The sequence below is a fragment of the Proteus sp. PR00208 genome, assembly GCF_016238545.1.
Classification (GTDB): Bacteria; Pseudomonadota; Gammaproteobacteria; order Enterobacterales; family Enterobacteriaceae; genus Proteus.
The window spans coordinates 1-41,631 of sequence record NZ_JAEHQE010000028.1; the positions used below are offsets into that span (position 1 = coordinate 1).

At 34.8% G+C, this 41,631-nt stretch carries 43 protein-coding genes and 1 pseudogene; 35 read left to right on the top strand and 9 right to left on the bottom strand.

Translation table 11 applies throughout. The features are described from left to right. From JEP36_RS16015 to JEP36_RS16090, 16 genes and pseudogenes are all read left to right on the top strand, one after another. A pseudogene (locus tag JEP36_RS16015) lies at positions 1–443 on the top strand (winged helix family transcriptional regulator); the annotation flags it as partial. Next, positions 443–961, top strand: coding sequence for a FidL-like protein (locus tag JEP36_RS16020; RefSeq protein ID WP_006536331.1), 519 nt, complete (start codon positions 443–445; stop codon positions 959–961). The pseudogene JEP36_RS16015 and the gene JEP36_RS16020, both read left to right, overlap by 1 nt. 664 nt (positions 962–1,625) lie before the next feature. Continuing rightward, positions 1,626–1,904 carry a BMC domain-containing protein gene (locus JEP36_RS16025; RefSeq protein WP_004249182.1) on the top strand — a complete coding sequence of 93 codons (279 nt, stop codon included), beginning with the start codon at positions 1,626–1,628 and terminating at the stop codon, positions 1,902–1,904. Between the two features lie 20 nt (positions 1,905–1,924). Next, on the top strand, positions 1,925–2,209 hold the full coding sequence (locus JEP36_RS16030; protein WP_006536329.1) for a BMC domain-containing protein: 285 nt from the start codon (positions 1,925–1,927) through the stop codon (positions 2,207–2,209). Between the two features lie 14 nt (positions 2,210–2,223). Beyond that, entirely contained in the window at positions 2,224–2,502 is a 279-nt protein-coding gene (locus JEP36_RS16035; RefSeq protein WP_006536328.1) for a BMC domain-containing protein, read from the top strand. 73 nt (positions 2,503–2,575) lie between these two features. Beyond that, positions 2,576–4,243 carry an acetaldehyde dehydrogenase (acetylating) gene (locus JEP36_RS16040; RefSeq protein WP_198630463.1) on the top strand — a complete coding sequence of 556 codons (1,668 nt, stop codon included), beginning with the start codon at positions 2,576–2,578 and terminating at the stop codon, positions 4,241–4,243. Positions 4,244–4,269: 26 nt separating this feature from the next. Next, a complete protein-coding gene (locus tag JEP36_RS16045; RefSeq protein ID WP_064721253.1) occupies positions 4,270–4,533 on the top strand; it encodes a EutN/CcmL family microcompartment protein in 264 nt (87 codons plus the stop codon). Between the two features lie 7 nt (positions 4,534–4,540). Next, entirely contained in the window at positions 4,541–5,689 is a 1,149-nt protein-coding gene (locus JEP36_RS16050; RefSeq protein ID WP_198620597.1) for a 1-propanol dehydrogenase PduQ, read from the top strand. Between the two features lie 56 nt (positions 5,690–5,745). Then, complete coding sequence (gene cutC / locus JEP36_RS16055; RefSeq protein ID WP_198630464.1) at positions 5,746–9,177, top strand: choline trimethylamine-lyase; 3,432 nt, start codon at positions 5,746–5,748, stop codon at positions 9,175–9,177. Positions 9,178–9,277: 100 nt separating this feature from the next. Then, positions 9,278–10,228: a choline TMA-lyase-activating enzyme gene (gene cutD / locus JEP36_RS16060; protein ID WP_198620595.1), complete on the top strand. Its 951-nt coding sequence runs from the start codon at positions 9,278–9,280 to the stop codon at positions 10,226–10,228. A 13-nt stretch (positions 10,229–10,241) separates the two neighbouring features. Beyond that, the gene (locus JEP36_RS16065) at positions 10,242–10,769 is read left to right on the top strand and encodes a BMC domain-containing protein (RefSeq protein ID WP_198626485.1); all 528 of its coding nucleotides are present in this window, start codon (positions 10,242–10,244) and stop codon (positions 10,767–10,769) included. Continuing rightward, positions 10,769–11,413, top strand: coding sequence for a phosphate propanoyltransferase (locus tag JEP36_RS16070; RefSeq protein WP_198630465.1), 645 nt, complete (start codon positions 10,769–10,771; stop codon positions 11,411–11,413). Before JEP36_RS16065 ends, JEP36_RS16070 begins: the two co-directional genes overlap by 1 nt. 17 nt (positions 11,414–11,430) lie before the next feature. Beyond that, positions 11,431–12,135 (top strand): hypothetical protein, encoded by a 705-nt coding sequence (locus tag JEP36_RS16075; protein ID WP_198620592.1) that lies wholly within the window; start codon positions 11,431–11,433, stop codon positions 12,133–12,135. 35 nt (positions 12,136–12,170) lie between these two features. Next, positions 12,171–12,587: a DMT family transporter gene (locus JEP36_RS16080; protein WP_198620591.1), complete on the top strand. Its 417-nt coding sequence runs from the start codon at positions 12,171–12,173 to the stop codon at positions 12,585–12,587. 84 nt (positions 12,588–12,671) lie between these two features. Continuing rightward, positions 12,672–12,998, top strand: a complete 327-nt coding sequence (locus tag JEP36_RS16085) for a DMT family transporter (protein ID WP_004245856.1) — start codon at positions 12,672–12,674, stop codon at positions 12,996–12,998. A 172-nt stretch (positions 12,999–13,170) separates the two neighbouring features. Then, entirely contained in the window at positions 13,171–14,493 is a 1,323-nt protein-coding gene (locus JEP36_RS16090; RefSeq protein WP_198630466.1) for a protein-tyrosine phosphatase family protein, read from the top strand. Between the two features lie 84 nt (positions 14,494–14,577). Here JEP36_RS16090 and JEP36_RS16095 read toward each other — a convergent pair whose 3' ends face one another. Together JEP36_RS16095 and JEP36_RS16100 are read right to left on the bottom strand one after the other, a co-directional pair. Further along, positions 14,578–17,655, bottom strand: coding sequence for a MexW/MexI family multidrug efflux RND transporter permease subunit (locus tag JEP36_RS16095; protein WP_198630467.1), 3,078 nt, complete (start codon positions 17,653–17,655; stop codon positions 14,578–14,580). Between the two features lie 12 nt (positions 17,656–17,667). Continuing rightward, on the bottom strand, positions 17,668–18,774 hold the full coding sequence (locus JEP36_RS16100; protein WP_198630468.1) for an efflux RND transporter periplasmic adaptor subunit: 1,107 nt from the start codon (positions 18,772–18,774) through the stop codon (positions 17,668–17,670). A gap of 208 nt (positions 18,775–18,982) precedes the next feature. Between JEP36_RS16100 and soxR the strand changes: the two genes are divergently transcribed. After that, positions 18,983–19,432, top strand: coding sequence for a redox-sensitive transcriptional activator SoxR (gene soxR / locus JEP36_RS16105; RefSeq protein WP_196532938.1), 450 nt, complete (start codon positions 18,983–18,985; stop codon positions 19,430–19,432). Between the two features lie 6 nt (positions 19,433–19,438). Here the strand turns inward: soxR and JEP36_RS16110 are convergent, their stop codons facing one another. From JEP36_RS16110 to JEP36_RS16140, 7 genes are read right to left on the bottom strand one after another with little or no spacing between them, the layout of a single operon-like run. Next, on the bottom strand, positions 19,439–19,870 hold the full coding sequence (locus tag JEP36_RS16110; protein WP_198620588.1) for a hypothetical protein: 432 nt from the start codon (positions 19,868–19,870) through the stop codon (positions 19,439–19,441). Then, the gene (locus tag JEP36_RS16115; protein ID WP_198626480.1) at positions 19,860–20,552 is read right to left on the bottom strand and encodes a MoaD/ThiS family protein; all 693 of its coding nucleotides are present in this window, start codon (positions 20,550–20,552) and stop codon (positions 19,860–19,862) included. Before JEP36_RS16115 ends, JEP36_RS16110 begins: the two co-directional genes overlap by 11 nt. After that, on the bottom strand, positions 20,533–21,093 hold the full coding sequence (locus JEP36_RS16120; RefSeq protein WP_232797641.1) for a type III secretion protein: 561 nt from the start codon (positions 21,091–21,093) through the stop codon (positions 20,533–20,535). The genes JEP36_RS16115 and JEP36_RS16120 overlap by 20 nt, the downstream gene beginning before the upstream one ends. Continuing rightward, positions 21,077–21,838, bottom strand: a complete 762-nt coding sequence (gene sctJ, locus JEP36_RS16125; RefSeq protein WP_198626479.1) for a type III secretion system inner membrane ring lipoprotein SctJ — start codon at positions 21,836–21,838, stop codon at positions 21,077–21,079. The genes JEP36_RS16120 and sctJ overlap by 17 nt, the downstream gene beginning before the upstream one ends. 2 nt (positions 21,839–21,840) lie before the next feature. Further along, entirely contained in the window at positions 21,841–22,125 is a 285-nt protein-coding gene (gene sctI, locus JEP36_RS16130; RefSeq protein WP_151436217.1) for a type III secretion system inner rod subunit SctI, read from the bottom strand. A gap of 23 nt (positions 22,126–22,148) precedes the next feature. Continuing rightward, positions 22,149–22,403, bottom strand: coding sequence for a type III secretion system needle filament subunit SctF (gene sctF / locus JEP36_RS16135; protein WP_198620585.1), 255 nt, complete (start codon positions 22,401–22,403; stop codon positions 22,149–22,151). Positions 22,404–22,454: 51 nt separating this feature from the next. Next, on the bottom strand, positions 22,455–23,525 hold the full coding sequence (locus JEP36_RS16140; protein ID WP_198620584.1) for a hypothetical protein: 1,071 nt from the start codon (positions 23,523–23,525) through the stop codon (positions 22,455–22,457). 296 nt (positions 23,526–23,821) lie between these two features. Between JEP36_RS16140 and JEP36_RS16145 the strand changes: the two genes are divergently transcribed. From JEP36_RS16145 to JEP36_RS16230, 18 genes are all read left to right on the top strand, one after another. Then, positions 23,822–24,577, top strand: coding sequence for a helix-turn-helix domain-containing protein (locus JEP36_RS16145; RefSeq protein WP_198620583.1), 756 nt, complete (start codon positions 23,822–23,824; stop codon positions 24,575–24,577). Continuing rightward, complete coding sequence (sctC, locus tag JEP36_RS16150) at positions 24,561–26,273, top strand: type III secretion system outer membrane ring subunit SctC (protein ID WP_198626478.1); 1,713 nt, start codon at positions 24,561–24,563, stop codon at positions 26,271–26,273. Before JEP36_RS16145 ends, sctC begins: the two co-directional genes overlap by 17 nt. A 4-nt stretch (positions 26,274–26,277) precedes the next feature. After that, positions 26,278–27,354 carry a type III secretion system gatekeeper subunit SctW gene (gene sctW, locus JEP36_RS16155; protein WP_198620581.1) on the top strand — a complete coding sequence of 359 codons (1,077 nt, stop codon included), beginning with the start codon at positions 26,278–26,280 and terminating at the stop codon, positions 27,352–27,354. Between the two features lie 27 nt (positions 27,355–27,381). Beyond that, positions 27,382–29,487 carry an EscV/YscV/HrcV family type III secretion system export apparatus protein gene (locus tag JEP36_RS16160; RefSeq protein WP_198620580.1) on the top strand — a complete coding sequence of 702 codons (2,106 nt, stop codon included), beginning with the start codon at positions 27,382–27,384 and terminating at the stop codon, positions 29,485–29,487. A gap of 8 nt (positions 29,488–29,495) precedes the next feature. Continuing rightward, positions 29,496–29,909, top strand: a complete 414-nt coding sequence (locus tag JEP36_RS16165; RefSeq protein ID WP_196532927.1) for a type III secretion protein — start codon at positions 29,496–29,498, stop codon at positions 29,907–29,909. A gap of 3 nt (positions 29,910–29,912) precedes the next feature. Beyond that, positions 29,913–31,214 carry a type III secretion system ATPase SctN gene (gene sctN / locus JEP36_RS16170; RefSeq protein ID WP_198620579.1) on the top strand — a complete coding sequence of 434 codons (1,302 nt, stop codon included), beginning with the start codon at positions 29,913–29,915 and terminating at the stop codon, positions 31,212–31,214. After that, positions 31,198–31,662, top strand: coding sequence for a type III secretion protein (locus tag JEP36_RS16175; protein ID WP_198620578.1), 465 nt, complete (start codon positions 31,198–31,200; stop codon positions 31,660–31,662). Before sctN ends, JEP36_RS16175 begins: the two co-directional genes overlap by 17 nt. Next, positions 31,640–32,950 carry a hypothetical protein gene (locus JEP36_RS16180; RefSeq protein WP_198630469.1) on the top strand — a complete coding sequence of 437 codons (1,311 nt, stop codon included), beginning with the start codon at positions 31,640–31,642 and terminating at the stop codon, positions 32,948–32,950. The genes JEP36_RS16175 and JEP36_RS16180 overlap by 23 nt, the downstream gene beginning before the upstream one ends. Beyond that, positions 32,947–33,870, top strand: a complete 924-nt coding sequence (locus JEP36_RS16185; protein WP_198626476.1) for a FliM/FliN family flagellar motor switch protein — start codon at positions 32,947–32,949, stop codon at positions 33,868–33,870. The genes JEP36_RS16180 and JEP36_RS16185 overlap by 4 nt, the downstream gene beginning before the upstream one ends. 4 nt (positions 33,871–33,874) lie before the next feature. Then, a complete protein-coding gene (locus JEP36_RS16190) occupies positions 33,875–34,534 on the top strand; it encodes an EscR/YscR/HrcR family type III secretion system export apparatus protein (protein ID WP_198626475.1) in 660 nt (219 codons plus the stop codon). Next, complete coding sequence (gene sctS / locus JEP36_RS16195) at positions 34,534–34,788, top strand: type III secretion system export apparatus subunit SctS (protein ID WP_196532920.1); 255 nt, start codon at positions 34,534–34,536, stop codon at positions 34,786–34,788. The genes JEP36_RS16190 and sctS overlap by 1 nt, the downstream gene beginning before the upstream one ends. 5 nt (positions 34,789–34,793) lie before the next feature. Beyond that, the gene (gene sctT, locus JEP36_RS16200; protein ID WP_198620574.1) at positions 34,794–35,567 is read left to right on the top strand and encodes a type III secretion system export apparatus subunit SctT; all 774 of its coding nucleotides are present in this window, start codon (positions 34,794–34,796) and stop codon (positions 35,565–35,567) included. Then, the gene (locus JEP36_RS16205) at positions 35,560–36,618 is read left to right on the top strand and encodes an EscU/YscU/HrcU family type III secretion system export apparatus switch protein (protein ID WP_198626474.1); all 1,059 of its coding nucleotides are present in this window, start codon (positions 35,560–35,562) and stop codon (positions 36,616–36,618) included. The genes sctT and JEP36_RS16205 overlap by 8 nt, the downstream gene beginning before the upstream one ends. 152 nt (positions 36,619–36,770) lie before the next feature. Continuing rightward, positions 36,771–37,286, top strand: coding sequence for a type III secretion system translocator chaperone SicA (gene sicA, locus JEP36_RS16210; protein WP_198620572.1), 516 nt, complete (start codon positions 36,771–36,773; stop codon positions 37,284–37,286). Continuing rightward, positions 37,279–39,417: a type III secretion system translocon subunit SctE gene (gene sctE, locus JEP36_RS16215; RefSeq protein ID WP_198630470.1), complete on the top strand. Its 2,139-nt coding sequence runs from the start codon at positions 37,279–37,281 to the stop codon at positions 39,415–39,417. The genes sicA and sctE overlap by 8 nt, the downstream gene beginning before the upstream one ends. Positions 39,418–39,445: 28 nt before the next feature. Beyond that, positions 39,446–40,297 (top strand): type III secretion protein, encoded by an 852-nt coding sequence (locus JEP36_RS16220; protein WP_198626472.1) that lies wholly within the window; start codon positions 39,446–39,448, stop codon positions 40,295–40,297. Positions 40,298–40,300: 3 nt separating this feature from the next. Continuing rightward, positions 40,301–41,071 carry a hypothetical protein gene (locus tag JEP36_RS16225; protein WP_198630471.1) on the top strand — a complete coding sequence of 257 codons (771 nt, stop codon included), beginning with the start codon at positions 40,301–40,303 and terminating at the stop codon, positions 41,069–41,071. A gap of 90 nt (positions 41,072–41,161) precedes the next feature. Continuing rightward, positions 41,162–41,518 (top strand): IpaD/SipD/SspD family type III secretion system needle tip protein, encoded by a 357-nt coding sequence (locus tag JEP36_RS16230; RefSeq protein WP_198630472.1) that lies wholly within the window; start codon positions 41,162–41,164, stop codon positions 41,516–41,518. The last annotated feature ends 113 nt before the right edge of the window (positions 41,519–41,631 follow it).

Sequence of the window (41,631 nt, forward strand, 5' to 3'; positions counted from 1 at the left end):
CTTTATCTTTAACGCAAACTCAAATACCTTTAGAGTCTACGCAAGAAGAAGCGCCCCAAAAAACACAGAAACCTGAAATTTGCTGGTATTTAGCCAGCATTGGTTTTTTATTAGGTACAATATTTCTTGCGGTGATCATCTTTTTTAACCAACATCAATCAAAGCCAATTTCACTAACACCATTAACACACAATGATTGTGAATTACTTTCTAATGAAGCCATGATTAATTCTGCAGTAAGTGATAATTATGTTCGCAATTTTGATGCGGTAAGAAAGAAGCTTAATTTACAGTGTGTAAAAGGCGAGCGATTTGTTTTCTTTTATGGTGATAAATTACAAACAAATGGATTAGGGCGGGTATTTTTAGCACATTGTGCAAAGAACGAAGATAACCCATTTAGTTATTGCGATAATTACTTTTACTATTCTTGGAAATACTAATGAAAATCTCAGGGAAACTTTTATGTTTTTTATCGGCCCTGATTTTTATCTTGGTCGCCACTTATGCCGCAACAAGATTATTAACCATTAAAAATGAAGGTGTCATGGTTTGCTCAACCAAAGGCATTATGCGTTTTGAAAATATGGAAGATGAAAATGTAAATGGTAATATTCATTTTTCATTTGGTGCCAATGGTAAAGGGTCAATTGTCGTTGAAGGTTATACCACCTCAAAAGCAGGGTGGTTGTATTTACAACGCTATGTGAAATTTGATTATACAACTAAGCGTGTTTCACCGACTGAACGTCACTATTTTGTTAGCCAATGGGATGCTAGTGCATCATCAATTGATGAATCACCTGATGTGATTTTTGACTATTTTATGCGTGAAATGTCAGACAGTCATGATGGGTTATTTATTAATGCACAGAAGCTAAATGAGAAAACATTACTTTTAAGTTCGCTCAATTCACCACTCTATATTTGTACCTTAAAGCCGGGTAGTAAATTCGATTAATTGCCCTGATTATCTGATCTTATTTTTGCAAGGTGGCCTCTATATAGCCGCCTTTTTGTTTATCTAAAACTCAATATATCCCATCCCCTTAATTAATCTTCTTTTCTCACACATTCCTGATTTTAGCTCTTTTGCTTATTCCTTAATTTGAACCGATTGTCTACATGACATTTATAGTAAAGAGTACCCATCTTTATTTTTTATACACCGTAGTAAAGGTTTAATTTTGATAAATACGTTATCAACAAAAAAATAGCACGATTTGTATATAGACTCTATTTAGCCTTTTTCAATTATTGATCTCACGTTCAAATATCAGTGATATTCCGCACATCTTTCCCGTCGATATGTACTGGCTTTTTGCACCTTTTCAACATCCTTCTAACAAAGTTAATTTGCCTGTTTTTTAATCTATTTTTTATGAAATTCAATAATTTTATAACGATGAAAAAATGAAATTAACAGTATGAAAAGATAAATAGAGGCATAAATAACGCTAAATAGCAGAGTTAAATTCTATATGTGTTCATATCATGGATTTATATTTTGTTTTCTTTTTTGCGCGTTATAGTGATTTTGAAACCAACGTCTGCGTTTAAAAAATCACCACGCAGACACAATGGGCAAACGTAAACCGTTAAACGGCTTCTCGGAGGAAATGAAAATGGGTGATGCATTAGGTCTGATCGAAACCAAAGGTCTGGTGGCATGTATTGAAGCCGCTGACGCTATGTGTAAAGCCGCGAACGTTGAACTTATTGGCTATGAAAATGTGGGTTCAGGTCTCGTGACTGCGATGGTGAAAGGCGACGTAGGCGCAGTGAAAGCTGCAGTGGATTCAGGTGTGGAGTCAGCACAACGCGTGGGTGAAGTTGTTACATCGCTCGTGATTGCTCGTCCTCACAATGACATCAACAAGATTGTTATCAAACACAAGGCATAGTTTCTGCCTTAGGAGAACGTATGGGTGATGCATTAGGACTTATTGAAACTCAAGGGCTGGTTGCTTGTATTGAAGCAGCTGATGCGATGTGTAAAGCGGCAAATGTTGAGTTAATCGGCTACGAAAATGTGGGTTCAGGTTTAGTAACTGCAATGGTGAAAGGTGATGTAGGTGCCGTTAAAGCCGCTGTGGAATCTGGCTTAGAAGCTGCTCAACGTGTTGGTACGGTTGTGACTTCATTAGTCATCGCTCGTCCACATAACGATATTCAAAAAATCGTTGCCCAGTACAAAGTGACTGAATAACGAAGGAAATAAATATGAAAGAAGCACTAGGTCTAGTTGAAACCAAAGGTCTTGTCGCTTGCATTGAAGCTGCTGATGCAATGTGTAAAGCAGCCAATGTTGAACTGATTGGTTATGAAAACGTCGGTTCAGGTTTAGTGACAGCGATGGTGAAAGGCGATGTCGGTGCAGTCAATGCAGCGGTTGAGTCAGGTGTTGAAGCGGCGAAACGTATCGGCACCGTCGTGACTTCTCGTGTTATTGCAAGACCGCATAACGATATCGAGAAAATCGCACAACAGCACAAAGCCTGATTACTCAGGCGTGCTGTAAAGCAAAGAAATAAGTTATTCAGCTAAATTTTTTAACTCCTGTATGGGGGAAGACATGGTTGCATTAGATAAAGATTTGCAATCCAGACAACTGGCTCGTGAGCTAGTTCGTAACGCGAAAAATGCACAACTTGTTTATGCTAAGTTTTCGCAGGAAAAAATCGACAGTATTGTAAAACACATTGCATTTGAAGCCGCTCGTCATGCAGAAGAGTTGGCGAAAATGGCGAACGAAGAAACAGGCTTTGGTAAGTGGGAAGACAAAGTGCTGAAGAATACCTTCGCGTCATTGCGTGTGTATGAACATATGAAAGACATGAAGACCGTTGGCATTATCAATGACGATAAAGTGAAAAAAGTCATGGATGTTGGCGTGCCTTTAGGTGTTATCACGGCGTTAGTCCCTTCAACTAACCCAACATCAACCATTATCTATAAAACCCTAATTGCACTGAAAGCGGGTAATGCGATTATTTTCTCTCCACATCCAAATGCAAAACAGTGTAGTTTCCGTGCGTTAGAAATTGTTAAAAAAGCGGCGCTAGAAGCTGGTGCGCCAGCAGGTATTGTTGATGGTGTGACATTACTGACTCTGGAAGCGACAAAAGAATTAATGCACAGCAAAGATGTGTCATTGATTTTAGCGACTGGTGGTGAAGGTATGGTGCGTGCAGCTTATGCATCTGGTACGCCAACCATCAGTGGCGGCCCAGGTAATGGTCCTGCATTTATCGAACGTAGTGCGGATATCAAAAAAGCAGTGAGCGATATCATCACCAGTAAAACATTCGATAACGGAGTTATCTGCGCATCAGAGCAATCCATTATCGTAGAACGTTGCATTTATAACGAAGTTCACCGCGAGTTATTAGCGCAAGGTGCTTACTTTATGAATGACGAAGAAGCAACAAAAGTGGCTTCAATGTTACTGCGTGCTAACGGTACGATTAACCCAGCCGTTGTGGGTAAAGATGCGATTTATTTAAGCCAACGTGCGGGCTTTAGCGTACCCGCAAATACGCGTGTATTAATCGCATTACAAGATACTGTTTCACCAAAAAATCCGTATTCACGCGAAAAACTATGCCCAATCTTAGGAATGTATATCGAAGAAGATTGGAAATCAGCGTGCGATCGTGTAGTGCAATTACTGACTAACGAAGGTTTAGGTCATACCTTAGTTATTCATACTAAAAATGAAGATGTTATTCGTCAGTTCTCTTTAGAAAAACCCGTTAACCGTATTCTGATTAATACCCCTGCGGCATTAGGCGGTATCGGAGCAACAACCAATATTACTCCTGCACTTACTTTAGGTTGCGGTGCTGTTGGTGGTGGCTCTAGCTCTGACAACGTTGGCCCAATGAATCTACTGAATATTCGTAAAGTAGGTTATGGCGTGCGTACCGTTGAAGAGTTGAAACAACCTTGTCCTTTAGCACAAGAAGCTGCTCAAGTTGCTGTTTCTGCTTGTGCTGTTTCTAGCGCAAATCACCAGACCAGCATTCTTGATGATGACCGTTTTCGTTCACCTTCTTTAACCCCTGTTCATGCTGAATGTGCCACTGCACAACGTCAAACTCAAGGTGACGATCGCTTTGGTACATCTCCTTATGCAACGACAGTCAGTGCTTGTGCGCAGCAAGTGATTGAACAAGGTGATATTACCGAAGAAAACGTGGAACGCATTATCAAGGAAGTTCTCGGACGTCTGAGTAAATAACTCATTGATATAAGGCGATATAAACCATGATCCTCGCAAAGGTAATCGGACACGTAGTAGCGACACAAAAAAGCCCAGAACTTAAAGGTAGCAATTTATTAATGATAGCCACTTTAGATGATGAGCTTAAACCACTGAAAAACAAAACGTATGTTGCAGTGGACAGTGTAGGTGCAGGTATCAACGATGTTGTGTTGGCTGAAGAATACTTTGCACTGAACAAAGATCGTTACAAGGCGATGTCAGTGGTTGCCATTGTTGAGAAGGTTTATCGGGACAGTAAGGAGTAATAACGACATGAGTGAGTTTCTGATAAAACCCAAAATTCAGTTTGGCGCCAATGCACTGGATTTTCTCTCTGGGTTAACTGCCCGCCGCGCATTTGTGGTGACAGATAAAGCAATGGTGAAGTTTGGCTTTGCAAATAAAGTCACTGATAAGTTAATGCAACGAGGTATCGAGTTTCAAGTCTACGATGATGTGGCATCTGATCCTGATATTTCAGCCATTGTTAGTGGTATGAAAATGATGGATGCCAACTATCCAGACTTGGTTATCGCACTCGGTGGTGGGTCTGTTATCGATGCCGCGAAAGCCGTTATGTACTCCCTCTGGCATACCCGTAAAGAGAGCAACAGAACAAAACCACAATTTATTGCGATCCCAACCACAAGTGGCACGGGCTCTGAAGTGACCTCTTTTTCAGTGATCAAATCACGCAGTGAAAAACTGGTCTTGGTTGATGAGTTTATGTTGCCTGATGTCGCCATTCTCGATCCTGAGTTGGTGAAATCTGTACCACCTGCCATTACCGCTGATACAGGTATGGATGTCCTTTGTCATGCGCTAGAAGCTTATGTTTCTAAAGCTGCATCTGATTTCTCTGATGCGATGGCAGAGAAAGCCGTCAAGTTAGTCTTTGGTCATCTTATTGATTGCCACCATCAAGGTGACAACTTAATGGCTCGCGAAAAAATGCATAACGCATCTTGTATTGCAGGCATGGCATTTACTAACGCTTCGCTGGGTATTACTCACAGTCTTGCCCACGCATTAGGCGGTGTATTCCACGTTCCTCACGGTCGTGCAAATGCGTTATTGATGACACATGTTGTCGCCTTTAACGCCAACCTTCATGGTGATTGTAATAGTGAAGCAGCAAAACGTTACGCCTATCTTGCTCAAAGCTTAGGGCTTCCGGCTAGCACCGTAAGAGAAGGGGTAACCAGTTTAATCGTCGCCATTAATGTATTGAAAGATGAAATGGGTATGCCGAAGAGTATTCGCGATACCGGTGTCAGTGAAGCGGACTTTTATGCCCGTTTAATGGAAATGGTCGGACAGGCTTTACGTGATAGCTGTACGCCGACAAATCCGCGTGACGTGAACACACACCAATTAGAAACATTGTATCGTCAGGCATTTGCCGGTGTATCACACAGTTAATGCTCAACCGAATTAATACCGATTAGGTCAAGTAAAGAACATCAGGAGAGCCTCACATGGCCAAATATTCTTTGACGCCACGCGTAAAAATGCTGGCAGAACGTTTAGTTTCACGTAATAGCTCAATCAGTACAGAGCGTGCGACAATTTTTGATTCATTAGACAACAGCATTGCAGGTGTTCCTCAAGCGATTAAACCTGCACAGCGTTTTTATGAGTTTATCCGCCATTTTCCAAGTTATATTGCACAAGATGAACTGATTATCGGCAGCCAGTCATCAACACCACGCGGTGCGATTTTTCACACTGAAGAAGAAGTGCGTAGTGATTCTATCTACCGTTTCTTAAGTATTAATAATAGCGTTGCATCACCTGATTATATGCTGGTGGTAAACCAAGGTTTCTTAGCAATTAAAGCACAGCTTGAAGACAGAATTAGAAGTATTGGTAGTGCCGTAAATCGTAGCAGTATGGACGAAGCTAATTACTGTAAATCAGCTATTTATGCATGTGATGCAGCACTGTATTTCGCACAAATTCTGTCTGCAAAAGCAGAGAATTTAGCAGCAATGGAAGGTAACCCATACCGTAAAGCTGAATTATTAGATAGTGCGACTGTATTACGTAAAGTCCCTGCAAAACCAGCAGAAACCTTTAAAGAAGCGGTTCAAGTATTCTATTTACTGCAATTAATTTTACATCTGGAAAATGGTAGTTACGCAATCAACCCAATGGGATTTGATAAAGCGTTATATCCATTCTATCAACGTGATATTGACCAAGGTCGCTTAACGCAAGCACAAGCCTATGAAATTGTTGAAAGCGTATGGCTGAAATTAGCTGAGCTTTCAGAAGTGCGCGCAACCAAAGAAGTTGATGGTTACCCAATGTTTGATGCAATGACACAGGGTGTGGATATTAACGATCCACGAGTCAGCATCAACGAACTGTCAGAGATGCTGTTATCAGCTCGCGCTAATCTGTCAACCTTACACAGCTCACTGCAAGTGCGTTTATATAATGGCCGTGTGAATTCACAACCTCAATACGCTGCACCTTCTGCAAATTTTGTTGCAACACCAAGTGCTGATGCGGGCGAATTCAAAGTAATGGAAGGTTTAACGCCTCGCTTACAACGCTTACGTAATCGCTATTTAGAAGCACGTCCAAGTGTCTCTATTTATAGAGCATTAGCATTTACTGAAATTGTTCGTAATAACCCGGGTTTACCACCAATTTTACTGCGCGCTAAAGCTTTCCGTCGCGCATGTGAAACCGCACCTATCTTAATTCAAGATGAAGAGCTGATTGTGGGACATCCTTGTGGAAAAGCGCGTGCTGGTGCTTTCTCTCCTGATATCGCATGGCGCTGGGTTCGTGATGAACTCGATACCATGAGCACACGTCCACAAGATCCATTCCAAATTTCAGAAGAAGACAAAAAAGTTATTCGCGAAGAGATTGTTCCATTCTGGGAAGGTCGTTCTTTAGATGAGATCTGCGAAGCACAATATCGTGAAGCGGGTGTGTGGGAATTTAGTGGTGAAACCTTTGTCAGTGACCTTTCTTATCACCAAATTAATGGTGGTGGCGATACTTGTCCTGGTTATGACGTACTGCTTTTCACTAAAGGTATGAACGGTATTAAAGCCGATGCGCAAGCCAAACTGGCTGAATTAAGCATGGAAAACCCTGCTGATATCGACCGTATCTACTTCTACAAAGCATCTATTGAAAGTTGTGAAGGTGTCATTGCTTACGCACATCGCATTGCAGAATATGCGCGTGAATTAGCATCAAAAGAGCGTGATCCACAACGTCGTGAAGAGTTACTGACGATTGCTCAAGTCAACGAAAATGTACCCGCTAACCCACCAAAAACGCTACAAGAAGCATTGCAAAGTATTTGGACAGTTGAGTCATTGTTTGAAGTAGAAGAAAACCAAACAGGTCTTTCTTTAGGTCGTTTAGACCAATACTGCTTCCCAATGTATGAAAACGATATCAAATCAGGGCGTTTAACGCGTGAACAAGCACTGGAAATGATGCAAGCCTTTATCATCAAATGTGCTGAATTAATGTGGATGTCGAGTGAGTTAGGTGCGAAATATTTTGCAGGTTATCAACCATTTATCAACTTAACTATCGGTGGACAAAAACGCTCTGGTGGCGATGCATGTAACGATTTAACTTATTTGATTATGGATGCGGTACGCTTTGTGAAAGTGTATCAACCATCACTCGCATGTCGTATTCATAACCAATCACCACAGCAATATATGGAAAAAATCGTTGATGTAGTAAAAGCGGGTATGGGGTTCCCAGCCTGTCACTTCGATGATTCTCATATCAAGATGATGCTGCGTAAAGGCTTCGACTTTGAAGATGCACGAGACTACTGCTTGATGGGTTGTGTTGAGCCACAAAAATCAGGTCGTATTTATCAGTGGACATCAACAGGTTATACCCAATGGCCTATCGCAATTGAATTTGTATTAAACCGTGGTCGTATGGTGCTGTTTGATAGCTATCAAGGTTTAGATACAGGCGATTTACGTGACCTGCGTACTTATGAAGATTTCGACCGCGCTGTAAAAGAGCAAGTGGCACATATCGTTCGTTTATCGGCAATCGGTACGGTGATCAGCCAACGTGTTCACCGCGATGTTGCACCGAAACCATTAATGTCTCTGCTGGTTGAAGGCTGTATGGAACAAGGTAAAGACGTCACTGCGGGTGGTGCGATGGTTAACCATGGCCCAGGTCTGATTTTCTCAGGTTTAGCGACTTATGTGGACTCAATGGCGGCTATTCGCAAACTTGTTTATGAAGATAAGAAATACACCTTAGAGCAAATTCGTGATGCGCTATTAGCTAACTTTGAAGGTCATGATGAGTTATTACGTGACTGCTTAAATGCACCGAAATTTGGTAACGACGACGATGTTGTTGACCAATATGCGTTAGATATTACGGAATGGACTGAGCGTGAATGTCGTAAATACAAAATGCTCTACTCCACTCTGAGCCACGGCACATTATCTATCTCTAACAATACACCAATTGGTGAGTTAACCGCAGCGACTCCAAATGGTCGTTTTGCATGGAAACCATTGTCAGATGGTATCAGCCCAACACAAGGCGCAGATAAACATGGTCCAACAGCAATCATCAAATCAATCAGTAAGATGAATGTTGAAACTATGAATATCGGTATGGTTCATAACTTCAAATTCCTGAAAGGTTTATTAGATACCAATGAAGGACGCCAAGGTTTAATTACCTTATTAAGAACGGCTTCAATTCTGGGTAACGGCCAGATGCAATTTAGCTATGTTGATAATGAAGTACTGAAAAAAGCGCAATTAGAGCCTGAAAAATACCGCGATTTGATTGTTCGCGTTGCAGGTTACAGTGCTTACTTCGTTGAATTATGTAAAGAAGTTCAGGATGAAATTATCAGTCGTACTGTGATTGAGAAATTCTAATCATAGCCATAGGGATGGCACAGGCTATCCCTTTTAATCGACAAGGCAAGATTTAAATTTATCGAACAGGGATGTTTGATGCAGATTTGGAGGCGTAAAGATGGAGACGGCGGCAGAAACAAGAGGTCGGATATTTAATATCCAGAAATACTCTATTTATGACGGTGATGGTATTCGTACTCTCGTTTTTTTAAAAGGCTGTAATATCCGCTGCCCTTGGTGTTCAAATCCAGAAGGTCTTAGCAGTGAATTTCAAGTGATGTACTCTCGCGACAAATGTGTAGATTGCGGTAAATGCGTTGATGTTTGTCCGGCGGGTGTGCATTACATGACAACCAATGAAAGTGGTAAACAAGTTCATCGTGTTGATCGCGCTGTTGATTGTATTGGTTGTCGCAAATGTGAAGAAGTGTGTATCTCTGATGCGCTTGATATTATGGGAAAAGATGTTTCCGTTTCTGAGTTAATGAAAATCATCATGCAAGATTATGACTTTTACATCTCTTCAGGAGGTGGTGTCACAATCGGTGGCGGTGAAATGAGTTTACAAACTGATTTTGCGGTTGCGCTTTTACGAGAATGTAAAAAGATGATGATCAATACCGCCGTGGAAACACAAGCAACCACTAATGTGGCGAATTATGAAAAATTAGCGGAAGTTGTTGATCAATTTCTTATTGATATCAAACACATTGATACCACTCAGCATAAAGCGTTGTTTGGCATTGGTAATGAGAATGTCCGCCGTAATCTAGAGCGTTTAATGGATCTTGGTGCAAATGTGGTTGTCCGTATGCCTTTAGTGCGAGGTTATAACGACTCTTATGATGCGATCACTGGCGCGATTAACTACGCAATGGAACTTTCAAAACGCGGTAATCTTCAGCGCATCGATATTCTCCCTTATCACCAATTTGGACGTAATAAATACGAAAAATTGGAAATGATTTACCCAATGAAAACTGATCCCAGTTATACGCCTGAAGAGCTTGACAGCTTAGAAGCCTTCTTTAAGAAATTTGATTTCGATATCCGTCTTGTCCGCCACTAAGTAGGAGAGAAAGATGAACAGTTTAGGTGTGATTGAAACACGAGGGTTGACTGCAGCCATTCAGGCAGCTGATGCCGCTTGTAAAGCAGCAAACGTGGAAATTATCGGGTACCGAAAAGTGGGTTCTGGGTTAGTATCAGTCTGTTTTCAAGGTGAGATCAGTGCTGTTAAAACAGCGATTGATCATGGTGTTGATGTCGTGAGCCAAAAAGAGTTGGTTATCGGATCATTGGTGATCGCAAGACCAGAGCTAAGTGTTATTACTAAATTACTGACAGTAAAAAGTAAGAAAAAAGCGCCCGCCGTTGCTGAAATAACGCAAGAGACTGCTCTTGAAACAGTCGTTGAAACAATTGCTGAAAAAATAGCTGAAACAAGAGTTGAAGCCCCTGTTAAAAACGAAGTTGAAAACCCTGAAGCTACAAAAGCAGTTGCAGATTTACAGGTTCAAAAGATTGCCTCTGAAACTAAGGCCGCTACAGATAAAGCTCAAAGCAGTAAAAAAGAGATCAAACCAGAAAGCCGCAAAGGTAAAAAATAATGATTAATCAACAACTCATGGGAAAAATTCTCTCTCGCTTACCCGCACATGGCGTAATGTTGGGAGAGACGCAAGGAATGGCTATCCCTGTTGGTATTTCTAATCGTCATGTGCATCTTTCACAGCAAGATGTTGAAGTCTTATTTGGCAAAGGTTATCAACTCACCCCGTTTAAAGATCTTAAACAACCGGGTCAGTTTGCAGCAAAAGAGTGTGTGATTGTTGTGGGATCTAAAGGCTCGATCAGTAAAGTTCGTGTTTTAGGGCCAGTTCGTCCCCAAAGCCAATTAGAAATTTCAAAAGCTGACTGTTTTGCATTAGGTGTAAAAGCGCCAGTACGTGAATCGGGTGATTTAGCCGGTTCTGGCAATGCTGTTTTAATGGGACCTGCGGGTCATGTTGAATTAAAAGAGCAAGTGATTTGTGCTCAACGCCATATTCATATGAGTGAAATTGACGCCAGAATGTTAAACGTCACTAATGGTCAAAAAGTGCATGTCAAAACAGAAGGCGAGCGTAGCCTGATTTTTGATGAGGTCGTTGTTCGAGTCAGTGAGAAATTTGCTTTGGAATTTCATATAGATACTGATGAGGCGAATGCAGCAGGACTTCGTAACAACGATAGCGTATTTATTGTCAGCTAAGGCAATGAGGTGACGTAATGGACAATCAGTTAATTGAAAGGATAGTCGCTGAAATAGAAAAAAGAATGAAAAAGTCAGTGTTGTTAGCGCTTACACCTGCACCGGGATACCAAGATGAAATCTGTCAGCGTATCAACACGTTTTCTCATATCCGATTTTCTCTTTTTGTTACAACACAGGCACAAGTCAGTCATGATTTGTCGAAATGGCGTCATCTAGGAGAAATGCATAACGCGAGTGAGTTCGATTGCCAGCAGTTATCGACTTATCACGCACTGTTTGTTCCTTATTTTGATAAAAAGCTGGTGGGTGAAATTATTAATGGGCTATTTATCAGTGAAGAAGGGAAGTTAATTCATTCTGCACTCGCTCAAAATATTCCTGTTATCGCATTACCTTATTTTTGCCAACCAGAAAGTGAATTAAATGAGATTTTAGGTTTAAATAAAAATAAAGAGTACAACCTGCTTATTCAGGAAAATATTAGTCGATTAAAATCAATGGGTATTATTTTTCATCCTATAAATGATGTTGAAGCTAATTTAATAAACCATGATATTAACCATCAAGCTAAACCTGAATATAAACCTGAAATTAAACAAGAGAATAATAATCGCTATATTACTTTAAATGAAGTAATGAATAAACCTGGAGAATATCATTTATCGAAAGATAAATTGACGGATTCTGCTATTGAATATTTAAAAAGTTTGAAAAATTAATCTTAAATTATATCTGATAACTCAGGAGTCTTATTATGTCACCAAAAGCTAAATCATGGCTTTGGATGCTGGCGGTTATTATTTCAGAAACCTCAGCAACCTCTACCTTAAAAATGTTTGATAATAGTGAAGGTACAACTAAAACATTATTATTAGGCTTAATTGTTGTTCTTTATGTTATTTGTTATTACTCGTTATCGCGTGCAGTAAAAAATATTCCAGTTGGTTTAGCTTATGCGACGTGGTCTGGTACTGGTATTTTAGTAGTTTCTTCTTTAGGTATGTTATTTTATGGTCAACATCCTGATACTGCGGCAATAATAGGTATGGCAGTGATTGCCAGTGGTATTGTGATTATGAATCTCTTCTCCAAAATGGGATCAGAAGAAGAGGAAGAAGAGACAACTGAAACTCCTAATATTAAACAGGCAGCATCGCCAGTTAATAAATAAATCTATTTCTTAATAAATCTAATTTTTAATAAGACTTATCTTTGATAAATAAGAGTTTTGTTAAAATAAATAAGGATAACAATTATGTTTACCGGATTCTTATGGCTGGCGCTGTCTATCGGTTCTGAAATCACCGGCACGTCGATGATCAAAAAGACCAATGGCTTTAGTAAATTAGCTCCTTCTGTTTTAGTGATTGCTGCTTACTGTATTTGTTATTTCGCTTTAACGCGTGCAATGGGATATATTCCTGTTGGTGTAGCGTATTCACTATGGTGTGGGTTTGGTATTGTGGGGGTGACTTTAGTTGCCATGATTCTATATAAACAAAAACCAGACTTACCCGCTATATTTTCAATGGCATTAATTATCTCTGGCGGGATAATTATGAATACATTCTCTACGATGTAAGCTAACTTTATAAATTAGATAGTGATTTTACCTTTTTAACTTAAATGCCGATATGTGATTAAACTGTATCGGTATTTTAATTTGTTTTTTATAAATTTTATAAAGGTGTTTTTTTTATATATCAAATCGTTCTCTAATAAGATAATACAGTTTTATATTTAAGGGCATAGATATGATATTATCACCAGTTAATTCAATAAGTGTACCTATTACAAATTCATTAGGATCAAGTGGAGAGGTAAAAAATAGTACTCGGGACAATATAATAAGTATTAAAAATAGCCATAATGAAATTAAGCCAATACTGTTTCCTAAACCACCAGCAGGTTCATCAATATATAAATTATCAAATACGATTTATAGTCTTCCTATTGACTTGTCACCTAAAACACGAATAGTAAATAATAGCTTACGTTCTAGACGACAAATTAATAATACAGATATACCAAAATTTAATTATTCTCACTCTAATGAAGAAGTAAATTTGCGTAATGTGAGAGATAATTTTTTAGTTTCGGTTAAAAAATGCACTGGTACAGATAAGTATAATGAAAAAGCTGAACAGTTATTTAATAACTTAAATGATTTAAAATATAGTTCCGCTGATTATCAATCGGTTGAAAATTCTAGATATAGTCAGGAATTAACGTATCGTACAGATACTTTAATAAAATCAGGCGATGTATCATTGCCAGCGAATAATGTTAGTTCTTATAATTCTTCTAATATAACTATTGCATCCCAATATCCTTTGAATAGTAAAGAGAGTTTAAATCATTATTTCAATATGTTATTTAATAACAATATAGATACAGTTTATGTTTTAGCATCGAATGATGATATCAAAAAAGATCTCTCAAAACTGGGTGGTGAATATAATAAAAGTGATTTTGAAAAAGAAGGTTTTAAATATTTTAGAGAAGATTTGGATTTAGATAATATAAATTCTCGCCCCATTGAAAAGTGGGATTTCAGTAAGTTTAAAATAAAAGATAAAAATGGAATAGTTAAAGTTGTAGAAAATAAAAATGGAGAAAATGAATTTTCAGGAAATAAAAAATATTTAAATTGCAAAACATATACTAATTTAGTGACTAAAGAAAACAGTAATGAAAAGAGAATAATAAACTTTGTCCATATTTATGATTGGGCTGATCATACAGGAATAGATGCGACAAAATTAAAAAATACAATTAATGTTATTGGCGATAAATTAAAAATAAACCCAACAAAAGAAAATATAGCGGTTCATTGCCTTGCTGGATTAGGAAGAACAGGGGAATTTATTGCTTTAATGGATATGATGAAAGCAGAACAATCTGGGAATAAAGAAGGAAAAAGTTTAGAAAGTATTATCTCTGATTTAAGAGAAAAACGCAGTGTCCGAGCGCTTTATCAGCCTGAGCAAATTGCTGAACTTTTGAAATATGCAATAAATAATAATATACCGCTACTTAATGATGATATTAAAATAAAACAACATTTGTTTAAATAGCTATAAACAATCCCCATTGCATTCACAATGGGGATTATTTTTACGACATGACTACGACATATGACTTCTTGTTATTATTGAGATTTACAACTCACTCACTTGCTGTAACTGTTTTTGACGTTCTGTTTGGGCGCTGATTTGATGGTTTCGCGCTAAAAAGCTGTACATTGTTGGCAATACAAACAAGGTAAACAATGTGCCAACTAACATTCCTGAGACGATAATTAGTCCTAATCCATAGCGGCTATTTGCCCCAGCACCACTAGCGAATAACAGTGGGATAAGTCCAATCACCATTGCCGCCGTGGTCATTAACACAGGGCGTAAGCGGATTTTTGCTGCTTCAATAATCGCATCACGTCGGTTTAGGTTTTTATGAACTTGCAATTCATTAGCAAATTCCACCATTAAAATACCGTGCTTACTGATAAGCCCAATCAGGGTGACTAAACCAATTTGAGTGTAGATATTTAATGTCACCATACCTAAAGCTAATGGCACTAATGCACCACAAATCGATAACGGAACCGTAATCAAAATAATCAATGGATCAACCAAGCTTTCATACTGTGCGGCTAACACTAAATAGATAATGATAAGCGCCGCAATAAAAGCAAAGACTAAGGTATTTCCTTCTTGGGTAAATTGGCGAGAATCAGATTGCCAGTCATGGCTAAAGCCCGCAGGTAATGAATCTGCTACGTTTTCTAAAAAGGCGACTGCTTGCCCCATTGTGATACCCGGTGCGGGGATCGCTTGGAAAATTGCTGCATTTTGTTGATTAAATTGCGTGAGCTTATTAGGCTCAACTTGTGTCGTAATATTTACCACTGTCGATAATGGAATTAACACATTATCTTGAGTACGAATATAGTGCCCAGCAAGTGCTGCTGGCGTTAAACGTTGGTGACGTACACTTTGCGGGATCACATCATAAGATCGACCATCCATACCAAAGCGGTTGATATAATGTTCACCGACTAACAGAGACAGTGATTCACCAATATCCTGCATACGAATACCTAAACTATTGGCTTTTGCTCTATCTATTGCAACTTGAACGACAGGGTTGTTGTAATCTAAATCGCTATCTACCACGACAAACAGACCGCTTTCTCTGGCTTGTTGTTTGATTTGTTCCATTGTTTCAAATAAAACGGGATAACCTAATGGGCTGCGTAATACCATTTGCACAGGTAATCCCCCCACCGAACCGGGCAAAGAAGCTAATTGGAAAGCAAAAATACTGGTTCCTTCAATATGACTTACGCGGTTTTGCAAGTCAGCTTGGATTTGATCTGCATTGCGGTCACGTAAATCCCAACCATCAAAGTTGATCCCACCAAAGCTTGCCGAAGGGCCATCTGTGCCATTAATTATCCATGTGCTATCTGTTTCAGGCAGACTCATATAAATTTCATCAAGCTTCTGATTAAAACGTTCTGCATAGGCTAAATTTGCATGTTGTGGTGCTTTTACGGCGGTTAAGACGCTCGCCTGATCTTCTGAAGGCGCTAATTCTTGTTTTGTCTGGCTATATAAAAACGGCAAGCTGACAAATACGGCTAAGGCGAAAACGAGGGTTAACCAGCGGTTAGCTAAAGAAAAATTGAGTACGTAACCATAATAATGAGCCAATTTATCAAAGACATACTCGGCAATTTTTGCCATTTTGCCTTCATTTTCTTTTGGTTTTAACATTAATGAGCTCATCACGGGTGATAAGGTTAATGCCACAATACCGGATACAATCACACTACCTGCCAGTGTTATCGCAAATTCTTTAAATAGTGCGCCAGTTAAACCTGCCATTAAACCAATAGGCGCATAAACTGCGGCTAATGTAATGGTCATTGCAATAACAGGGCCTGCAACTTCTCTTGCACCCACTAGCGCCGCTTGAACCGGTGATAGTCCTTCTTCAATATGGCGATGCACATTTTCAACAACCACTATCGCATCATCCACGACTAACCCAATGGCTAAAACCATTGCCAATAAAGTCAGTAAGTTAATGCTAAATCCAAAGGCAAGCATTAATCCTGCTGCACCCAGCATAGATAACGGAATGGCAAGTACAGGAATAAGAACAGAGCGAAATGAGCCCAAACAGAGATAAATAACAGCAATAACAATTAAAATTGCTTCAATTAATGTTTGTACTACTTGGTCAATAGAGGCTTTGATAAAACGTGAAGTTTCAAAAGCAAGCTCCACTTCAACACTTGGAGGTAAGGTTTTTTCAATATCAGCGAGATTTTCACGAATACCATCAACAATAACGAGAGGGTTGCCTGTTGGTGTGGGAAATAGACCTAAAAATACCGCTTTTTTGCCATTCATAATACCACTGGTTTCGGTGGTCGCCGCACCAAGCTCCACTGTGCCAATATCACGTAAACGCACCAGACTATTGCCATCATTACTAATCACCATATCTTTAAATTCTTCGACATTAGTGAGATCAGTATTGACATAAACGTTGGCAATCACAAACTCACCCTCGACTTTACCCGCAGCGGCTTGATAGTTATTACGACGAACAGCCTCTGCCACATCGCTGGCTGTTAAATTGCGTCCTGCTAGTCGATCAGCATCTAACCATAAGCGCATTGCCAGTTGTTGACCGCCAAATACTTGAACTTTAGCCACACCATTAATAGATGAAAAGATGGGTTCAACAACACGAGAAAGATAGTCGGTTAGTTCAGGAATAGAAAGCTGTTCACTAGAAAAACCAACATATGCAACGGCTGTTGATTCACCAGATGAAAGCTCGATAACGGGATCATAAGCTTGCTCAGGTAGCTTATAGCGCACTTGATTCACCTTTGCCATCACTTGCGTTAAAGCTTGAGTAGGGTCACGGTTTAGCTCCATTCTCACCGTGACTAAGCTTTTCCCTTGTACCGAAGAAGATGAAATATAATCCACGCCCTCAACAGAGGAAACGGCTTGTGTGATCGGTTGTGTCACAAATCCTTGCATTAATTCAGATGAAGCGCCGGGATAATCCGTTGCTATCGTGATCGTTGAATTTTGCAACATCGGATATTGGCGAATGGGCAATTTACTGAACGCAAATGCGCCCAGTAAAAAAATCAGCGTGCTAACAACTAACGCCAAAACAGGGCGCCGAACAAAAATATCGGTAAATTTCATTATTAGCTCCCGTTATGGTTTTGTTGTTGCTGATTGAGCCAACGCCAATGTATCTTGCCCAATGGGTTCAATTGCTATCCCATCACTTAATTTAATTTGGCCTGATGAAACAATTTGATCTCCAAGGGCTAAACCCTCTTTTATTTCAATCATGCCGTTGTAGCGCAATCCAACTTTCACAGAGACACGCTTAGCGATAAGGTTTTTTTGATTGTCAGATTGCGCTACAAACACGGTATCTCCATAAGCAGTATAAGTAACTGCCGTTTCTGGTACGGTTAATACCATAGGACTATCAGGAGAAGTAACTTGAACACGAGCAAACATGCCCGCTTTTAATTTATTGTCAGTATTCGGTAAAACAGCCTGTATTTGCACTGTACGAGAAGGGCTAATAAGAGGATCAATCGCATTTATTGAACCCGTAAAAATAATATCTGGGTAAGCATCGACTTCGATATTGATTGGCTGTTTGGTTGAAATTTTCGGTGCAGCTTGTTCATCAAGGGAGAAATTGAGCTTTAAATGGCTTGCATCAACGAGTGAGGCAACACGTTCACCCGCATTAAGATATTGCCCTTCATGGACAAGTTTTATTCCAACAATACCGTCAAAGGGCGCTTTAATTGCTTTTTGTGCAATCCGCGCTTTCACTTCACGAATGGAGGCCACAATCATATCGCGTTCTGATAACGTGCTATCTAATTGCGCTGTTGCCACCATATTTTTACTATAAAGCTGTCTGGTTCGAGAATAGAGTTTTTCTGCGTTGGTTAATTGCGCTTGTAAACGTAATAACTCGGCTTGTTCAGGTTCATCATTTAATTTCGCTAAAACTTGACCCGCTTTAACAGTTTGCCCCGACTCAAAATTAATCACAGCAATTCGACCATTGGTTTCAGCAGCTAAATAAACTTGGCGCGCAGCTTCTAATTCTCCAACCCCTTGCATATTGTTGGGTAATTTTGATGATTGTACGGTTGCTAATGCCACTTTTGTTGGAGGGTAAGCAAATTGCTGCGTTTCCTCATCATTTGATGAAGTTGTCGCGTAGACCATCGCACCTGCACTGAGCAAAAAAAGCGAGGCACAGACGGTAAAAGTGAGTTTTTTATTCATATTATTGCCTATCCCATGATGAGCATTTTTCTATTTTTATTGATTGAATTGTTGCCACAGTGCTTTGAAATAACGGTTATTTGCCGTTGCTATAAATCATTTCTCAACGATCTTAAACATAGAAGTCAGTATTCCACTGGCTTGACTTAATTTGAGGAGAGGACTATAAAACCTCAAGTTAAGTTGAGGTCAAGAGGAAAAGTTAAAAATGAAAAAAGAAAAAATAGATTTCAATAGAGCACTTACTGTTGGTGAGGTAGCAAAACGAAGTGGTGTTGCAATTTCAACGTTACATTTTTATGAAGAAAAAGGATTGATAGAAAGCTATCGAAGCGCAGGTAATCAACGCCGTTACCCTCCAGTTGTATTGCGTTATGTGGCAATTATCAAAGCGGCGCAGAGTACAGGTATTCCACTAAAAGAAATTCAGGAAATACTAGGAAAATATCCACCAAATAGTAAATTGACCGCAGAACAATGGCACGAAATATCAACGGATTGGAAAGTGCGATTAGATGAAAGAATTCACCGCCTTAAGCGACTACGTAACGGACTTGATCACTGTATTGGCTGTGGTTGTTTATCGCTAAGTGATTGCCCATTACGTAATCCAGATGACATTTTAGGTGAGAAAGGTGCAGGAGCTCAGATCCTATAATTAACGTTAAAATGAAAACGAAGCGCTATCAGGTTTAAAGAAGCTATCATAATCGTCTTGGTTATCGTTCATTCCTAATAAGTCGAGTGTAAATTGGTGATAAAAACCTTGGTAAGAAAGAAGTGAAATTAACGCCTGATTAATGACCTCTTTATTATCACTATTTTCTAATTCACTTTCTTGGTGAGCATACATTAATAGCGCAACTTGACGTTTTTCTTTTAAGGTTTGATTGCCTTCATTTTTAACATCAAATTGATTTAATAACGCTAAGATATCTTTGACTGTATTCACGTTGGCCGTTTTTAAATTTTGGTAAAAAGTAGGATTTAGTGTCGCCATTAAAGGATCTAATTCCTTATTTACGATACTTTTTGATGCAGGAAAATGAGGCTGTGGTTCATATAAAGTCTGTGTTTTCAAAGCATCAATCTTCATTATTGCCCCCACTGGATGTTTCTATTTGAGGATGCATATCATCCGATATATCAAACGTATTAATAAATTTCAGCAGAGCCTCTTTAATTTCTTGAGTAAATGTTGCTTGATAAGATTCAGAAAAAGGTTGGTGAAATTGTGCTTTTAAATCATTGAGTAACAGTGCAGGATCAAAAAAAGTCACTTGATCACCAGCATGAATAGCAATGACCTTGTTGTCATGAGATACCAATTCAATATTGATATTATTGAGTTCTTTCTCAAGATATGGACGTAGCGTTGCAGGAATATCTAGCGTAATTTTTTTCTCTGAAGGTGTTGCTGAAATTAAACGACGTGTGAGTTCAACTTGTATTTCTGGTGAGTCAAAAAATTGAGCAATAGTTGCGGTTATTTGCTCTCTTTGTTGAAATTCATAGTGTGCCAGTTGCTCTTGATATTGAATTGAGAATTTTAATATATCCCCTAATAATGCTTGTAATCCTTTACTATAAGCTTGGTTTGCTATCTCCTTATTATGCGCATCTAATTTATCATTAAAATCTCGGAGCATTTTTTTTGTCGCGTGTTTGGCCGCTAATCCAGCTTTATAAATATTATCAAGCTGTCGAACATAGCGAGCCCGTATTAATACACCTTCACGAGTGTATGTTAAAAGATCTTTAGACAGCGAGCGCAGCATAATCTAATACCAAAAGAAAAAGTGAACGGGATAAAAAGAGTGACTGAGGAAGTTCAACCAGTGATGATTGTGGTGCAAAAAGCAATGTAAAACGTTGAGCCAGTGCGGTTGAAATTGACTGAATAAAATCAAGCAGTAATTGATAACCAACACTAATTGGATCACTCACTTTAAGTGAAAGCACACTATTTTTATTTCCGTTTAAAACAGGATAAAGAGATAAGAATGCTTTTAATGGTGGATCTAAACGATAGTAATTTCCCGATAATAAAAGTGTTTCTCGAGAATAAAAATAGCCTAAGAATAAAGCACAACGAGGAAGTAATGCCCAATGGGTAAAAATCTTGTCTACGATAATATCAATGTCACAATCTAGTTGATTAATAAGTTGATATCGTTGAATTAATTGGCGATTGGCTAATTTTTGCCATATCGCACTTTCTTCTTTTGAGGCTAATACAGAATAATTAGCATGAATATAACTAAGGGGTTCATACATTACCTTAGATATCGTTTCAAATTGTTCAGGAGTTAGATTCATTATCACTCTCTATCTTCTGTATTTTTTTACGTCGATACATTACTAATGCAATCACAATGACAGCGGCAATAATCACTAATAATAAGCTGGGGAATAACCAAGAGCTAAAAGATGAATTAGGATCATCTTGATGTAATTGGTTGTTTATTAACGTGAATTTATTGATGTTTCGTGGATATAGCAAAACGGTAATATTATTCTCATCCATATCGCTAAAAGCATTATGAATGAAAGCACGAACATCTTCGCTTAATTGGTCATTATCTAGCATACCCTCTTCATAAAAAACTAAAGCTGAAGAATGAGGTGTTGGAATAACACGTTCTGTGGGGGATATTGGATAACTCACATGTACCCTAGCATCAATAACATGGTCAATTGTAAGTAATGATTGTTCTAATCGCTGCTCAATAGCTGAAATTAAACGGGCTTTTTCTGCTTGAGGCGACGATACCAATGCGTCTGATGGAAATAATTGAGTAACCTCAATACGGGAGAGTGTGGGTAATTGATATTCTTCTAAGATCTGAATAGCAATTCCCATATCTTCTTTTTTGACCGAAACATCAAATAACCCTTTTCCTAATGCTTTACGAGTACTGGTTATTTGGTGTTTTTGTAAAACAGCTTGAATTTCCGTTGCCTGTCTTTGATCCAAATTAGTGAGTAGAGATTGATCTTTACAGCCACTTAATAATGGAAACAGGCAACATAATAATGCCAAAAACAAATATCGCATTTTCATTACTATTGTGCCTTGAGTAATGTTTCAACAATATTCAGTGATTTTCTGGCTAACGTGCTCGCTAAATTCATTGTAATTGTATAGTCATTAAGTGTTGTTTGTAGTTGTGTGTAACTTTGAACATCACTTAATTGGCTTAATGTTGTTAGCTTTTCTTGGATCTGTTTTTCATATTGAAAACCACTTGTGATGCTGTTTACCATTATTGAGGATAAATTATCATCACTTGTGCTTTTATCGTTTGGTAATGTAGCCAAATGAACAGGAACAACTGGGGTAATCGCCATATACAGCCTCCATTAAATAAAAACTAACGCATATTCCCAATAATGCTCATTGCCAAATCTTTCACAACTTTAATCGACGTTGATTCTGCATTACGCGTAATATTATATTCAGCAAGCTTTGCTTGGTAATCGGCTAAGGCCGCAGCATTTGATGTGTCTGTTTTTAATGCATTTAATGCAATTTTTAATGCCTCACTTTGTTTTTGTACAGGCTCTTGAAAATAACTATCAACTTGGTTAATAGTGCTGACATCATCGGCAACAGAATAAGCTGGCATAATAGTATTCCTCTAAGATTGATTCTAAATTATCGGTTATAAATATCGTTATTATCCTTGAGGAAAATAACGATGTTGGTTATCAAGAAAGATATATCCATGATCTTCTTGTAATGTTGCTTTATTTTTCAACATAGGATTGCTTATATTTTCACGGTAAAAAATAAATTTTCTGCCAAAAATAGCCGTTTGTTTTTTGATATAAGTATCCAGTTTTTCTTTGTTACTGATATTTAATGCATCATCAAAAATAAAGGTTAATCCGTTATTTTTTTCTTCAATGGTATAACCTATTGTTTTAGTTAGCTCAAATTCATTTATATCATTAATAATGTTGGGTATTGATATTCCTTTAATGGTTGGCTGGCAATTTTTTGAAAAATCAGAATTGATATTATTGATTATTTTTAATTTTTCAGTTTCATTATGATAAAAAAAACTAACAATAGGTTTGAATTTATCTTTAAAAATTATATGTATTTTTTGATGATTATTACCGGTAGATAAGTTTTTTATTTTTTCCAGATAGATAATTTTATTTTCTAATGTATTTTCTATTTTTGACGTCGGGTATAAATTATCATAAATGCAATAATATCCATTTTTTCCTTGATATCCTTTAAAATTTAAACTTTTTGATAAAGTTGGAATAATTTTTTCTTCTGTCGGTCTCTTTATATAAAAAACTAATGCTATAAAGAATAGTGTTATTAATATTAATAATAAAAGATTTTTTTTATTTATGATGCCTGTTTTTTTCTTTTTTTTAAAATCAAATGATGCGAAAGATAAATCATTTTTATCACTAATGAAAAAGATAGGCGTATCATTGCTATATATTGGACTATCGACTTTCAACGAATATTCTTTATCGATTTCTTTTTGTATTAAGCTACTTTCAATTCTATATTTATTATTTTCACTATTATCTTCATCAAGTATAATAGCGAGCTTTTTCTCATCTTCCTGTTTATCACAAGGGATATAAAGTATGGTTTTATCATTTTCTTCTTTGTTTTCAATGTATTCTTTATTATATAAGAATAATGAATAGCGATTGGGTGGTAGAGGAATGATTGTTCCTTTTAATGGGCCACTGAGGATGTAAATATAATAAAGCATGGATTTAGCCTAATGATAAATTGTTATTAATTCATAATATAAATATAGTTTAGCCAAACGAGCATAAAAATTCTTTTAAAAAAAAGCACATGTTTTTTATTTGATAGTGGTATTGATATTTTACTATCACTTTTTTTAAATAATAAACAGAAAAAATTTGTTATTCATCTTTATAGTTAATAATAGGTGATATTATTGTAAGATTATATAAAGTAAAACCATAAAAATGAGTTAGCTAAAAGTTTATTATCTTTAATTTTTTAAATTTACGATAAGTATAAGTCGAGGTATTTGCTATGTTAATAAATGATATAAAAATAAGTGGCGATAAAAATATATTGCTGGGGAATTCATTGTTCTTTTGCATTCCTTTAAATAATGATTTCCCAGTAAAAATATATGATGAAAAAACGACTAAAATTATAAAAGGAAAGGCTTTTATTTATAATGCAAAAAATGAAGATGTTATTTTTCAATCTGAAAATCAGTCATGGAAAATTGAGAAATGTTCATTTTTTATTTGTGCGAGGTTATTGGCGTTTATTGATTATGCTCGTGATTTTTCAAAAATGACAGCAATAGGATCTGAATTTGATATTAATCAACAGATTTTTTATATAGAAGATACTAATAAATCTCTAGAATACGTATTAATAAATGAAGCAATAAAAACAGAAAGTCAATTAGAGCCTTTATTTGTCACGATAAGACACAGTGAAAGTTATTGGCTTATTTTGCATCTCATTAGCTATTTAGATGAGAAGAAAAGTAATATTGCACAAATCGGAGAGCGATATGGAGTATCAGGTACACATTTTAGACGACTATGTAAACGTTATTTAGGTAATTGTGGAAAAAGTCAATTGCGTTCATGGCGTGCAGCATCTTCAATTTTAACCACGCTATCAACCGATGAATCATTGACACAAATTGCAGTCGATAATGGGTTTAGTTCAGCGTCTCATTTCTCTAATGAAATTAAGACATTATTTGGTATTACGCCAACAGAATTTCGCCGAATTGGTCAGCATCTTTATGAAAATAAAAAATAAGATTTATTGTGCTATTGGGCTAGCACTTTGCTGCAGTTTGTCTTTTCAAACTCAAGCTGTACAAGGAAAAGTTATTTATACACATCAGGTGAAAAAACCTGATGTTTTTATTGCGGTTGATACGCGAGTAGAACAATTCTTTCTTGTGTTATCAGATAAACTAAATAAACCTTTTATTCTGAGTAATGCGGTAAAAAAGGAAAGAGTAACTGGAAATTTTGATATTTCCTCACCAGAAGAAGCATTTGAATTGATGATAAAACGCTTGTCATTACTCTATTTTAATGATGGAAAATCAATTTATATTTATGAGAACAGTGAGATCCTACAAGAGCTATTTCAGGTACAAAATATAGGTTTAATCGAGCTAAAAGAATATTTACAAGATGTGGGATTATATGATCCTCGTTATCCACTGCGAGCAGGTCGTGATCAACGCACTTTTTATATTTCTGGTCCCCCTGTCTATATTCGGTTGGTTAAAGCGGCGGCTGAGTTTTTAGATAATGATGTGCAAGAGCAAATTAATGAAAATATAAATAATCAAGTACCAACGGGAAGTTCTCGTTATGGTGATGAGTTTGTACAAATATTTCCATTAAAAAACACTTTTGTACAAGACCGAGCTTACACTTTACGTGATGAAAAAATTGTTTTACCTGGTATCACTTCTGTTTTACAGCAACTATTTATGTCTTCTGAGGGAATCAAAAGAACAGCAATAGAGCCTAGCCGTAATATAGAAAATGACAATGCACAGCAAGATGATGAAACGATAAATAGCATTCAAGAAGCTAATGCTCCTATTATGACCAAAATGGGACAATACAATGTCGAATTAGTCCCTTTACCGGGCTCAAATAGTCTTTTAGTTAAAACGAGCCGAGAAGGTTTAGCGCTGATTGGTTCGCTGATTACTCAATTAGATAAACCGAAAAGGCAAGTTGAACTGTCACTATGGATAATCGATATTTCTAAAAATAAAGCCGATAGTTTAGGGGTTAATTGGCAGGCGAGTTATGGCTCGAGTAAAGGTACTTTCTTTTTTAATACGGCAAGTTTAAGTGCAGCATCTGGTTTGAGTTTCTTAGGAAAAATCAAAGCATTGAGTGAAGATGGTGAAGCACAAATGGTGTCTCGTCCTATTTTATTAACTCAAGAAAATACACCTGCTATTTTTGATAACAACACCACTTTTTATACACAAATAAAAGGCGAACGCGTTGCTTCATTAGAATCAACAACGTTTGGTACGATGATCAGTGTATTACCTCGCATTGGTAATTTGAATAAAGATATTGAGATGATCATTAATCTTGAAGATGGTGCTGAGAAAAAAGATGAGAATGGTGATGATGAAAGTGTTGAAAAATTACCGGTTATAAACCGTACAAACATTAGTACTGTTGCCCGTGTTTCTGAAGGTGGAAGTTTATTAATTGGTGGATATACACGCGAAGATAATGTGAAAGCTGAGAATAGCGTTCCTTTTTTAAGCACTATTCCTTTAATTGGCCGAGCATTTAGTTATCAATCTGAGAATAACAAAAAAATGATCCGTATTTTTATGTTGCAACCTCGATTATTAGAAAATTCGGATACTGAAGATTTTGGATCTTTAATTGAAAATCCATTTCAACCGATTGATAAAAAAACATCTCAAGCATTAAAACAACTTCAAGCCTTTATGAGGTAGCACTATGATCGGGCCAATTAATACCTCTACTTCCACAAATTTAGCAAACAACAGTATTGGTAAAAAAAGCCAACAAGAAACAGAATATAAACAACCAAAAATAAATGAAAGTCAAAACTATCAAAATCAATTAATCGAGATATCTGATGATATGTCTATGGTTGCAACACTGTTTTCTCAACGCTTTGGTCAATCATTAGATAAAAAAGCAAATAGAGGGCAAAGCACATTATATATTGCAGAAGAGGGGGCAGATAAGAAACTCGATAAAGTCATGATGTTATTTAGAAAATCAGGGCGAAGTTTGCAAGAATTGCTCAGTTATTTACGTAAAATGTTCCCTGATGAAAGTGATCTCGTGATGGTTTTACGAGAATTACTTAGAAAAAAAAAGTTAGGTGCACAATTAGATGCAGGTATTGAGAATGAGATAAACCGTTTACTTGAGGGGGAGAATGGAAAGCAAATTAGAGCTGGTATTAATATTGCGCTTCAGGCTAAAACATTTGCAAAGTTACTTTCTCTCAATGCTCAGACATTAAGAGATCTTTATCGTAGTTTTATTAACCTTGATTTTGAACCTATTTATTTTTTTAAGATGTGGGTAGAAGAGTATGACATTAAACAATGCACAATTATTTTGAGTTTTTTAACACAAAGCTTGATTTGTGATATGCAATCATTAATGCCCAGTTGTTCTCAAAGTTCAGAGTTTGGTTATTTTCTAGACCGTGTTAATAAGTTACGGACTTTATGTAGCTTTATCGAAATCAATATAGAAAAACTAGAAAAACAAGATTTAAAAAATACAATAACAGATAAAGAGCTGTATCAATTGGTTTTTCATGGAATGACATTTCCAGAAGAAATGGAAAAATATTTAATATCTCTTTTAGAAAATAAATGGATAGATTATTTAGTTAATATAAAAATGAAATTATTACAAGGAATAAAAACGATATTTAATAACTATCCAGAGTCATTATATTTATCTTATGAATTTAGAGATGAATGCCAAATAATCATACAAAAACTTATAGATAATTACCTTCGATTAGAACAATATCAACAAAGAAAATAAACAAAAAATAATTTATGGATAATTTCTATGATTTATAGATTCCTATTGGCAATAAAAAATAGACCAGAACTAATCGTATTATCGGTTATGATTTTGGTTATTATGATGTTAATTATACCTTTGCCAACATATATTGTGGATTTCCTTATTGGATTGAATATTACTATTTCTCTTCTTATTTTTATGAGTTCATTTTATATTACTCGAATATTGAACTTCATGACCTTTCCAGCATTATTACTGATTACGACACTTTTTCGTCTTGCTCTTTCTATTAGTACAAGTCGATTAATCTTATTGGATGCGGATGCTGGTGAAATTATTACTTCATTTGGTGAGTTTGTTATTGGTGAAAATTTAGTGGTAGGTTTTGTTGTTTTCTCAATTGTGACTATTGTGCAATTTTTGGTAATTACTAAAGGTTCTGAACGTGTTGCAGAAGTTGCGGCGCGTTTTTCTTTGGATGGTATGCCCGGAAAACAAATGAGTATTGATGCTGATTTAAAATCTGGGATCATTACTAATGAAGAAGTGAAAATAAGAAGAAAAGAATTAGGTCAAGAAAGTCAATTATATGGCTCCTTCGATGGTGCAATGAAATTTATTAAAGGCGATGCAATTGCGGGCATTGTCATTATTTTTGTTAACTTAATTGGGGGAATTTCTGTCGGTATGGCGCAAATGGATCTCTCAATTTCACAAGCGTTACATACTTATACACTTTTGACCATTGGTGATGGGCTTGTTGCTCAAATTCCTGCATTGCTGATTTCTATCAGTGCGGGTTTTATTGTTACGCGCGTTGGTGGTGAAAATAATAATCTTGGTTTTAGCATAATGAATGAATTGTTAGCTCAAGATTTTGCGTTGTTAGTAACTGCAATCCTTGCCTTTGTTATTGGTTTTTTACCTGGTTTTCCAACCCCTGTTTTTCTTATTTTATCGGTAATACTAGGAGGCTATTTCTTTAAAAAACAATGGAAAAGTAAGAAAAAAGAAGCCTCTACAGAAAGTGGGGATGAAAAAAATGAAGATGATGCTTCAGATCCTGATAGTAAAAAAGGCATTATTTCAAATCTATTTTCAAATAAAAATGAATCAGACGATGAAAATAGTTTATTAACTGAGAATATTACCTTATCTCAAGCAGAAACATTACCTTTAATTATTACGGTTTCCGCTAAAAAGAAAGCGTATCTTTCAAAACTAGTTTTTGAAAAATGGTTGAAAAAAGAATTTATTTTACAATACGGTGTGTTGCTTCCCGATATTGTTATTCATTATTCGGATAAAATTGATGAAAATAAAATTATTATCTTAATAAACGAAGTTAAAGCGGATGAATTTGATTGTCCTTTCCCCTTTGTTTATGTTGAAAATCCTAATGATGAACTTTTTTCTTTAGATTTTAAAATGATAGAGATTAAGGATAATGATGTTATCCATTATTGGATTAATAAGAATGATACAGATAAATTAACATCGTTAGGTTATAAAGTAGAATTGCCAGAAATCTATTTTTATAGAAAATTTTCCAACTTGATTACATTGAATATTGTTGAGTTTCTTGGAATACAAGAGACAAAAAATATTCTTGATAAAATAGAGGAAAATTCACCTGAACTTTTGAAAGAGTGTTATAGACAAGTCTCTATTCAACGAATTAATGATGTTTTACAACGCCTAGTACAAGAAAAAATTCCTATTAGAAATATAAAAACAATAATAGGAGGTTTAGTACAATGGGGAAGTAGAGAAAAGGACCCTGTACTTTTAACTGAACATATCCGATCACTGCTTTCACGTTATATTAGCCACTTTTTTTCAAAAGATGGAAAATTTAATGTGATTATTTTATCTCATAATGTAGAAGAGATTATTCGTAGTGGAATAAGGCAAAGTTCTTCGGGAACATTTTTAAATTTAGAACCTGCGGAGCTTGATATGATAATAGAAAAAATATCTACTGCTATTGATGAGATTAAATATATTCAAGATTATGTGTTTTTAACAGCAATAGATATAAGGCGATTTGTTAAAAAACTAATAGAAACACAATATCCACAGTTATCTGTATTGTCTTATGATGAAATTACATCTGATATTGAAATTAACGTTTTACAATCTATTTAGGAGAGATTATGTCTTTTGATCTAGCAAGTTTAATTATGGATGCCATGAATGTAATTGGACGCAATGATTTATTCTCAGAGGGAAAATCTGTTGATAATCATTCAACAATAACAATTAGTTTAGGCGATATGCCTGATATTAATTTATTGGTTGTTGATGAGGTTCCTATGATCTGGTCTGTGCTTGGTGAATATGATGAAAATTTATTATCACAATGCAGTACATCATTATTATTAACCAGTATTAATAATCAAATGGAGAGTTTTTATCCGGGGCAGCCTGCTTTAGTGAAAGTAGAATCTGAATTAGAACTACGTGCCTCATTTATGCCCATTGCTTTACAAAATGGTGAATCAATGGCGAAAGCGATTGATGAATATTTCCAAATGATGAATAGCGTTCATCAACAGTTTATTGGGTAAAAAATGAATAACACATTTTCAATATTTCATCACGCGGCTCATCCTATGCGAATACAAGGTAATATTCTTGAAGTCATGCTACGTGATGTATTTATTGGAGAAATTTGTCTATTAAAAGATCCCATCATTAATGGTCAAATTATTGGTGAAGCGATAGTGATTGGTTTCCGTAATGGTATTACGATTTTAAGTATGATGGGAAGTTCGCAAGGTTATTCTTTGCAAATAATCGTAGTACCGACGGGAAATGCTTTTTCAGTCGCTTTAAGCCCTAATGTTTTAGGGAGTATGATTGATATTAAAGGTAACTATTTATTACGCTTTAGTAATAAAAAAATGGAAGAAGAAAACTTCTATTCATATTTACCTATTGATGGTCATCCTCCCTTATTTAGTGAAAGACGACCTATCACTACAATTTTTGAATCAGGTGTTCGTGCAGTTGATGGATTATTAAGTTGTGGATTAGGGCAACGAATGGGAATTTTTGCCAGTGCAGGAACGGGTAAAACAATGCTTATGAATATGTTTATCCGTTTTTCTCAAGCCGATGTTTTTGTTATCGGGTTAATTGGTGAAAGAGGGCGCGAAATCACAGAGTTTGTCGAGGAATTAAAAGCAGATAAACGATGCGAAAAAACAGTATTAATTTGCTCAACTTCAGATCAACCCGCAATAGAGCGTTGTAACGCAGCATTAGTTGCCACCACAGTTGCTGAATACTTCCGAGAACAAGGCAAGAATGTCGTATTATTTATTGACTCAATGACACGTTATTGTCGAGCTTTAAGGGATGTCGCTCTTACGGCTGGCGAACTTCCTGTTCGTAAAGGTTATCCTGCTTCTGTCTTTGATAAATTACCCGCGATCCTAGAAAGACCTGGAGTGACTGAAAAAGGTTCAATCACGGCATTTTACACTGTCTTGCTTGAAAGTGATGATGAACCAGATGCCATAGGAGAAGAAATTCGTTCTATTTTAGATGGACATATCTATCTTTCACGAAAAATTGCCGCTTCGGGTCATTATCCTGCGATTGATATTTTAGGCAGTGTGAGCCGTATTTTTCAGCAAATAACCCATGTTGAGCAACAAAAAGCAGCATTGAAAATAAGACAAATATTGATGCGTTTACAGGATATTAAATTATTACAAGAGGTGGGTGAATATCGTGTAGGTGAAAATGAATTAAACGATCTTGCTGTAAATAAACAATCAGCAATAGAGGCGTTTCTTGTTCAATCCTTCAAAGAAAAAGCCGATTTTCAACAAACTTTGAACCAACTTTATGCGCTTACCTCTTAATCAACAGGTATTGATGAATGCTATTGCTAAGCGCCAGCAAAGAATAGAAAGAGAGCAACAAAAGCATCAACAGTTAATAAAAGAGGCTGAAGATAAGAAAAAAGAACAAATGCGATTAGCTTCTGCGCTAGAAAATGAAATCCCTATGTATGAAAGAGTGGGGCATTATTCAACGCTTTCGTTAAATCAACAAAAACGTAAACAAGCTATTGTCTTAGCGTCATTGAATATTTCCATTACTCAAATTAAGGAAATAGAGTATCAATTAGATAAATTAAAAAAAGGAAGTCTAAAGTTACAAAAAGAAAGGGAAGTGGTGATCAAAAAACAAAAGAAAATGAAGCTTTATCTTGAAAGAAAAGCATTAAAAAAAGAGTTATATATTGAAAGATTAGAACAGAACGAAATACAGGAGATGGTATTGTATGATATTAATAAAGACAGATAATGTTATCTTAAATACAAATTTATCAAATGAAAGAATTAGTGAAAATAAGTCTGTTTTTTCTAAAAAATCATCACTTTCTTCTACTGATTTAGAATTATCAATGACTGATAATGAGAGTGTTTCTTCTGAAAATGTCAGTAAGATAAAACAAAAACTAGATGACTTTTATCATCTAAATCATAAGGATGATATTGACCTAAAAAGTCATCTAAAAATAAATTCCAATAAAACAAAAACTAAAGACGAAAAGGATAAAAAGGATGAAACCGATTTTTTAAATTTAGAAGGATTATTATTAACACAAAGGAAAATATATTCACAAATTTGCGTTCATGCAAAGCAAGTGAAAATAGAAAAAAAATCACTATCTAATCATGAAAGTAAAAAAATACCTGTTTCTCATAAGATAACGGTAGAGAGTAATTTAAAAGTTACGAATGATCTTAAATCAAGTAAAGACATAAGTGTTGGTACTTCTGATGGCAAAAAGGAAAATAAATTAGATATTAATGGGGCAGGTTTGCTTGATGAAAGGAAAGTCGTCAATCAGAAAGTAAAAAGTGTAGAGAAAAATAAAGTTATTAATCATAATGTAGAAGAAATAGATAATAAAATTAAAACTCATAAATTTATCAAGAACAATGAAAAACAAGTAGAAAACAACATAGAGAACAATACAGAGAATAAACAGTATTCCTATGGGGAAGAACGCTCTTTTTCTAAAGATAATACTGCATTTAAAATAAAAGAGAATACATTGGGTATTCAAAATGACCTAATAGAAAAATTAGATCACTTAGCCCATAAAAATAGTCATTCAAAGAGTAATGAAATAGAGAAAAATAGTCTTTCATTTAATACTGAAAAACGAAATTCGAATATAGATAAATTGGATGAAAAAAAAGTAAAAGAAGAAGTTAGTAATATATCTATATTTAATAATATAAAGCCAGAATATCAACAGAAAATACAAGAACCCTTAATTGATAAAAAACTGCTTGATATACCCGCTTTAAGTCTTCTTTATAAAGAAGTATCAAAGATGACTCAACCTCCTAGTATTACTTATGTTTTTAAAAAATGGGGAAGTGAGCTTCATCAGATGAAAGTTAATTTTGATATCAATAAAAAGATCGAATTGATTGCTTCTACTGGACGCGTTTATCAGTCCTCTTTAGACAATTTTAATCAATATCAAGGACGATTAGCGCTTTCATTAGAAAATGATAATTCTCATTGGCAGATTAATGCAATTGATCCTTCCAATGATAAAGAAGATGAAAAATGATCTTATCAGATGTTAAAGAAAGTATTACTCAAGATCAAAATAGCGATTCAATGAATATTCTATCTTCTTTATATGAAGCTCAATTGCCGATCACTTCTGCTTATTATTTTAAAATAAAAGGTAAAAATACATTAGGTTCATTTACAGGGCTTATTGCCGTTAACCAAGTCATGGATAGCCTGTATTCTGAAAAAAAAATAGATTGGGAGCAGGTTCCAGAAGCTTATCTTCGCGTTCTATTCTCACAGAAATGTTCACAATTATTGTTTCCTTTTTCGAAAGAAGAGATGTCAGTAGCGGTAGAAAATATCTGTTTAGGAGAGCAAAAAGAAGTTAGCTATCCCGTTGTAAATACCTCAATAGGAGATGTATTTATTTGCTCTTTTGAGGGGCATTATGAATGGATGTTATCTTCAAAAAATAAAATAAATGCTATTGCTCAATTCCAGCTTGGTAATAGCAAAATGACCGTTTCGTTATTAAAAACCCTTTCTTTGGGGGATATTGTGTTGATTGATAGCATTGATTCTTCACTTATTATTGGTGAAAAAAAATGGATGCGTTATCAATGGCAAGAAGGAGAAAACACGGTGGTTTTAGATGAAGAGTTACTAGCTAATGAGGTAGAGGAAGAAGCATTAATTGAAGATATTGATACAAATACAGCGACACAAGAAAATGAGGATTTAAAATCAATTGGTACTATTCCCATCACCTTGTCTTTTTTACTCGCAAGTAAAGTATTATCTATTGAAGAAATTGAAAAACTAGCCCCAGGACAACAAATTATATTACCTGATAATGCTTCACGACAGATTACATTAGTTGTTAATGGTGTTGCTATTGCTCAAGGGGAATTAATTAAAGTGGGTGAGCGATTAGCTGTAGAAATTCAACGTTCCCATTTACAGCAAGATTAAATATATGGAAAGCTCAACGACGCTCATTTTAACGTTAGCACTAGCAACATTAGCTCCTTTTATTATTGCTGCCGGAACCTGCTACTTAAAATTCTCTATCGTACTTGTGATGACTCGTAATGCTTTAGGTGTTCAGCAAGTGCCTTCTAATATGGTACTCAATGCGATTGCATTAATGATGGCTTTGTTTGTTATGACACCAATAGCAAAAAATACCTATCATTATCTTATTGAAAACCCGGTTGATATAACTTCTCCTGATTCTTTTGAGCGATTTTCTGACGATGCATTAGGGGAATATAAACAATATTTATACAAATATTCTGATCCTGAGTTATTAGATTTTTTTGAACAAGCACAAGGAAACCGACCTGATAGCTATGGCGAGAAAGAAAATATAGAAAAATCGTTGTTATCACTGCTTCCCGCATATGCATTAAGTGAAATAAAGTCTGCTTTTATTATTGGTTTTTATCTTTATCTACCTTTTATTGTTATTGATTTAGTTGTTTCTTGTATTTTATTAGCGCTGGGGATGATGATGATGAGCCCAGTCACATTATCAGTGCCGTTAAAATTAATTTTATTTATCGCTATGGATGGTTGGACTCTCTTAGCTAAAGGACTAATTAATCAATATCTTGAACTCATGGCGGTAAGGTAATGGATATGGTTTATGCGGCTAATAAAGCCGTTTATTTAGTGATATTACTTTCAGCGGGACCTATTGCCATTGCGACATTTATTGGATTGGCGATTGGCTTATTACAGACCATTACACAAATCCAAGAACAAACATTACCTTTTGGTGTAAAACTTGTTGGTGTTTTTGTTTGCTTATTAGTCACTATGGGTTGGATGGGCGATAAAATATTAGTGTATGCAAAAGAGATGATGACGTTAGGATTAGCAGGATAAATAATATGTTAATACTGCTAGGGTATATACAGACTTATTTAATCGATCTTTTTTTACTTGTTGCAAGATTATTTCCTATCTTTCTTTTTATTCCTTTTTTAAATAGTCGAGTTCTTAATAGCCAATTATTAAAATATATTATTATTTTTTATATTGCTATGGGAATTAGACCCAGCATTATTATTACAGATGAAGTAAGAAATATATGGGGAATTATATTATTAAGTGAATTACTTCTTGGTGTTTTAATAGGGCTTCTTTTTGCTACTCCATTTTGGATCGCGTCTGCATTTGGCGAGTTTGTGGATAACCAACGAGGGGCGAGTATTGGGGATACTATTAACCCAACTACGGGAATTGAGTCTTCTGAATTCGCTTCATTAACGGGTTTATTTTGCGCTGCCTATTTTTTATCGACAGGTGGCCTAACCTTATTGATGACTACGATAAAAGATAGCTATGATGTATTTCCCATTGGTTATTTTAACAAAGAAATTGGTTATTCTTTTATTGGGCATTGGCTTAATAGCATGATTCATACTGCGCTTGTTTTAGTCTCACCCGTACTGATTATTATGTTTTTAAGTGAAGTTGCACTGGGTGTTTATTCTCTATTTTGTCCTCAACTAAATGCATTTTCACTGTCATTATGTATAAAAGGAATTATTGCCTTTATATCATTACTTCTTTTCTTTACTTCGGCGATGACCACAGAACTTTATGCATTTTTTAATAATAGATACTTTTATACGATCTTTATGAGTATTTATCATGGCTGAAAAAACAGAAAAACCCACTCAGAAAAAACTCGATGACTCTGCAAAAAAAGGGCAAAGTTTTAAGAGTAAAGAGTTAACGTCAGGACTTGTTTATCTTATCGGTGTTATGTATTTATTTCATCAAGTTGATTTAGGTGAATTTAGTCGTTTTTATCAATCTCTTTTACTTCATCCAACAAATATTACCTTAAAGAGTTACGTCGATGTGATATCAAAACTATTCTTTGATATTGTTTTGCCGATACTTGTTGTTGCTTTTTTATCTGGTGCTATTCCTTCTTTATTTAATTCGCGTTTTAAACTTGCAACTGAAGCTATTAAGATTGATCTTAATCATATCAATCCAATTTCAGGATTTAAAAAAATATTTAGTATAAGAACAATAAAAGATTTATTAAAAACATTATTATTTATAGTTATATTTTTAATTACTTGTTATGTTTTTATTATTTTACATGGTAAGGAAATATTTATATTATACCGCTCTGATTTAAATGTTGTTGTTGATAAATGGTGTTCACTCGTCGTTAATTTTGTATTTATATTTTTTATTCTTTCAATACCTATTCTTATTTTAAATATTATTGCTGATTTCTTTATCTTTATGAAAGATATGATGATGGAAAAACATGAAGTTAAGCAAGAATATAAAAATATGGAAGGCGATCCAGAAATAAAATCAACTCGTCGACAGTTTCATCAAGAATTGCTTGATGAACCGATGAAAAAAGTAATTCGAGATTCATCTGCTGTTATTGTCAATCCAACCCATGTGGCTGTTGGTATCTATTTTGATCCTGATAATGGCATTATGCCTTTAGTTTCATTGAGCTGTATTAATGATAAAGCATTGGCGGTGAAAGCTTATGCTAAAAAAGTAGGAACACCAGTTGTTCGTTATCCTGAACTGGCGAGAAAAATTTATCATAAATATCATTTATTTGATGTAATGATAGATCAAGATTTATTAGATGTTATGGATATTCTTATTTGGCTTAAGAAAATAGAAATTGAAGGATTATTAAGAGAAGAAATGGACTATATAAATTAGTAATAAATCAACCTAGCGCATATATATTTTAATTATAAAAATAATGTATTTATTTTTATAAATATAGGCGTGTGTTTTATTAAAGTAATTAATTAATGATTAAATTAGAATTTCATTATTAATTATTCATCATCGATGAAAGGATTAACATCATGTCAGTATATAAAAAAATGTCAGAAAATGAACTTGATCAATTAGCAAACTACATTGTTTCTATTGTTCAGAACGGGACATCACTCAAGGACGAAGGCGCTATCCCAGAAGGATTTATGGAAGGAATCTATTCATTTGCTTATGACTTTTACCAGAAAGGAAAACTGGATGAGGCCGAAGCAATTTTCAAATTTTTGTGCCTCTACGATTTTTATAATGTTGATTACATTATGGGGCTTGCTGCTGTTAAACAATTGAAAAAACAGTATCAAGCGGCAATTGATCTTTATGCTTTAGCTTATCTCAATGCGAAAAATGATTATCGACCTGTCTTCTATGCTGGGCAATGTAATTTATCGCTTGGTGAAAAAGAAAAAGCAAAATATTGTTTTAATCAAGTTTCAGAAAAGATTAACGATCAATCTATCAAAGAAAGAGCCAATGTTTATTTAGAATCATTAAAAGATATTCCTCTTGTTGTTCTTAATGCAGATAAGGAAGAACAGTATGAATGATATTAATAAGGTTAATGATAAATTTATATTTTCTACACCTCTATCTTCTAAGGAGGTAGAAAATATCACTATAAATACGACACAGCAAGCTCAAAGAATTAATACTGTAAATGAGCATATTGTATCTTCACAAATTAAAGATAAAGAAAATAAAATTTCTGCACCTGCTCTTAGAGCACCTATTGAGCAGAAGAAAAATAATCAAAGAATTAATGTTCAAAATGATGTGCAGTATAAAATCAATGTTTTTTCTCAACAAAATAAAAAAGAAAATGACAAGGCTGCTTATAGCCAAGAAAAAGGTAATACACTAGATATATCTCAAAATCAAAAATCCTCTTTAGCATTCTCAGCACCAAGTCAATCAGAGAATAAAAAATCGACGAAAGATTATGATTTTTTATTTTTACAACTCTCTTATCAGAATGTCATTCATCAGAATGTTTTAGATAAAATTAAAGATCCAGATAAGCTTGATTATTATATAGATAAGCTAAATAAATTAGCTCAAGGCATTGATGGCTTAAAAGAAAAATTTAACTCTGTTCTAGATACTATAAAGAATAGTAAAGATGCTTATGTTGATTATTGGATGGAAATTGATAGTCAAATTAAATCGAATAAATTCAAAACAGAAGCTGAAGTCGAAAAATTCTTAAAAAATAATAATATTCCTAGGTCATTAATTAAAGATTTATTATCAGGAAATATTAAATCTAAAAGTGATATGGAAAATTCACTTAAAAAAGCATTTCCATTTTTGAATTTACCAGATGATATTTCTAAATTATCGTTAGATGATTTAGATAAATTATACAGTACGTTATCTGATTTTTTTGATAATGCTTTTAAATATATGCCTAATGTTTCTATTAGTGAAGATAGAATTAATCAGATCACTTCACATAAGGACGAATTAAAAGCCTTAATAAATAAAAAAGAAAATACATCAATAAAAACAAATTTAGATGAAATCAGAGAAACCTATAGAGTCCTTACATCTACTCAAAGTGCATTAGAACTTGAAATAATGTCAGACTCCTTATCAGGAATGGCATTATTAACTTTCTTATTAGCGAAAACACGTGAATTAACACTCAAAGTAATGTTGCAGCGTTCTGAAAATGAACAAGCGCTCTTTGAGGAAATGCAAGAAGTGACGGAAAAATCGCTTAAAGACAAAATTGACGATCAAAAAGCCCAAATAAAAAAGCAAGAGGAAATTCAATTTTGGGCAGGTATTGGTTTGAAGCTGTTAGCTGGATTATTAGCAATCGTTGCGGGTGTTGCTTCTATTTTTACGGCAGGCGCTTCCATGGCTTTAATGGCGGTTGCAGTTGTATTAATGGTCGCCGATGCTGCATTAACTATTGCAGATGAAGTGTATCAAGCGATACATGGCACATCGTTTATGGATGAATTAATGCAACCTCTTACTGAAGCTTTGATGGAGGCTTTAGATAAGGTGGTCGATTTTCTAGCGGATATGATTTATGGCTCTTTAGATGCATTAAAGAAATTAGGTATAGATAAAAAAATCATTGAGGATATAAAAAACTCAATACAAGATAAATTAAAAATGGGACTTAAGGCTTTAATTACCGCGGTTTTATTTATTGCCGCAATTGCATTAAGTTTTGTTGTTGGTCCAGCTGTAAATGGTATAACCAATGTAGCCAAGAAAATTGTTAATCAACAAGTCAGAGATATGTTGAAAAGAGTCTTCAATGAAGCACTTGAACTTATGATGGGAAAAATGATTAAAGAAATCATTGTTCAAGCACTTGAAGAAGCCATGAAGAAAATTAATAAACTACTTGCTAAAGAGTTCAGTCAGAAAGCAGGTGTTATGTTAAACAGAACCGTAGTTATTTCTAAGTTAGCCAATGCAACAGCAACAAATGCAGTTAATATTTATAGTAGTGTTCTTTCTGCAAAAATTATGCAATCTGTCGCTGATAGTAAAAAATTAGATGCCATATTAAATCTTATTCAAAAGCTAATGGATAAGATAATGGAAAGTTATCATGAGAATATCGATACCATCACTGAAATTTTAAAAAATATGAGTGAAAAATCTTCTATAAGTAATCGAACTAAATCAGATATGATCAGAAATATATCTATTTAATAAAATTTATTTTTATTAAGGAGTTAATATGAATATTAAAGTAAGTAATGATAATTTATTTAATAACTATAAGTCTGAACTTAATGAAGTCAGTGGGAATAAAGATTTTATTAATGATGGAAAATTAAGTAAAGAAAATTTAGAGAGTTTAAGTAAAGATATTGATAATAGATTAAATAGTATTTTAGAAAAAGCAAAAAATACATCAAAGCCAATTCTAACTGAACCAGGAGTAAAAACACCGGATATAAAAAAGATATTAAAATCACTCGAAGTTGATAACGATAATGATATTTATGATCATATAAAAACAGAAAGTTTAGGTATGTTTAATTTTGTATCTTCGGATATGATGAAATTAATCAATTTGATTGTTAAGTATTTAGAAGCAATGATTAAAAAGTTCGAAGCATCTAGAGAAATGGGTGTGATGCTGATGAATATTGAGTTAAATATCGCTGATCAAATAAAAGATAATCTTAATAAAAAAGCCAATATTATGATTGGTGCCGCAATTACGAGTGCGGGTATTTCAATGGCAATACATGGTATGGGGGCTTTTGTTTCTATTAAAGGTATGGGTAAAGATCTTATTGGTCATTCTAACCCAACGATGATCACCGGTAACTTAGTGACTTCAACTGCGGATCCTTTAGCTAGAGTAGCAGACCAAACTTTGCAATCTCAAGGAATTGTACTGGATGGTAAACAGAAAGTATTGGAAGCAAGAGGAAGTATTAATAATCATGTCATTAATAATAATAACGAGATGCAACGCGAAGTAACGGAAGTGATAAAAGCATTGTTACAAGCCATTGAAGCAATTATTCATGCGCAGCAGGATGCTGCTTCTGCAATTGGTTCGAATGTAAGAGGATAATTTATGGCTAAAGCTATTGATTCAGGGATGTCTAATATAGCAAGTCATTCAAAAATCTATTTTTCAGATAATGATATTGTTTCTACATCTAAAAATGAAAAACATGTTTTAGATGATATGAAAGAGTTATTAATAAATATAAGGCGAGAAAAAAAAGATTTTGATCTTGATAACTGGATTGATTGTAATAATTTAAAAGGAAAAACAGAGAGGGAAATATATGTTTCTCTCTCTGCACAATATGATAAAAATATTATTTTTCATAATCAATGTTTAAGCTCTATAAAAAAATTAGAACCCATTATAAAAGATGTACGTCCAAATCATGGTTATCCTACTGATTCATTAAGTGATTTTTTTTATGAAGTTAAGCAATCAATCGTTGTAGGTAAAAATGATTATTTAGATATTCTAAAGGATGTTTTTTCCAATTATATGGATTATGTAAGGGACTTAAGAGCAGCAATAACATCCATTACCCAATATACCAAAGCGGGTAAGAAAGATGGGTGTATTGCAATTAATTATATTGAACTTAAAAAAGTATTGGAGAATGTTAAAAAAAGTTATCATGAAAAATTAGGAGAGAAATCATTTTTTTACACTAAACTTTTATTTGAATGTCAAAATGATGGGAGTTACATTAGAAAATTAGGGGGGCATTTAATAAGTTATAAAGAGAAAGAACAAGTTTATCAATCATTAAATGCAATAGAAAAATTATTAAAAGATATAAAAGGTATTAAGGTAATAAAAGAAAATCACTCATTATAAATAAAAAATAATATTGAATTTAATTTTATTGGCCATATCGATTTTGATGATCTTGATAATCTCTTGGAAAAAATAAATACTGATATTTCTATGGATGGCGTATTATCGGACTCTGAGATAGAGAAAAAAAGAAAACAACTACTTTATGATAATACATCTTTATTTGGTTTAGTTAAACCTGGTTTTGATATTGAAGAAGAAATGAGAAAGATAAAAGCAGATAATGAAAATAAAAAAGAAGAAGTAAAATATAAAAATGTTTTACAAACTGAATTTGATTTATTTAAAAAATCGCTTGATTCATTAGAAAAGAGAATGAATTCTAATCTTGATGAACTCTCTAAAAAATACAGCTCAGCAAATAGTAATTATGATAATTTTGTAAAAATAGTGAGCAGTACAATGAATACATTATTAGAAATGGCGAAAGGTTTTTTACGATTTTAACTCTTTAGAGAAATTGAAAATAGAGATTATGTTTTTAGAGGTAATAGCCTAATAATGCTAACGTTTAATGTTTTGTTTTAAGTTTATTAATATTTATTTATTTTTTTCTTAAA

Excerpts from the sequence above, each read along its gene's own strand:
- JEP36_RS16020 (WP_006536331.1), top strand. The coding sequence starts at position 443 with ATGAAAATCTCAGGGAAACTTTTATGTTTTTTATCGGCCCTGATTTTT.
- JEP36_RS16025 (WP_004249182.1), top strand. The coding sequence starts at position 1,626 with ATGGGTGATGCATTAGGTCTGATCGAAACCAAAGGTCTGGTGGCATGT.
- JEP36_RS16030 (WP_006536329.1), top strand. The coding sequence starts at position 1,925 with ATGGGTGATGCATTAGGACTTATTGAAACTCAAGGGCTGGTTGCTTGT.
- JEP36_RS16035 (WP_006536328.1), top strand. The coding sequence starts at position 2,224 with ATGAAAGAAGCACTAGGTCTAGTTGAAACCAAAGGTCTTGTCGCTTGC.
- JEP36_RS16040 (WP_198630463.1), top strand. The coding sequence starts at position 2,576 with ATGGTTGCATTAGATAAAGATTTGCAATCCAGACAACTGGCTCGTGAG.
- JEP36_RS16045 (WP_064721253.1), top strand. The coding sequence starts at position 4,270 with ATGATCCTCGCAAAGGTAATCGGACACGTAGTAGCGACACAAAAAAGC.
- JEP36_RS16050 (WP_198620597.1), top strand. The coding sequence starts at position 4,541 with ATGAGTGAGTTTCTGATAAAACCCAAAATTCAGTTTGGCGCCAATGCA.
- cutC (WP_198630464.1), top strand. The coding sequence starts at position 5,746 with ATGGCCAAATATTCTTTGACGCCACGCGTAAAAATGCTGGCAGAACGT.
- cutD (WP_198620595.1), top strand. The coding sequence starts at position 9,278 with ATGGAGACGGCGGCAGAAACAAGAGGTCGGATATTTAATATCCAGAAA.
- JEP36_RS16065 (WP_198626485.1), top strand. The coding sequence starts at position 10,242 with ATGAACAGTTTAGGTGTGATTGAAACACGAGGGTTGACTGCAGCCATT.
- JEP36_RS16070 (WP_198630465.1), top strand. The coding sequence starts at position 10,769 with ATGATTAATCAACAACTCATGGGAAAAATTCTCTCTCGCTTACCCGCA.
- JEP36_RS16075 (WP_198620592.1), top strand. The coding sequence starts at position 11,431 with ATGGACAATCAGTTAATTGAAAGGATAGTCGCTGAAATAGAAAAAAGA.
- JEP36_RS16080 (WP_198620591.1), top strand. The coding sequence starts at position 12,171 with ATGTCACCAAAAGCTAAATCATGGCTTTGGATGCTGGCGGTTATTATT.
- JEP36_RS16085 (WP_004245856.1), top strand. The coding sequence starts at position 12,672 with ATGTTTACCGGATTCTTATGGCTGGCGCTGTCTATCGGTTCTGAAATC.
- JEP36_RS16090 (WP_198630466.1), top strand. The coding sequence starts at position 13,171 with ATGATATTATCACCAGTTAATTCAATAAGTGTACCTATTACAAATTCA.
- JEP36_RS16095 (WP_198630467.1), bottom strand. The coding sequence starts at position 17,655 with ATGAAATTTACCGATATTTTTGTTCGGCGCCCTGTTTTGGCGTTAGTT.
- JEP36_RS16100 (WP_198630468.1), bottom strand. The coding sequence starts at position 18,774 with ATGAATAAAAAACTCACTTTTACCGTCTGTGCCTCGCTTTTTTTGCTC.
- soxR (WP_196532938.1), top strand. The coding sequence starts at position 18,983 with ATGAAAAAAGAAAAAATAGATTTCAATAGAGCACTTACTGTTGGTGAG.
- JEP36_RS16110 (WP_198620588.1), bottom strand. The coding sequence starts at position 19,870 with ATGAAGATTGATGCTTTGAAAACACAGACTTTATATGAACCACAGCCT.
- JEP36_RS16115 (WP_198626480.1), bottom strand. The coding sequence starts at position 20,552 with ATGCTGCGCTCGCTGTCTAAAGATCTTTTAACATACACTCGTGAAGGT.
- JEP36_RS16120 (WP_232797641.1), bottom strand. The coding sequence starts at position 21,093 with ATGAATCTAACTCCTGAACAATTTGAAACGATATCTAAGGTAATGTAT.
- sctJ (WP_198626479.1), bottom strand. The coding sequence starts at position 21,838 with ATGAAAATGCGATATTTGTTTTTGGCATTATTATGTTGCCTGTTTCCA.
- sctI (WP_151436217.1), bottom strand. The coding sequence starts at position 22,125 with ATGGCGATTACCCCAGTTGTTCCTGTTCATTTGGCTACATTACCAAAC.
- sctF (WP_198620585.1), bottom strand. The coding sequence starts at position 22,403 with ATGCCAGCTTATTCTGTTGCCGATGATGTCAGCACTATTAACCAAGTT.
- JEP36_RS16140 (WP_198620584.1), bottom strand. The coding sequence starts at position 23,525 with ATGCTTTATTATATTTACATCCTCAGTGGCCCATTAAAAGGAACAATC.
- JEP36_RS16145 (WP_198620583.1), top strand. The coding sequence starts at position 23,822 with ATGTTAATAAATGATATAAAAATAAGTGGCGATAAAAATATATTGCTG.
- sctC (WP_198626478.1), top strand. The coding sequence starts at position 24,561 with ATGAAAATAAAAAATAAGATTTATTGTGCTATTGGGCTAGCACTTTGC.
- sctW (WP_198620581.1), top strand. The coding sequence starts at position 26,278 with ATGATCGGGCCAATTAATACCTCTACTTCCACAAATTTAGCAAACAAC.
- JEP36_RS16160 (WP_198620580.1), top strand. The coding sequence starts at position 27,382 with ATGATTTATAGATTCCTATTGGCAATAAAAAATAGACCAGAACTAATC.
- JEP36_RS16165 (WP_196532927.1), top strand. The coding sequence starts at position 29,496 with ATGTCTTTTGATCTAGCAAGTTTAATTATGGATGCCATGAATGTAATT.
- sctN (WP_198620579.1), top strand. The coding sequence starts at position 29,913 with ATGAATAACACATTTTCAATATTTCATCACGCGGCTCATCCTATGCGA.
- JEP36_RS16175 (WP_198620578.1), top strand. The coding sequence starts at position 31,198 with ATGCGCTTACCTCTTAATCAACAGGTATTGATGAATGCTATTGCTAAG.
- JEP36_RS16180 (WP_198630469.1), top strand. The coding sequence starts at position 31,640 with ATGATATTAATAAAGACAGATAATGTTATCTTAAATACAAATTTATCA.
- JEP36_RS16185 (WP_198626476.1), top strand. The coding sequence starts at position 32,947 with ATGATCTTATCAGATGTTAAAGAAAGTATTACTCAAGATCAAAATAGC.
- JEP36_RS16190 (WP_198626475.1), top strand. The coding sequence starts at position 33,875 with ATGGAAAGCTCAACGACGCTCATTTTAACGTTAGCACTAGCAACATTA.
- sctS (WP_196532920.1), top strand. The coding sequence starts at position 34,534 with ATGGATATGGTTTATGCGGCTAATAAAGCCGTTTATTTAGTGATATTA.
- sctT (WP_198620574.1), top strand. The coding sequence starts at position 34,794 with ATGTTAATACTGCTAGGGTATATACAGACTTATTTAATCGATCTTTTT.
- JEP36_RS16205 (WP_198626474.1), top strand. The coding sequence starts at position 35,560 with ATGGCTGAAAAAACAGAAAAACCCACTCAGAAAAAACTCGATGACTCT.
- sicA (WP_198620572.1), top strand. The coding sequence starts at position 36,771 with ATGTCAGTATATAAAAAAATGTCAGAAAATGAACTTGATCAATTAGCA.
- sctE (WP_198630470.1), top strand. The coding sequence starts at position 37,279 with ATGAATGATATTAATAAGGTTAATGATAAATTTATATTTTCTACACCT.
- JEP36_RS16220 (WP_198626472.1), top strand. The coding sequence starts at position 39,446 with ATGAATATTAAAGTAAGTAATGATAATTTATTTAATAACTATAAGTCT.
- JEP36_RS16225 (WP_198630471.1), top strand. The coding sequence starts at position 40,301 with ATGGCTAAAGCTATTGATTCAGGGATGTCTAATATAGCAAGTCATTCA.
- JEP36_RS16230 (WP_198630472.1), top strand. The coding sequence starts at position 41,162 with ATGGATGGCGTATTATCGGACTCTGAGATAGAGAAAAAAAGAAAACAA.